The organism is Candidatus Accumulibacter sp. ACC003 (assembly GCF_907163085.1).
Taxonomy (GTDB): domain Bacteria; phylum Pseudomonadota; class Gammaproteobacteria; order Burkholderiales; family Rhodocyclaceae; genus Accumulibacter.
In genome coordinates this window covers 228407-286077 of record NZ_CAJQTX010000009.1, presented here as the reverse complement: position 1 = coordinate 286077, position 57671 = coordinate 228407, and the positions used below count along the sequence as shown (strand labels likewise).

At 65.4% G+C, this 57671-nt stretch carries 46 protein-coding genes (2 of these 46 running past the window's edge); 26 read left to right on the top strand and 20 right to left on the bottom strand.

The features are described from left to right. The 3 genes in view from QZ656_RS19745 to QZ656_RS19735 are tightly spaced (each overlapping or abutting the next) and all read left to right on the top strand, a layout consistent with a single transcriptional unit that may run on beyond the window. Positions 1–755: the 3' end of a hypothetical protein gene (locus QZ656_RS19745; protein WP_291994988.1), read on the top strand. 856 nt of this gene lie to the left of the window's left edge; the window shows 755 of its 1611 coding nt (coding positions 857–1611); its start codon lies beyond the left edge, outside the window; it ends in the stop codon at positions 753–755. Continuing rightward, positions 755–2722: an ATP-binding protein gene (locus QZ656_RS19740; protein ID WP_291994987.1), complete on the top strand. Its 1968-nt coding sequence runs from the start codon at positions 755–757 to the stop codon at positions 2720–2722. Before QZ656_RS19745 ends, QZ656_RS19740 begins: the two co-directional genes overlap by 1 nt. Continuing rightward, positions 2719–6348: a DUF4157 domain-containing protein gene (locus QZ656_RS19735; protein WP_291994986.1), complete on the top strand. Its 3630-nt coding sequence runs from the start codon at positions 2719–2721 to the stop codon at positions 6346–6348. The genes QZ656_RS19740 and QZ656_RS19735 overlap by 4 nt, the downstream gene beginning before the upstream one ends. Here QZ656_RS19735 and QZ656_RS19730 read toward each other — a convergent pair. Next, positions 6345–6683 carry a hypothetical protein gene (locus QZ656_RS19730; RefSeq protein WP_291994985.1) on the bottom strand — a complete coding sequence of 113 codons (339 nt, stop codon included), beginning with the start codon at positions 6681–6683 and terminating at the stop codon, positions 6345–6347. The two genes, QZ656_RS19735 and QZ656_RS19730, sit on opposite strands and share 4 nt — an antisense overlap. After that, entirely contained in the window at positions 6680–7621 is a 942-nt protein-coding gene (locus tag QZ656_RS19725; RefSeq protein ID WP_291994984.1) for a nucleoside hydrolase, read from the bottom strand. The genes QZ656_RS19730 and QZ656_RS19725 overlap by 4 nt, the downstream gene beginning before the upstream one ends. A 415-nt stretch (positions 7622–8036) precedes the next feature. Between QZ656_RS19725 and QZ656_RS19720 the strand changes: the two genes are divergently transcribed. The 6 genes from QZ656_RS19720 to QZ656_RS19695 are packed head-to-tail and all read left to right on the top strand — an operon-like array spanning position 8037 to position 13519. Further along, positions 8037–9737 (top strand): DUF4157 domain-containing protein, encoded by a 1701-nt coding sequence (locus QZ656_RS19720; RefSeq protein WP_291994983.1) that lies wholly within the window; start codon positions 8037–8039, stop codon positions 9735–9737. Further along, the gene (locus QZ656_RS19715) at positions 9734–10156 is read left to right on the top strand and encodes a hypothetical protein (protein ID WP_291994982.1); all 423 of its coding nucleotides are present in this window, start codon (positions 9734–9736) and stop codon (positions 10154–10156) included. Before QZ656_RS19720 ends, QZ656_RS19715 begins: the two co-directional genes overlap by 4 nt. 46 nt (positions 10157–10202) lie before the next feature. Next, positions 10203–10325 (top strand): cupin domain-containing protein, encoded by a 123-nt coding sequence (locus QZ656_RS19710; protein WP_291995261.1) that lies wholly within the window; start codon positions 10203–10205, stop codon positions 10323–10325. Next, positions 10322–12184: a DUF4157 domain-containing protein gene (locus tag QZ656_RS19705; protein ID WP_291994981.1), complete on the top strand. Its 1863-nt coding sequence runs from the start codon at positions 10322–10324 to the stop codon at positions 12182–12184. Before QZ656_RS19710 ends, QZ656_RS19705 begins: the two co-directional genes overlap by 4 nt. Beyond that, positions 12162–12785, top strand: coding sequence for a HEAT repeat domain-containing protein (locus tag QZ656_RS19700; RefSeq protein WP_291994980.1), 624 nt, complete (start codon positions 12162–12164; stop codon positions 12783–12785). The genes QZ656_RS19705 and QZ656_RS19700 overlap by 23 nt, the downstream gene beginning before the upstream one ends. Positions 12786–12844: 59 nt before the next feature. Beyond that, a complete protein-coding gene (locus tag QZ656_RS19695) occupies positions 12845–13519 on the top strand; it encodes a cupin domain-containing protein (protein WP_291994979.1) in 675 nt (224 codons plus the stop codon). Positions 13520–13604: 85 nt separating this feature from the next. Here the strand turns inward: QZ656_RS19695 and QZ656_RS19690 are convergent, their stop codons facing one another. The 5 genes from QZ656_RS19690 to QZ656_RS19670 form a co-directional block, all read right to left on the bottom strand. Next, the gene (locus QZ656_RS19690) at positions 13605–14243 is read right to left on the bottom strand and encodes a LysE family translocator (RefSeq protein ID WP_291994978.1); all 639 of its coding nucleotides are present in this window, start codon (positions 14241–14243) and stop codon (positions 13605–13607) included. 190 nt (positions 14244–14433) lie between these two features. Next, positions 14434–14724, bottom strand: a complete 291-nt coding sequence (locus QZ656_RS19685) for a hypothetical protein (RefSeq protein ID WP_291994977.1) — start codon at positions 14722–14724, stop codon at positions 14434–14436. A gap of 568 nt (positions 14725–15292) precedes the next feature. After that, a complete protein-coding gene (locus QZ656_RS19680; RefSeq protein WP_291994976.1) occupies positions 15293–17704 on the bottom strand; it encodes a heavy metal translocating P-type ATPase in 2412 nt (803 codons plus the stop codon). 123 nt (positions 17705–17827) lie between these two features. Beyond that, positions 17828–19264, bottom strand: a complete 1437-nt coding sequence (locus tag QZ656_RS19675) for a heavy metal sensor histidine kinase (RefSeq protein ID WP_291994975.1) — start codon at positions 19262–19264, stop codon at positions 17828–17830. Next, positions 19261–19941 (bottom strand): heavy metal response regulator transcription factor, encoded by a 681-nt coding sequence (locus tag QZ656_RS19670; protein WP_291994974.1) that lies wholly within the window; start codon positions 19939–19941, stop codon positions 19261–19263. The genes QZ656_RS19675 and QZ656_RS19670 overlap by 4 nt, the downstream gene beginning before the upstream one ends. 219 nt (positions 19942–20160) lie before the next feature. Between QZ656_RS19670 and QZ656_RS19665 the strand changes: the two genes are divergently transcribed. Both QZ656_RS19665 and QZ656_RS19660 read left to right on the top strand, forming a co-directional pair. Next, entirely contained in the window at positions 20161–21321 is a 1161-nt protein-coding gene (locus QZ656_RS19665) for a c-type cytochrome (RefSeq protein WP_291994973.1), read from the top strand. Positions 21322–21414: 93 nt separating this feature from the next. After that, entirely contained in the window at positions 21415–22455 is a 1041-nt protein-coding gene (locus tag QZ656_RS19660) for a DMT family transporter (protein ID WP_291994972.1), read from the top strand. Positions 22456–22519: 64 nt separating this feature from the next. Here the strand turns inward: QZ656_RS19660 and QZ656_RS19655 are convergent, their stop codons facing one another. Further along, positions 22520–22792 (bottom strand): ribosomal protein L7/L12, encoded by a 273-nt coding sequence (locus tag QZ656_RS19655; protein WP_291994971.1) that lies wholly within the window; start codon positions 22790–22792, stop codon positions 22520–22522. Between the two features lie 85 nt (positions 22793–22877). Here QZ656_RS19655 and QZ656_RS19650 point away from each other — a divergent pair, with 85 nt between their 5' ends. The 4 genes from QZ656_RS19650 (at position 22878) to QZ656_RS19635 (ending at position 26463) form a co-directional block, all read left to right on the top strand. Continuing rightward, on the top strand, positions 22878–23081 hold the full coding sequence (locus QZ656_RS19650) for a hypothetical protein (protein ID WP_291994970.1): 204 nt from the start codon (positions 22878–22880) through the stop codon (positions 23079–23081). A gap of 157 nt (positions 23082–23238) precedes the next feature. After that, complete coding sequence (locus QZ656_RS19645; RefSeq protein WP_291994969.1) at positions 23239–24213, top strand: zinc transporter ZntB; 975 nt, start codon at positions 23239–23241, stop codon at positions 24211–24213. A gap of 522 nt (positions 24214–24735) precedes the next feature. Further along, positions 24736–25488 (top strand): PEP-CTERM sorting domain-containing protein, encoded by a 753-nt coding sequence (locus QZ656_RS19640; protein ID WP_291994968.1) that lies wholly within the window; start codon positions 24736–24738, stop codon positions 25486–25488. A gap of 426 nt (positions 25489–25914) precedes the next feature. Then, positions 25915–26463, top strand: a complete 549-nt coding sequence (locus QZ656_RS19635; protein ID WP_291994967.1) for a peroxiredoxin-like family protein — start codon at positions 25915–25917, stop codon at positions 26461–26463. A 91-nt stretch (positions 26464–26554) separates the two neighbouring features. Here the strand turns inward: QZ656_RS19635 and gltX are convergent, their stop codons facing one another. Beyond that, the gene (gene gltX / locus QZ656_RS19630) at positions 26555–27952 is read right to left on the bottom strand and encodes a glutamate--tRNA ligase (protein ID WP_291994966.1); all 1398 of its coding nucleotides are present in this window, start codon (positions 27950–27952) and stop codon (positions 26555–26557) included. A 130-nt stretch (positions 27953–28082) separates the two neighbouring features. Beyond that, positions 28083–30158, bottom strand: coding sequence for a diguanylate cyclase (locus QZ656_RS19625; RefSeq protein ID WP_291994965.1), 2076 nt, complete (start codon positions 30156–30158; stop codon positions 28083–28085). A 72-nt stretch (positions 30159–30230) separates the two neighbouring features. Between QZ656_RS19625 and QZ656_RS19620 the strand changes: the two genes are divergently transcribed. After that, on the top strand, positions 30231–31298 hold the full coding sequence (locus QZ656_RS19620; RefSeq protein ID WP_291994964.1) for an IS630 family transposase: 1068 nt from the start codon (positions 30231–30233) through the stop codon (positions 31296–31298). Here the strand turns inward: QZ656_RS19620 and QZ656_RS19615 are convergent. Next, complete coding sequence (locus tag QZ656_RS19615) at positions 31282–32199, bottom strand: cache domain-containing protein (RefSeq protein WP_291994963.1); 918 nt, start codon at positions 32197–32199, stop codon at positions 31282–31284. The genes QZ656_RS19620 and QZ656_RS19615 overlap by 17 nt on opposite strands. Before the next feature lie 494 nt (positions 32200–32693). Here QZ656_RS19615 and QZ656_RS19610 point away from each other — a divergent pair, with 494 nt between their 5' ends. The 5 genes from QZ656_RS19610 to QZ656_RS19590 are packed head-to-tail and all read left to right on the top strand — an operon-like array spanning position 32694 to position 41513. Further along, on the top strand, positions 32694–35306 hold the full coding sequence (locus QZ656_RS19610) for a cytochrome c (protein WP_291994962.1): 2613 nt from the start codon (positions 32694–32696) through the stop codon (positions 35304–35306). Between the two features lie 20 nt (positions 35307–35326). Continuing rightward, positions 35327–36220, top strand: a complete 894-nt coding sequence (locus QZ656_RS19605; protein ID WP_291994961.1) for a hypothetical protein — start codon at positions 35327–35329, stop codon at positions 36218–36220. Positions 36221–36278: 58 nt separating this feature from the next. Next, on the top strand, positions 36279–38483 hold the full coding sequence (locus QZ656_RS19600) for a hypothetical protein (RefSeq protein WP_291994960.1): 2205 nt from the start codon (positions 36279–36281) through the stop codon (positions 38481–38483). A gap of 26 nt (positions 38484–38509) precedes the next feature. Next, on the top strand, positions 38510–40027 hold the full coding sequence (locus QZ656_RS19595) for a cytochrome c (RefSeq protein WP_291994959.1): 1518 nt from the start codon (positions 38510–38512) through the stop codon (positions 40025–40027). 10 nt (positions 40028–40037) lie between these two features. Further along, entirely contained in the window at positions 40038–41513 is a 1476-nt protein-coding gene (locus QZ656_RS19590; RefSeq protein ID WP_291994958.1) for a c-type cytochrome, read from the top strand. A gap of 195 nt (positions 41514–41708) precedes the next feature. Here QZ656_RS19590 and QZ656_RS19585 read toward each other — a convergent pair whose 3' ends face one another. The 4 genes from QZ656_RS19585 to QZ656_RS19565 all read right to left on the bottom strand — a co-directional run bounded on the left by QZ656_RS19585 (position 41709) and on the right by QZ656_RS19565 (position 44448). After that, a complete protein-coding gene (locus tag QZ656_RS19585; RefSeq protein ID WP_291994957.1) occupies positions 41709–42026 on the bottom strand; it encodes a CcdB family protein in 318 nt (105 codons plus the stop codon). Further along, positions 42026–42271 carry a type II toxin-antitoxin system CcdA family antitoxin gene (locus tag QZ656_RS19580; protein ID WP_291994956.1) on the bottom strand — a complete coding sequence of 82 codons (246 nt, stop codon included), beginning with the start codon at positions 42269–42271 and terminating at the stop codon, positions 42026–42028. The genes QZ656_RS19585 and QZ656_RS19580 overlap by 1 nt, the downstream gene beginning before the upstream one ends. Before the next feature lie 746 nt (positions 42272–43017). Continuing rightward, on the bottom strand, positions 43018–43215 hold the full coding sequence (locus tag QZ656_RS19570; RefSeq protein WP_291994955.1) for a type II toxin-antitoxin system VapB family antitoxin: 198 nt from the start codon (positions 43213–43215) through the stop codon (positions 43018–43020). 225 nt (positions 43216–43440) lie between these two features. After that, positions 43441–44448 carry an AraC family transcriptional regulator gene (locus QZ656_RS19565; RefSeq protein ID WP_291994954.1) on the bottom strand — a complete coding sequence of 336 codons (1008 nt, stop codon included), beginning with the start codon at positions 44446–44448 and terminating at the stop codon, positions 43441–43443. A 150-nt stretch (positions 44449–44598) separates the two neighbouring features. On the opposite strand from QZ656_RS19565, the gene QZ656_RS19560 reads away from it, so the two are divergent. Next, positions 44599–45912: an EAL domain-containing protein gene (locus tag QZ656_RS19560; protein WP_291994953.1), complete on the top strand. Its 1314-nt coding sequence runs from the start codon at positions 44599–44601 to the stop codon at positions 45910–45912. 163 nt (positions 45913–46075) lie between these two features. Here QZ656_RS19560 and QZ656_RS19555 read toward each other — a convergent pair whose 3' ends face one another. Then, positions 46076–48229, bottom strand: coding sequence for a helix-turn-helix domain-containing protein (locus QZ656_RS19555; RefSeq protein ID WP_291992066.1), 2154 nt, complete (start codon positions 48227–48229; stop codon positions 46076–46078). Between the two features lie 128 nt (positions 48230–48357). On the opposite strand from QZ656_RS19555, the gene QZ656_RS19550 reads away from it, so the two are divergent. Next, on the top strand, positions 48358–49158 hold the full coding sequence (locus QZ656_RS19550) for an HDOD domain-containing protein (RefSeq protein ID WP_291994952.1): 801 nt from the start codon (positions 48358–48360) through the stop codon (positions 49156–49158). 442 nt (positions 49159–49600) lie between these two features. On the opposite strand, the gene QZ656_RS19545 is transcribed toward QZ656_RS19550, so the two are convergent. The 4 genes from QZ656_RS19545 to QZ656_RS19530 all read right to left on the bottom strand — a co-directional run bounded on the left by QZ656_RS19545 (position 49601) and on the right by QZ656_RS19530 (position 53383). Beyond that, complete coding sequence (locus tag QZ656_RS19545) at positions 49601–50749, bottom strand: ATP-binding cassette domain-containing protein (protein ID WP_291994951.1); 1149 nt, start codon at positions 50747–50749, stop codon at positions 49601–49603. Between the two features lie 31 nt (positions 50750–50780). Beyond that, complete coding sequence (locus QZ656_RS19540) at positions 50781–51674, bottom strand: carbohydrate ABC transporter permease (RefSeq protein WP_291994950.1); 894 nt, start codon at positions 51672–51674, stop codon at positions 50781–50783. Continuing rightward, complete coding sequence (locus QZ656_RS19535; protein ID WP_291994949.1) at positions 51671–52612, bottom strand: sugar ABC transporter permease; 942 nt, start codon at positions 52610–52612, stop codon at positions 51671–51673. The genes QZ656_RS19540 and QZ656_RS19535 overlap by 4 nt, the downstream gene beginning before the upstream one ends. A 96-nt stretch (positions 52613–52708) precedes the next feature. Beyond that, the gene (locus QZ656_RS19530; protein WP_366522205.1) at positions 52709–53383 is read right to left on the bottom strand and encodes an extracellular solute-binding protein; all 675 of its coding nucleotides are present in this window, start codon (positions 53381–53383) and stop codon (positions 52709–52711) included. A 389-nt stretch (positions 53384–53772) separates the two neighbouring features. Between QZ656_RS19530 and QZ656_RS19525 the strand changes: the two genes are divergently transcribed. From QZ656_RS19525 to QZ656_RS19515, 3 genes are all read left to right on the top strand, one after another. Then, positions 53773–55473 carry an IS66 family transposase gene (locus QZ656_RS19525; protein WP_291991655.1) on the top strand — a complete coding sequence of 567 codons (1701 nt, stop codon included), beginning with the start codon at positions 53773–53775 and terminating at the stop codon, positions 55471–55473. Next, the gene (locus tag QZ656_RS19520) at positions 55470–56327 is read left to right on the top strand and encodes a DUF4338 domain-containing protein (protein ID WP_291991654.1); all 858 of its coding nucleotides are present in this window, start codon (positions 55470–55472) and stop codon (positions 56325–56327) included. The genes QZ656_RS19525 and QZ656_RS19520 overlap by 4 nt, the downstream gene beginning before the upstream one ends. 88 nt (positions 56328–56415) lie before the next feature. Beyond that, positions 56416–57671 carry the 5' portion of a hypothetical protein gene (locus QZ656_RS19515; protein WP_291994948.1) on the top strand. It continues 187 nt past the right edge of the window, so 1256 of the gene's 1443 nt are visible here — the first part of the coding sequence; the start codon lies at positions 56416–56418; the stop codon falls past the right edge of the window.

Genomic DNA, 57671 nt, shown 5'->3' with positions numbered 1-57671 from the left:
TTGATGCCGTGTTTTCGACGCAGGCGCCGGGACCTGCCGGTCCGCGGGCGGACGCGTCAGCGGCCCCCGCGACGCCCGCACCCGGATCAGCGGCAAAGGCTGCTGCAATGGCCAGCCAATCGGCGCCGCAGCGAGAAAATCTGGCGCCGGCTGCGCGCGCTGCGCCGCCGCTGACTGCCGATCTGCCGGCCACCGTCAAGGCGGTGGCGACCGCCAGGGCGTTGGTCGTGCAGGCGCCAGCGGCTGCGCGGACCGCGATCGATGCGCCGTCGCCAGTGGTCACCGACAGCGGTACGCGGCTGGACATCGACGCGGCGACTGCCGCCGGCGGCCTACTGTTCCTGGTGCCCGTGCTGACCCGGCTTGGCGTCGCCGGATTTCTCGACGAAGACACTGCGCGCAGCGATCTGCCGAAGCGCATTTTTTCGACCCTGCTGCGGCGACTGTCGATCGCTGACGACGATCCGGCGTGGTTGTTGTCTGGTCGACCGCCGGCAGTCGGCCGCGAGGTGGATCGCGACGCCGCGCACTGGCTGCGGCTTTGCCGCCGCCATCTGCGCCTGCAGGTTGGCATCGGTCTCTACTCGCTGGTCTGCCGTCCAGCCGGCATCGCCATCACCGCCACGCACGTCGACGTCCGCCAGGGTATCAACGCGGTCGATCTGCGAATCCGTCGTGCCGGTCTCGATATCGACCCCGGCTGGGTGCCGTGGCTGGGGCGGGTGCTGCGCTTTCATTATGGGGGCGATTGCTGATGAACCGGCCGGCAGATGCGTGCGCGGCAACGCTGCTCGCGCCAACGCTCGCCGATATCGCCTTCGCCGCGCTGGCCGAGGGTTACGGCACCGACAGCGGCCCGGAGGCCGCCTGGCTGGAGAGCCAGGCGCGCGGGCTGGCGAGCAGCGCCGGTTCGCTTGATCTGCAGGCTGCGCTGGCGACGTGGCAGGTGCAGCCACCGGCATCCGACCGCCTGCTGCAGGCGCTGGCGGCGCACGCGCAACTGAGTATCGCCGAGACGCTGGCGCTGGCGCTTGGTCGAGCCGCCGAACTGCTGCCGATGGCGGCGCGCGCGCTGATCTGGCTGCAGCACCCGGTCGGCGAAGCGCGTCCAACCGTCGGCCTGATCGCCTGTCTCTGTCAGCGTCTCGGCGACGACGAGGTGCTCTCGGCGCTGGCCGACGGGCCGGCGCGGCGGCACGGCATGATCCGTCTGCATCCCGAAGAGCGGCCGCTGTGCGAGCGCAGCGTACGCGTCGCGCAGCCGCTGCTGTTTGCCCTCGCCGGCCGCGGTGGCGGCTGCTTCGACGGCGTCGACAGCGATGCTGCTGCCCTGCCACCGCTAGCCGAGTCGACCATCGCCGAGGCGCGTCGGCACGGCGCCGGTCTGGTCGATGACGGCGTGCGTACCTTACTGATTCGCAGCGGCCAGGCGCTCGAGGCGCGCGCCGCCGCGGCGTGCGTGGCGGCTGCTGTGGGCGCGCGCGCGGTGTTCTTCGCGGGCGACGCGCCGGCCGGGCTCGGGCCGTGGTTGTGGCTCGCCGGCTGCCTGCCGGTATGGTGCGTGTCGCTGGCTCCCGGCGAGCGCCGGCAGGCGCCGCGGATCGCCGGCCACCAGGGACCCTTGCTGGTGGCTTGCGGACTCGAGGGCAGTATCGAGGCCGGCGCGGCGGTCGCGCAATGGCGGCTGCCGGTGCCGGCAGCCGCCGAGCGCTGCCAGCTATGGCGCAGCGCGCTCGGTGCTGCAGCGTCGGAGCAGACCATCTCGGCGCTCGCCGCGCACCATCGCCATGGCGCCGGACGGATCGCCGAGCTGGCGCAGGCGGCGCGTTCGGCGGCGGCGCGCAGCGGCGAGCGGCTGGACAGCACGCATGTCACACAGGTGGCAAGAAGCGGTGTCGGAGCGGACCTCGGCGCGTTGGCCGAGCTGCTCACCGACGATATTCCCGACGCGGCGATGATCCTGACGCCGGCGCTGCGTACCGCGCTCGACGCGCTGCTCGCCCGCTGCCGTCTGCGCGACACGCTCGCCGACGGCCTCGGTGCTGCTGCGCGCAGCCGCTACCGGCCGGGCGTGCGGGCGCTGCTGGTGGGACCGTCGGGTACCGGCAAGACGCTGGCGGCAAGCTGGGTGGCGACGCACCTCGGGCTGCCGCTGTACCGCGTCGATCTGGCGTCGGTGACCAGCAAGTACATTGGCGAGACCGAGAAGAACCTCTCCGAGCTGTTTGCCCGCGCCGAGCACGCCGAGGTGGTGCTGCTGTTCGACGAAGCCGACTCGCTGTTCGGCAAACGCACCGACGTCAAGGACGCCAACGACCGCTTCGCCAACCAGCAGACCAACTACCTGTTGCAGCGCATCGAGAGTTTCGAGGGCATTGTGCTACTGACCAGCAACAGCCGCGCGCGCTTCGACTCGGCGTTCACGCGGCGACTCGATGCGATCGTCGAATTCCCGACGCCCGGACCCGAGGAGCGTCGCGCGCTGTGGCTGGCGCATCTCGGCGAAGCGCAGCGCCTCGACGCCGTGACGCTGAATCGCCTCGCCGCCGCTTGCGACCTGGCTGGCGGCCATATCCGCAACGTCGTCCTCGCCGCCGCCGCGCTGGCGCGTCAGGGCGGCACGGCGCTTGGTGAGGCGGCCTTGCTGGCGGCCATCGCCGCCGAGTATCGCAAGCTTGGCAAGCAGCTTCCATCTGCGCTGGCTGGCGGGGAGACCTTATGACCTTTGCACCGACAGTGGCGCCAGCGGTGGAGCAGGGCGCAACGGCCGAGCATCAGGGCGGCGGGCAGTCCGAGCCGCTCACGGCGACGGTCGGGCTGCCCCGTTTCATGCGTGCCTCGAGCGCTGGCGACAAACTGGCGGGCGATGCACGTTCGCCAGCGGGCCTGCCGATGGGAGCGGCGAGCTCGCTGGGGCGTGCCGAACAGACCCGCTTCGGGAGCAGTTTCGCTTTCGATCCGTCCGGCGTGCTCATCCACGACAATGCGGACGCCGCGAGCAGCGCCCGCCAGCTCGGAGCACGGGCATTCACGGTGGGTCGCCACGTGGCGTTCGCCAGCGGCGCCTACCAGCCCGAAACGGCGACGGGCCGGCTTCTGCTGGCGCACGAACTCGCCCATGTGGTGCAGCAAAGCACCGCGCCCGTGCGGGCGACGCCGGCGCGTTCGCGTGATGCTCAGGCCGAGCAGGATGCCGACCGCGCCGCACAGACCGGTACGCGCCCGCTGAGCAGGCTGTCGCAGCAGGCGCTCCAGTGCTATCCCGACGAGAGCACGCCAGAGGGACTCATCGATAGCTTCACGTCCTGGGGAAACCTCGACGAAGAGGGTCTGGGTGGGCGTCTCTTCGACCTCGCCTGGATGAGCCCCCACCACTATGGTTTTGTCGGGCAGGTGATGGACGCGCTGGGCTGGGGTGACCGCGACGACGTTGCCAGCGCCTTCGTACGCCATGCGCGCGACGACAATCTGGATAGTTTCGCCAGCAGCGAAGCCGGTCGGGCAATGCTGAGGAGGCTCAAGAACGAGCTGCTGGGTGGCCTCACCATGGTCCACGAGGGCAGCGAGGCGATCCGGCTGTATCACGCGATCGATCGCGCCGAGGGCGCCATCGAAGGTGCTGAGCGGGCCGACGGAGTAATGAGTGCCGCCGCCGCACGCGGACGCGAGCAGCAGTTGGAGATTGCCGTGCCAGAGGGGCTGAGCCCGGCCGAAATCGGCGATCGCCTGCGCCTGCTGGATTTGCTGCTGGCGCGCATCCGTGCCGACCACGCGGACGACCGACCGGTGATCGAAGCGGTCGAGCAGGTGGAATTGCGTATCGACGTCGAGCGCCCCTCGTTGACCTCGGTGGTCGCCGAGCCGCGCTGGGCGGCGCGGCGCGTGACCATGGCCCTGGAGATCGCCGAGCGCGGGGCGCGCAATCTCACCAACCTCGGGCTGATGCTCGCGAGCTACGACGATGTGAGCACGCTGGGCGCTGCCAGCCCCGCTTACGTTGGCCTGGCCACCAGCGTGCGCGCCGCCTACGTCGCGGCGCTGGCCGCCGCGATGGATGACGACGCACTCGAGAAGCTCTCGGTCGCCGAGGCGCTCGGGGCAGCGCTGCCGCGCGCGCTGACCGAGCTTGACCTGGGAATTCTGGCACATCGTCATGCCGGCTATGCCCTTACCGAGGGCTACGCTGAGGAGATGGTCGCCTGGGTCGAGTGGATTCGCGGGCGGCTCGACGCGCTCGAAGGCGAAGGGCGGGAAATTGCCGCTGCGCGTGCGCGCGGCGACGCCGACCTGGCCGATCGCGAGGCGGCCTTCGCGGACAGCGGGCACCTGCTTCAGTACAGTATCGCCGCCGTCGCCGACTGGGAGCGCGCTCTGCGCGGGTGGGAGGCTCTGGTTGGCGGCGCTAACGTGATCGTCGGAGCCTATGAGGACGTCGTTACCATCCTCAACCGTTGCCAGAGGATGCGCGACGCCGCCTACGCGGAGGATGTCGCGGACCTGCAGGCGCAGCTTGAGCATCACCAGACCGATCCTGCCGTCGCGCGCTTCTATCGCGCGATTCCCCTGTTCGTTGGCGCTTCGGCCTTGCTCATCGGGCTGGGCATTACCCTTACCGCGGCGATGTTGTCGGCCGGTGCCGGCGCGCTGGTCGCCGGGCCGGGTGCAACGGGTGCCGCGGCCGCCGGATCGGTGGCCATCGAGGCGCTTACCTTCACCACCGTGAGCCGCGGATTGTCGGGCGTCTTCGCGCCGCCACCGCGCATGCCGTTCCTGCTCGACCTGGCGCTCAATATCGGCCTGTTCGGATTGTTGCGGGCCACCGGTTCGGGGATTCGCAGCGCCCTCGCCGCCCGCGATCTGGCGGCGCTGACGGGTGTCGCCACGCATACCGCCTCGTACGCCATCCTGAGCGGCTGGGGCGTGGTGCATTTTCGCATCGAGGAAGGGCGCTGGCCGAGTTCGGACGAGATCGCGCGCATGTCGCTCGAAAACCTCGTGATGCTGGCCGGCATCGCCATCGCCGCGGGCGCCGTAACGCGCGCTATTCACAGCCATCGCCAGTTGCGCGCGCTGGAAACCTTCAATGGCCGCTATGGGACGCGCCTGGCGTCGATCGAGATCTCGCGTAGTCAATTGCGTGAGCGCATGCGCTCCGAGCTGGCGGCCGGTCGTGGCGACGATGCGACGGTGTCTGCCGACCTGCGGGCCGAAGCCGAGGCACTGAACACGCGTTTACGCGAGATCATCGAGGAGGTTCGGGGAGACGCCGAGATCGGCCTCCAGGAACTGCGTAACGCCCTCGCAGACCGCACTCTCGACACCGCCGCGGTTGGCGGCGAACTACTCGCCCGCTCACTCGGGCTGGCGGAACGTGTCGGCCTGCAACGTGCTGGCGGGGAGAACCTGTATACCTATGAGGCGGAAGCCACCGAGCCGCTGATGCAGCGCCTTACCGAACTCGGGGCGTCGGTGTCCGATTCTACCGATGCCACTGGCCGTCGGACGGTGACCGCCGAGTTCGCCGGTGAGGCGCCGATGTTCTTTGTCGAGCGCGCGGTGTCACCCGAACGGACCGCCCGCCTGGCGGAGCTGGCGGCGCTTATCGACGCCTCGGGTAGCAGCCGCGAGCAACGCCAGGACGTGATTGGATCTCTGCGCACGCCGCACGGAGCCGAGCGCGGTGAGCTCGAAGGCTTTGTCCTGGATACCGTGTTGGCCGAAAATCAGCGCGCTTTCGTCGAACTGATCGCGCAGCTGAAGAGCGAAAACCCGGGCGCTATCGTCGGCATGGAGCGTGGCGGTGCCTTCCTGGTGGATGTCATCGCAGCTGGCGACGGCGAGCTGGCGACGCGAGTCCACCACATGCCGGTGCACCTCGACGCGCAGGGCCGGAAATTCGATGGGCCGGCAATGCAGGCGCAGTTCCAGGCGCTGATCGATGGCGGCGCGGGGCGCATCGCGATTGTCGATGCGTACATGGGCGGGACCACGGCGAGCGCCCTGCGCGACCAGGTCCTGTTGCCTCTCGCGCGCGCCAATCCGGGTGTCGACATCGATGTGCACTGGCTGCGCGAGACGCTGGGCTTCGAGGCTGGTGGCACCATGGGCCCCTTGCGTGGAAGCCCGCGGGCGCGCAGTCCCGGCGGCTCGCAGATCCACCCCGATCAGCGTCAGATGCGGCTGGTGCTCGGCGACGATATGGAGATCGTGTACACCCCGGACAGTCGCGAGCCAATCACCCTGTTCGACAGGGACGGGCGCATCGTGCGTGCGGAATACCCGCTACCGGGCGAGAACACGCGCGACGTGCTGATCAGGATGCTGGCGCCGCCGGCGCCGACGCCTTAATCGTCATCGGGCAGGGTCGCCACATGAAGCAGTTGAAACTCCTCGAGCAGCGCCTCGATCTCCGGATCTCCGGCCGGGGCCAGGTCCAGATCGAAGGAAAGATTCACGTTGAGCGCGGGCAGGCGACCGCTGGTGGCGCGGTTGGTAAGTTCCGTATCGACATCGAAATCTTCGATATCCTGCGCGTCGGCGAAGGCGATCGCCTGCCAGCCGAGGCCCGGTCGCCGGGCGGCGATCTCGCGCAGGCGCTGGCCGATGGCCCGCATCAAGGCGACCGCAGCAGCGCGGTCAGGGCAGCCCGCGGTAGTCGCGTAGACCCGGGTCTGAAGGTTCATGGCAAGGTTCTCGTGTTTGTCAATCGGGCTGGTGCGACCAGAGTCGCCAGAGCGCGTTGGCGGTCGACGGCAACGGTGATGAAGGTACCGCTCCCGGGTGCCGGCTCGGCGCCCCAGCGGCCCTGCGCGTACGTCACCTCGACCTCGCGCCATTCGAAAGCGTCGGGGTCGATGGCCGCGACCGCGGCGAGCGGGTCGTGGAGCAGCTTGCCGAGGGGCTTATCGTGCAGGTAGAGCGCCATCGCTTCCCGCATCAGGCGCAGCCCCGCGCTTGTTTCGTCGAGGCCGGCAAGCTGGCGATCAAGGTTCTGGTCCCAGGCCAAGCCATGCGTTACATTTTTGCTCACCAGTCGGCGCTGGAGGATGCGCGGACTGGTGAGTGCCGCCCGTGCAGCCGTCTTGTTGTGGCCGAAGTTATAGCTCTCGCAGCGGCGGAGGCCAGCGAATTTTTCGAGCCGATGGCTGGCCGGCACCAGATTGTCGCCCGCGAAACCGCCCTGCGCGACCCAGCGCGAGATCGACAGTTCAGGGTGATGAACAAGCAGTTCATGCAGAGTGTGGAGTGGCGCGCCGGTGAGCAGCGTGCACTCCGGACGCTGCTGCAGAATTTCTGCCAACAGCGCATGCGCGATAAGTGTGCCGGCTACCGGGGAGGGCGTGCCGAGCCACGCGTAGTGGAACGGCGACACCGCATCGGCGGTGCTGCCTGGCGCGCGGGCAGCCACCGGGAGGTCCACCGCAAGGCGCCGCAGGATTTCACGGATCACGCCGAGTTGTGCGGGAGTTCCCGGCGTGGCCGTTACCGCCAGCAACTCGACCGCCGGATGGGTGGCGAGCAGGCACAGCGTCAGCGCATCGTCGGGATCGCGTGTCTCCATGTCGAAGGCGACGGGAATGCGGCGCGTCGGGAGTGGGAGCGGGAGCGGCGGGTCGCTCATGGCAATGGGGTGATGGCTGGTGACCAATTGGCAGTGGCTGCGGCATGGGCTTACGGGATGTCGTCCGATTCTACGCCGACATTCCGGCAGGGTGTCTATCGCCAGCCATGCTTAAAGCAGGTGTTGGCAAGCGGTTGCGCGGGCGACGCGCGCGCAACCCGTGGTGGATCGTGCGTATGGCGATGGAGGACGAAAGATGGGATTCAGTCAGCTTGCCAGTAAAACCGGGCGGGAACAGGCCGCCCACGCGCCTGTCACGCCTACCAGGGCGGCGTCGGGGGTGCCGCGATTCCTTGCCGCGCGCGGACTGAGTGTCGCCCGCCCGGAAGATGCCAGCGAGCGGCAGGCAGAGCGCGTCACGGAGGCCGTGATGGCGCCCGCAGGATGTTCTGGCTGCGCACCAGTGGCGCCCTGCGTGAGTTGCGCGTCCGACATCCAGCGCTCGCCAGAAGGGGCCGGCCCGGTGGCGGCATCGCTACCGGGGATCGGTTCGGGCCGTCCGCTCGATGGCCACACCCGCGACTTCTTCGAGCCGCGTTTCGGGCGTGATCTGGGTGCCGTGCGGGTGCACAGCGGACCGCGCGAGGGCGAGATGGCACGATTGCTGCAAGCGCGCGCCTTTACCCTCGGCAACGATGTCGTGTTTGCACCCGGCCGCTACCAGCCCGGGTCCGACTCGGGACGTCGCTTGATCGCGCACGAACTCGCGCATGCGGTCAGCGGTGGCGGCGCCGATACCATCGCCCGCGCACCCGAAACCGGGGTCACAGCCGATGCCGGTGTCTCTCCCGATGCAGCGGTCGCGGCCGCTGCGGCGGTCGGCCCGAGCGATGCCGGCGTGCCCCTGCCGGCGGGTGTTCCGGCGGCTCCGACGCCGCTCTTCGACAGCCTGTTCGGCGCCTGCCTGACGCCGGAAGAGGGCGTCCGTCGCGATGCCTTTGCGCTGCGCCATATGCACCTCGAGCGCTACATTCCGTCGACCACCTTCGGCATGTTCGACGCCGACTATTTTCCGCTGCTCGGGCTGATGCCGGTGACGGTGAAGATGAAGTTCAATTTCGTTTCCGCCGACAACGCGCCGGGAATGCTCGAATGGATCAGCCGCCGCATGGCCGGCGAGGACCTCAGCCGCTTCTTCTGGAGCGACACTGAAAAAGCCGACTTCAAGCGCGACTATATCGGTCGCGTCGCGGCCCGCTGGAGCGCCCAGCATACGATGACCTCGACCAAGTCCTGCTGGAACTTCAGGGCCATCCCGCTGGTGATGCCGGTCGAGGTCGGTGACGACGCCTCGGCGCATTACGTGAGCACCGTGCACAAGAGCCCGGGACCGGGCATCGACTACAAGTCGGCGACCAACGACCCCGACGTGGCGCATCCGGAGCGGCCGGCAACAGCCGACCTCTACCAGTCCGACGTGCGCGAAGAAACCAATTTCAACAGCGGCAGCGTGGCGACCACCGAGCGCCAGCGCCTGGAGAGCGTGCTCGCCGCGGCGGCCGCGTCGCCGGTGCTCTTCGGCAACGATTCGGACGTCATCAGCCCGGCAGCACGACCGGCACTCACCGCCTTCGCCGATGCCGCAAAGCAGAAGAATCCGTCCGATCCGCTGGTCCCGCTCAAGGTCGACGGCTTCGCCAGTCGCGACGGCGACAGCACGCACAATGTCGACCTCGCCGAGCGGCGTGCGCTGGCGGTGCGCAGCTTCCTCGCCGGCCTCGGCGTGACGCAGCCGATCGGCGTGCTGGGGCACGGGCCGGTGGGTGCTGCCGGCGACGTCGCCAACCGCCGGGCGGACATCACCGTCGATCACGCCTTCGAGACGACGTACACCGCCAACCGCTACTCGGTCGGCGAGCACGAGTTCGGTCATATGCTGGGTCTGCCCGATGAGTATCAGAACAACACCACCGGCACTCTCGGCGCGCAGCAGACGCTCTATTCGGGGCTGGTCACCGCTGCTGGCGTTGCCGGGCCGGCGGTGTGGGGCGTCGATACCGCAAGCCAGATGTCGAACGGCATCGACGTCCTGCCGCGTCATTACGTCACGCTGTGGGAGGCGCTCGGCCGCATGACCGCGCCGGACATCGCGCCATCCGAGTGGAGCATCACATGATGGCCGGGCGTGCCACCAGTGTTGCGCAGCCGGAAATCGAGTTCCGCCGTATTCAGGCCATCAGCTGTCGCGGCAACCAGCGCATCCGGGTGACGCCCGCGGGTGCGCTGTTCGCCTATGTCGAAACGCATGATTGCCCGCGCGGCGAACACTGGAGCGCGCCGTGGCCCGAGCAGCCGCTGCGGCGCCTGCACCGTGCGCAGCAGCAACAGCTGGCCGACGCCCTCGTCGACGGCGATTTCTTCGCGTTGCCGGGCGAGATCGTGACGCCGGGGCGAGACGGTTTCCGCGATGAAATCGACGTCGCGCTCGGCGACCAGCGTCATTCGGTGATCATCGAACGCAGCGCCGCGCCGCCGGCCTTCGCACGCGTGCGCGCGCTACTGATGGCGCTGGCCGGTCCCCCTTTCAGCGCCTGAGAGACGAGCCCATGCTGACCATGAACTTTGTCCTGGCGGTGGAGAAATTCTCGTTCGCGAAGGTGTTTTCTCGGACGCAGGCGGGGACTATGGACGGGGCACTTATATCCGTGATCCGCCGGCAGCGGAAACGCGCCGTCGCCGAACAGCGGACAAGGAGGAATCATGACTTACAAAGCACGCGCCAGCGGCGTCGCGGGCGCCAAGACCTCCGTCAATGATGCTGGCGGTGGCGCTTCGCGTGGCGGTATGCCGCGCTTTCTCTCGCCCTTGCAGAGCGCCCGGCCCGAGCGCAGCGACGTTGCGGGTTTCGTCCCGGGGACGGCAGCGAAGCCGGGCAGATCGGGCGTTCCCGCCTTTCTGGACAAGGCGCTGCCGGCGACCGGGAGTGACCGATCGCCGCTTGGTTTACCGGGTGACCGCTACGAACTGGAGGCCGACCGGGCGGCGAAACACGTCGGCGCGGCGACCATCGACGACGCCAGCTTGGCCGCCGCGCCGCCGCGGCAAGGCTTGCCGCCGGCCACGGCGGCGTCGCCTGCGACGCCGAGCAATGGGCCGTCGGCGCGGCTCGGCAGTACCGGACGAGCGCTCGACGGCGCAACCCGCGACTTCATGGAGCAGCGCTTCGGCGCCGACTTTGGGCAGGTGCGCGTGCACACCGACCGGCAGGCGGCACAACTGAACGCCGATCTGCGGGCCAACGCCTTCACCCACGGGCGCGACATCTTCTACGGCCAGGGCCGCAGCCCGGGCCGCGACGAGCTGACCGCCCACGAACTCGCGCACGTCGTCCAGCAATCGGGCGGCGCCCGCGATGGCCATGCCGGCCCGCTGACGGCGAGACAGGGTCCGCCGCCGATCCAGTGCAGCTTTGCCGCCACCTACATGATTCCCGGTAGCTCGAGCCTGTTCGAGATCGACCTGCAGGATCGCGAGGGCGCGCTCGCGACGCCGCCGACCAAGAGTGGCATGGACGGCTACCTGCGCTTCGTGCCGGGAATCGGCGAGCCGAATTCCAGCGTGATCGGCATCTGGCAGGTCAACAGCACGGTCGATGCCAGCGGTGCCGACATCAATGCGGCGTCGATGCCGGCGGCCCAGGCGCCGCGCGGCGCGCTGGGCGATCCCGGACTGCGTACCGAGGCGGATCCCTTGCGCGGCATCGAAGGGGGTTTCAAGACCGATGTGCTGCATCGTCCGAACGCGGCCAGTCCGGGTGTGCCGCAGGGCTCCGCACTGTCACCGCGCTATGCCTGGGGGGCGGCGGCGCCGGGGACCGTCGGCTTCGGCGGCACGACCCAGCAGCCGGCATCGCGCGGCGGCGGGATCGGTGCGAATCCGCTCGGGCAGGTGCCGGGTTACAAACGTTCCGATGACCCCACGGACATCCGCACGGCGTCGATGTACGACTTTCCGGGAACCAGCAGTCCGACCGACGTGATCACCTGGACCTTCGAGAGCGCCGCCATCGGCGAAGACACGATGCTCACCTATGGCGCGGTTAACTGGGGCTTCACGGTCAATGCCGGGCACCTCACCAACGAGCACCTGAACGTCGAGGCAGGAACCTCGGCGACCTTTGGCGAAGCGCTCGAACGCCATCGCGACTTCTACGTGCATGAACCGGTGACCTTCTACTTCGCTTTCGACGATGACGCCCTGAATGCCACCGAGGAAGGCAAGATCGACACCTTCCTGGCGTATCTGACGCGCAATCCCGACGTCGAACTGTCGCTCGAAGGCTTCGCCGACCAGCTTGGCGGCGCCAGCGACTACAACCGCGACCTGTCGCTGCGCCGTGCGCAGTCGGTCGAGGCGGCGCTGCTGGCCAAGGGGATCGCCGCGGCCCGCATCACCGGCATCGTCATCGGCCATGGCGCCTCGACGGCGGCGACTGCCGACGCCGGTACCGGCGACGAGGGCGGCAGTGCGGCGGTCGGTGCCGACCAGAGCCGCGAGGCCAACCGCTGGGCCAATCGGCGGGTGATCCTGAGCTTCAGCCATGTGCCCGTCGCGACGCCCTGACCCGCGCAGCGTCCGCGAACTGGTGGACGGCCTGTCGGCGAGCCACTTCAACGAGCGCGCGCTGGCGCTCGCCGAACTCGTTGGTCGCGGCCGCGCCAGCACCGCGGTGCTCGTCGAGGCGCTGGCGACGGCAGGCGGCGAGCTGCGCGCCAGGGTCGCGCAGGGGCTGGCCGAGATCGCCGACCCGGACACCGCCGACGTCCTCGCGGCGCTGCTCGACGACGCCGACGAGCAATTGCGCGCGCGCGCTGCGCAGGGCCTGCAGCGGATCGGCGACGCGCGCGCCCTCGACGCCTTGCTGCGGACCATCGACGACTATCCGGATATCCTGCGTGAGCCCGACACGCTATCCACCGACGGTCTGACCGACCTCGGACCGGCGGTACTGCCGAGGGTCGTGCCGCTGCTCAAGGCGCCCGGCCTGATGACCCGGGCACGCGCTTTCCTGGTCGTTCGCCGGCTGGTGGCGCAGCTCGCTGCCGGGCGCGACTGGCAGGCGCTGTGGATCGAACTCGGCCGCTACCTCCCCGACGCGCCGCAGCCACTGCGCGACGCCGCGGCGGATCGCTGGCTGCAGTGGGCCGCTCGGCAATCGTCGTGAGCTGCGGGTGGCGGCGCTGCTCTATACTCCCTCAGCAAACTCGACAGGACACCACCCGCATGCTCAACATGAATTTCGCCGAAGCCGTCTGTGTCGACACCGCCAGCGCGCCCTGGCAGGCCAGCCCGATGGCCGGCGTCTGGCGCAAGCCGCTGGCCCGCGAGGACGCCGAGCGCGGGCACGCGACGAGTATCGTCCGCTACGACGCCGGTGCGCGCTTTGCCCACCACCAGCACCCGGGCGGTGAGGAAATCCTCGTTCTCGAAGGCGTTTTCTCGGACGAGGGCGGTGACTACGGACCCGGCAGTTATATTCGCAATCCCGCCGGCAGCGGCCACGCGCCGTTCAGCGAGGGCGGCTGCGTGCTGTTCGTGAAGTTGCACCAGTTCGCTCCCGGCGATAGCGCCAGCGTCCGTATCGACACCACCAGCGCCGCCTGGCTGCCAGGCCAGGGGGGTTTGCAGGTGATGCCGCTGCATGCGTACGAGGGCGAGCACGTGGCGCTCGTCAAATGGCCGGCAGGCGAACGCTTCGTGCCGCATCGGCATTGGGGCGGCGAGGAAATCCTCGTCCTCGGCGGCGAATTCATCGACGAACACGGCCGCTACCCGATCGGCAGCTGGCTACGCAGCCCGCACCTCAGCGCGCATTACCCGTACACCGAGCTTGAAACGGTGATCTGGGTGAAGACGGGGCATCTGCCGATGCTGCCAGTGGCGCCGACCTTGTCCTGAAGTGGGCTTGTTGGTGCAGCGGCTTCTCTGGTCAGCCGAGTAACGCGCGGTCCTTTGTTTTTCCGCTGGTCTGCGTGCTCAAGCTTCACCCGCTGCGCCGCTGTTCGAGCGCCAGACGCACAGCGAGCCCGGCCAGAACGAAGCCCATCAGCCAGCGCTGCACCACCAGCCACGCTGGATTGCGGGCAAACCACGACGCCATGCTCGCCGCGAACACGACGACGAGCAGATTGACCGAGAAGCTGACGGCGATCTGTGTGCCGCCGAGGGCGATGCTTTGCAGAAAGACCGAGTCGCGCTCGGGTGCGACGAACTGTGGGAACACCGAGAGGTAGAAGGCGGCGATCTTGGGGTTCAGCGCGTTCGTCAGGAAACCCATGACGAACAGCCTGGCCGTCGAGTCCGACGGCAGTTGCCGCGGCTCGAACAGCGAGTGTGCCCCGGGTCCGAGCGCCTGCCACGCCAGCCAAGCGAGATAGGCGGCGCCCGCCCACTTGAGGACTTCGTAGGCCAGCGGCACGGCGAGGAAGACGGCGCTCAGGCCGATTGCGGCGGCCAGCATATGCACCAGGAAACCGGCGATGACGCCGAACAGGGAAATGACGCCGGCCTGGCGGCCCTGGCCGATCGAGCGCGAGATCAGATAGATCATGTTCGGCCCGGGCGTCAGCACCATCAGCAGCGCGGCGCCGGCGAACAGCAGTAGCTCGTTGGTGGGAATCATCGAAGCTCCGGGAAGGTGGCGACGCTAGCTGTCAAGGCGATTGTAAGCGAGGTCCGTCGCGGCTGCAGTCTGGCGCATGTATGGGATAGCGCTGCACGCCGTCAGCGCGCCGTCATTGCGAGGAGGCGCAGCCGACGTGGCAAGCCAGGGGGTGGCCGTTCGCGTGGTCGATGCGGTGCGCGAAAAGCAGTCAGAGGGTGGTGGTGGATTGCCGCGTCGGCTTCGCCTCCTCGCAATGACGGCGGCGGGGGCGGGTGATGGTGCCGGGGGGCGACCGCTCAGTGTCGCTCGGCGGGATGGTTTTCAGTGAAATGTTGCGGCAGGCGGATTCGCCTCGCGGGTCGCCCGGCAGCGGCGCTGCTCGGCCGTCATCTTCTTGCCGGCTTGCGTCGCCAGGCTGAGCGATCGTGTGGTCGCTAATTCGCAGCAAAGCGGCCTGCGCGTCATTGGCAGCGGGCTTTGTGACGTTGTCGCGATGCAATTCATCAGCGCGAGCACGTGTCAGCGTGTCATTGCGAGGAGGCGCAGCCGACGTGGCAATCCAGGGGTTGGCCGTTCGCGTTGTCGATGCGGTGCGCGAAAAGCAGTCAGACGGTGGGGCTGGATTGCCGCGTCGGCTTTGCCTCCTCGCAATGACGGCGGCGGGGGCGGGTGATGGTGCTGGGGGGCGACCGGTCAGTGTCGCTCGGCGGGATGGTTTTCAGTGAAGTGTTGCGGCAGGCGGATTCACCTCGCGGGTCGCCCGGCAGCGGTGCCGCTCGGCCGTCATCTTCTTGCCGGCTTGCGTCGCCAGGCTGAGCGATCGTGTGGTCGCTAATTCAGCAGCAAAGCGGCCTGCGCGTCATTGGCAGCGGGCTTTGTGACGTTGTCGCGATGCAATTCATCAGCGCGAGCGCCTGTCAGCGTGTCATGGCGAGGAGGCGCAGCCGACGTGGCAATCCAGGGGGTGGCCGTTCGCGTGGTCGATGCGGTGCGCGAAAAGCAGTCAGAGGGTGGTGGTGGATTGCCGCGTCGGCTTCGCCTCCTCGCAATGATGGCGGTGGCTTGATCTAGATGCGCACGTGGCGTAGCCGCAAGGCGTTGCTGATCACCGAGATCGACGACAGGCTCATTGCCGCGGCAGCGAACATGGGCGACACCAGGATGCCCAGGAAGGGACAGAGGATGCCGGCGGCGACCGGCACGCCGGCGGCGTTGTAGACCAGGGCGAAGAACAAGTTCTGCTTGATATTGCGCATCGTCGCGCGCGCCAGACGCCGGGCCCGCACGATGCCGTTGAGATCCCCTTTCACCAGCGTGAAGCCGGCGCTCTCGATGGCCACGTCGGCGCCGGTGCCCATGGCGATGCCGACGTCGGCCTGTGCCAGTGCCGGCGCATCGTTGACGCCGTCGCCGGCCATCGCCACCTTGCAGCCCTTGGCCTGCAGTTCCTTGATGATGCGTGCCTTGTCAGCGGGCAGGACGTCGGCGCGGATTTCATCGATTCCCAGTCGCCCGGCGACCGCCCGGGCGGTGCGCTCGTTGTCGCCGGTGGCCATGATGATCTTCAGCCCCTCGGCGTGCAGCGCCTTGAGCGCTTCGAGCGTGGTCTCCTTGACTGGGTCGGCGACGCTCACCAGGCCGGCGATTTCGCTGCCGATGAGGACGAACATCACCGTTTCGCCTTCGTCGCGGCGAGCGTTTGCCGCCTCGACGAAGGCACTGGACGCGCCGCCATCCAGACCCAGTTCAGTAAGCAGCGCCGCATTGCCCAGGGCAACCGCCTGGCCGTCGACCACACCTTTGACGCCCTTGCCGGTGATCGCCTCGAACTCGTCGGCCTTGGCCAGTTCGACGCCGCGTTCTTCGGCGCCGCTGACGATCGCCTCGGCCAGTGGATGTTCCGAGCCGCGTTCGAGGCTGGCAGCCAGGCGCAATACTTCGGCTTCCGCGTGTCCGGCAGCGGGCAGCACGGCGACCAGCTTCGGCTTGCCGACGGTCAGCGTGCCGGTCTTGTCGTCGATCAGGGTGTCCACCTTGGCGAAGCGTTCGAGGGCTTCGGCGTTCTTGATCAGCACGCCAGCCTGCGCGCCACGGCCGGTGGCGGTCATGATCGACATCGGCGTCGCCAGGCCGAGCGCACAAGGACAGGCAATGATCAGCACGGCCACCGCGGCGATCAGGCCATAGGAAAGCGCCGGCGCCGGTCCCCAGATCGCCCAGGCGATGAATGCCAGGATGGCGATGCCGATCACCGCTGGAACGAAGATGCCGGCGACCGAGTCAGCAAGCTTCTGGATCGGCGCGCGCGAGCGTTGCGCGTTGGCGACCATGTCGACAATCTGGCTGAGCACGGTGTCGCCGCCGACTCGCTTCGCTTCGACGATCAGCGAGCCGGTGCCGTTGATCGTCGCGCCGGTGACGGCGTCGCCAGCGACTTTTTCAACGGGCACCGCTTCGCCGGAGATCATCGACTCGTCGATCGAAGAACGGCCTTCGATTACCGTGCCGTCCACCGGCACCTTGTCGCCCGGTCGCACCCGCACATGGTCGCCGACGACGACTTCCTCGAGCGGGATTTCCTCCTCGCGCCCGTCGGCACGGATCACGCGCGCCGTCTTCGCCGCGAGGTCGAGCAGCGCGCGAATCGCCGAGCCGGTGCGCTCACGCGCACCAAGTTCCATCACCTGGCCGAGCAGAACCAGGACGATGATCACCGCGCCGGCCTCGAAGTAAACGCCGACATGCCCCTGCGCATCACGGAAACCATCGGGAAACAGGTCAGGAGCCAGTAGCGCCACCAGGCTGAAGAGATACGCCGAGCCAACGCCCAGGCCAATCAGCGTGAACATGTTGAGGCTGCGATTGACCACCGACTTGACGCCGCGAACGAAGAACGGCCAGCCGGCCCAGAGCACGACCGGTGTTGCCAGCAGAAATTCGATCCACAGCGCCGTGCGCTCGCCGAGCGCGTCGCGCACGACGCCGAGGCCGACGAAGGGGCCCATGCTCAGTACCAGCAGCGGCACGGTCAGCACCGCGCCGATCCAGAACCGGCGCCGGAAATCGACCAGTTCTGGGTTGGGACCCTCATCGCCAGTGGGGACGCCCATCGGCTCCAGGGCCATGCCGCATTTCGGGCAATCACCCGGGGCGTCCCGAACAACTTCCGGGTGCATCGGGCAGGTGTATTGCGTACCTGCAGGCACGGGAGGCGATGGTTTCTTGTGCGCGCCTGTCAGGTAGTGCGCAGGATCGGCGGCAAACTTGTCGTGACACTTCTGCGAGCAGAAGTGAACCGTTTTCCCGTCGTGTTCGAAGCTCGGCTTGCCGGCGCCAAGCGTGACCGACATGCCGCAGACCGGATCCTTGACCGTGGTGGCGCCGGCTGCAAGGTGGTCCCCGTGGGCGCCGTGCGAAGCGTGTGAACTCTCCGGCTGGTGTCGATGGTCGGGCCCGCTGGCCGCTGTTTTGCTGTCCATGTCATTGCCTCCAGGTGATTCTGCCGTGAGCTGACGAGTGCCTTCGCTCGCTGCGCCGCGCGCTTGACCTCTGGCCATGGTGGCGCTCGGGTGCCGACGAGCAGATGACCGCAAGATTACGGTTCAGTCAGCTTTGGCGGTCGGTGCCGCGGCGGCCAGCGGCAAATGCAGCGTAAAGGTCGTCACGCCAGCTGCGGACGTCACGTCAATCCGGCCGCCGTGCGTGGCGACGATGCTGCGCGTGATCGCCAGACCCAGTCCGGCGCCCTCGCCGTGACGGTGTCGCTCTGGACTTGTGCGATGGAAGCGCTCGAAGATCTGTGACAGCTGCTCGGAGGGAATGGTGTCGCCGTGGTTGGTCACGGCCAGCGCGGCCATGCTGGCGTGCTTGCTGATCGCGATCTCGACGGCGCTTCCCCGAGGCGAGTGACGAAGTGCATTCGACAGCAGGTTGGACAGCGCACGACGCATCATCAAGCGGTCAGCGGTGACACTCGCCTCACCGCTGCGAACGATGAGCACGCCCTTTTCCTCGGCCAGCGCTTCGTAGAAATCGATCAGCGCGCCTGCCTCGTCGGCCAGATTGACGGCTTCGGTCGGCTGCGGCAGACGGCCGTTCTCGGCCTGGGCAAGAAACAGCATGTCGCTGACCATGCGCGCGATGCGCTCGTATTCTTCCAGGTTGGACGCCAGGACCTCGCGGTACTCGTCCGGGCTGCGGGTACGCGATAGCGCGACCTCGGTCTGCGTCATCAGGTTCGAGACCGGCGTGCGCAACTCGTGGGCAATGTCGGCCGAGAAATCGGACAAGCGGCGAAACGACGATTGCAGTCGCTCAAGCATGCCGTTGAAGGCGACCACCAGATCGCGTACCTCGGCCGGTGCGTCACGCTCGGGAAGGCGCTCGCCGAGACGCTCGGCCGACAGGCCACTGGCGGTTGCGGTCACTCGCCGCAGCGGCGCGAGGCCGCTGTGCGCGGCGAACAGCGCGAACAGCGCGGCGACGATGGCGGCGAAGAAGATGTCGATCCACAGGTGCTTGCGTACACCTTCGAGGAACAGCCGGTGATGCGAGGAATCGAGTCCGACCAGCGCCCGCAAGCGAGTCGGCCTGGACCAGGAATCGAGTGCCTCAACGGTGGTTTGCAGGCCAAGGTATTGCTTGCCGCCCTTCTCGCCGCCTTTCTCCCCGTTTTCGCCCCAGGTCGTGGTGACATCGAGCACCGCGTCATCGGCCAGCTGCTGTTTGCCGAAAAACTCCGGACGCAGCGCATAGACGATTGTGCCGTCGGCGTTGCGTAGCACCACTGCCAGGCTATCGTGGCCGATGAAGGCGTCGTCGAGCCGACGTGACAGCGTTTCGGACGATTCGGCGTGATGCAGGAGGTTCTTGATGAGCGTCACCTTGCCGTTCAATTCATGATCGTCAAGTTCGCGCAGATGGTCTTCGACGGCGTTTCCCTGGACCAGCACGACGACCACCAACAGCGTCGCCGTGAGCAGCGCGAAGAGCAGCGCCAGCCGGCTGGTCAGTGAGCTCGGCCACGGTCGCAGGTTCACAGCGACTCCGGAATTTCGAGTACGTAGCCCATGCCGCGGACGGTGCGGATCAGCTTCGGTTCGAAGGGCTCATCGACCTTGACGCGCAGGCGACGCACGGCGACGTCGATCACATTGGTGTCGCTGTCGAAGTTCATGTCCCACACCTGCGAGGCGATCAGCGAGCGCGGCAAGACCTGCCCCTGGCGGCGTAGCAGGAGTTCGAGCAGAGCGAATTCCTTGGCCGTGAGGTCGATGCGTACGCCAGCGCGGCTGACGCGGCGGCGCAACAGATCGAGCTCGAGATCGGCGGCGCGCAGCGTTTCGACCTCCTGCGATCGGCCACGCCGCAACAGCGTGCGGACGCGCGCCAGCAATTCGGAAAAGGCGAAGGGTTTGACGAGGTAGTCGTCGGCGCCGAGATCCAGCCCGCGCACGCGGTCTTCGACGCCGTCGCGGGCGGTGAGAAAGAGTACCGGCATCTCGTGGCCACTACGGCGAACGGTTTTCAGCACCCCCCAGCCGTCGAGCGACGGCAGCATCACGTCGAGAACGATCAGGTCGTAGTCGCCGCTCAGCGCCAGGTGCAGGCCGTCCAGACCGTCACGCGCGAGGTCGACGACGAAGCCCGATTCAAGGAGTCCCTTGCGCAGGTAATCGCCCGTCTTGGGTTCGTCTTCGACAATCAGGATCTTCATTGGCGTTGCCCCACTGAGTTCTTGCGCGAGATTGTGCCTGCTGGCGGCACCAGTCGGCGCGCCATTACAGCAATGTAATCGCGATGTCAGCTTTCTGACGGGCTGAGGTGCGCATCATCGTCGCTCGTAGCCGCTTGCCGGGCTGGGGCAAATGAATTTGCGCGCGCCGGGCCTCGGCTGGCTGTTGTCCCTGCCAACGATAGAAGGATTGGACGCTCGATGAAAGCACTCGCCTTGGCCGCCGCCCGCTTTCTTGCGGGCTTGCTGTTGGTCGTCCCGCTCGCCGGCTTCGCGGCGCCCGAGTTGGGCCGGGTCTACGCGCTCGCGCCGGCCAGCGGCAGCGACGGCGTTCTGGTCGCCAACCAGGAGGGCTTGTACCTCGCGCAGCCCGACGGTCGCTTGAGTTTGCTCGTCAAACGCGATGGCGGTTTCGTCGCCCTGGTCGCCGACCCGTCCGACGCCAGCGTACTGTACGGCAGCGGCCGCTCGGGTGGCTTGCTGCGATCGGACGACGGCGGTCGCCAGTGGCAACGGCAGAGTCAGGGTGGGCCCGAAAGCTTCGCCTTGCTGGCCGTCAGTCCGGACGACAGCAAGCGCTTGTACGGTGTCGCCGACGGGGTCTACCGCAGCATCGACAGCGGTCGCATATGGACGCGCAGCGGCGACGCGCCCGACAAGCTGATGAATATCTCGGCATCGCCAGGCGGCCTCTATGCGGGCACCGAGGAGGGCTTGCTTTTTTCGACTGACGGCGGCGCGTCGTGGCGGCCGGCGTCGATGCGGCGCATTCCGGTCACCATGGTCAGCGCCGAGCCTGACGGAACGCTCTACAGCTTCCAGTTCGGCCAGGGATTTCTTAAAACACACGCGCCCGAATTGGCATGGACGCCGCTGGCCAACAGCTTCGGCGGGCAGGCGATCCTGGTGATGGCGCGCAATGGCCAGCGGCTGTTTGCCGCCACGCATATCGGCAGGCTTTTCGTCAGCGACGACGATGGCCGCAACTGGCAGGCGATCGGCGGCGCCCGTGGACCCGCAAGCGCGGCGGAAAAACGCGGTGAACAGCTGTTCGCCGCCAATTGCCAGGCTTGCCACGGCGTTCTCGGAATCGGCGAAGCACCGCAATTCGGCAAGAGCCTGCAGGGCCTGGCGCCGGCGCTCGACGATACGGCACACGCCTGGCATCACAGCGATCAGCAGTTGCAGGACACCATCCTCAAGGGCAGTCCCGCACCGCACAGCCGGATGGTCGCTTTCGAGGGGCTGTTGAACGCCCGCGACGCCGCGGACCTGGTCGCCTACATGAAGAGCCTGTGGGGCGAGCGCGCCCTGCGTTGCCAGGGAGCAAGGCACATGGACCCGGGCTGCATGACGCATTGAGCGGCGATTGTGGGGAGTGCGTGGAGTGCCCGGATGCGTGGAGCGCCTGGCGGGGCAGTACCCCACGGCTGGTCGAACTGATAGAGTGCTCCGATGAATCTCAATGTGTGCTATGCCCTGCTGGCGGCGGCCCTTTTTGGCGCCAGTACGCCGGTCGCGAAATTGCTGGTCGGCGACGTGCCGCCGATCCTCCTCGCCGGTCTGCTCTATCTCGGCAGCGGCGTTGGCTTGAGCGTCGCCCGCTTGCTCCGCGATCGTCGTTGGCAGCCCTCGGGTCTGGCGCCGGCGGAGTGGCCGTACTTGCTCGGCGCGATGCTTTTCGGTGGCGTCCTGGGGCCGGTCGCGTTGCTCTACGGCTTGCTCCATGCCAGCGCGGCGACGGCGTCGCTGCTGCTCAACCTCGAAGCGGTGCTCACCGCCGTGCTGGCCTGGGTGGTCTTCAAGGAGAACGCCGATCGGCGGATCGTACTCGGCATGCTGGCCATCGTCGCTGGCGGGGTGCTGCTGTCGTCGTCGGCTGGCGACGCCGGACACGCGAGTTGGCTCGGTCCGCTGGCGATCAGCGCGGCGTGCCTGTGCTGGGCGATCGACAACAACCTGACGCGTCATGTTTCGGCGTCCGACGCGCTGTTCATAGCCGGTAGCAAGGGTCTGGTCGCCGGTGGCGTCAATACGCTTCTGGCGCTCGTCCTGGGCATGACCCTGCCCGAGGCGTGGACGGTAATTTCGGCGATGAGCCTGGGCCTGTTTGGCTACGGCGTCAGCCTGGTGCTGTTCGTGCTGGCGCTGCGCGGACTGGGTGCGGCGCGCACCGGTGCCTATTTTTCGACGGCGCCGTTCATCGGCGCCGCCGTCGCCTTGTTGCTGCTCGGCGAGTCAAGCTCGCCGACGTTCTGGGCCGCCGCGGCATTGATGGGTCTCGGCGTTTATTTGCACCTGACCGAGCAGCACGGTCACCCGCACACGCATCACGAGTTGGCGCATACCCACCGCCACCGCCACGACGAACACCACCAGCACGAACATCAGCCGGGCTGGGAGGCGAAGGAGCCGCACAGTCATGCGCATCGGCATTTGCCGATGTCGCACAGCCATCGGCACTTTCCGGACATTCACCACCGGCACGAGCATTGAGAGCTGGCGAGAGCGGCATTAGCCGTCGCCACGCCGCTGCGCAGACAGCGCACGCCGCGCGCGCTCAAGCCTGGCCGCCGAGAAAGTAATACGCCAGCGCCGCCAGTGCGGCAACCAAGGCGAACCAGCCGAGACTGCTCCTGGCACGTTCGGCGTTGGCCGCCGCCATCCGGCCGCTTACCCGCGGGCTGCGATCGAGGTAGTCCTCAATGACCTCCTTGGCGTCCTTGAGACCGACGCCCCTGGCGACGCGGACGCACTTGATCGCTTCGATCTTGCTACCACGTTCGAGTGCCGCTATGGCCTCGCGTGGAAGGTCTTTGTCATTGCCGGTCATATCGCTATCATCCGCTTGCGCTCCATGCGAAGGGTGCGGGCGCGAGCGCCGCACGCGCGCTTCGACGAGATTGGAAGGATAAGTGATGAAAGCGAGCTTGGCCATTGCCCTGGCGGGGGCGCTGTTCGGTGTTACGGCTCTTGCCGCGCCGGCGCCGTGGTTCATGTGGCGCAGCAAGCTCGATGGCCAGGCCTTGTGCGCGCAAACGCTGCCGGCTGACGGCTGGGCGAAAGTCAGTGGGCCCTACCTGGACGCGCGTTGCGCGAAGCGCGGCGTCCCGGGTCGCTAAATGCGGGCGACGACTGCTGGGCACCGTTAGCGGCGATGGACGGTGTCAATGAGCGCGCCACGCGCGCTCTACCTGCGGTGGTCGACGAGGGGCACACGAACGGCGGCCAGCCGTCGCGCCCGTCACGGCTATCGACCAACACGACGATTGGATTGAAATGACGAGCAAAACGGACGGTCTGGTTGCGGCTTACATTCTGCAAGATGGTTCGGGGCAAGCGCTGAACTGGAAGCAGATCAATAACTGGCAACCGGCGCAAGGGATCCTGTGGGTCCATCTCGACTACGCCGACGAAGGCGCCAAGAAGTGGCTCCTCGAGAAGAGCGGCATCGACGATGTCTCGTGCGCCGCGTTGATGGACGCGGAAACGAGGCCGCGAGTCGTTTCGTCCGCCGATACCCTGCTCCTGATCCTGCGCGGCGTTAACTTCAACCCTGGTGCCGACCCCGAGGACATGGTCGCCCTGCGCATGTGGTGCGACGAACATCGCATCATCAGCATGCGCCATCGGCGGGTGATGGCGACCGAAGAAATCAGCAAGAGCATCATCGCCGGCAAGGGCCCGCTGTCCAGCGGTGATTTTCTGGTGATGGCCGCCAGCAAGCTTGCCGACCGCATGGGCGACCTGATTTGTGACATCGACGATGGCGTCGACGAACTCGAGGATCTGGTGCTGACCGCAGAGGGCCATGAAATGCGTTCAAGGCTCGCCGACCTGCGTCGCCAGACGATCAGTATGCGGCGCTACATTGCACCGCAACGCGATGCGCTGGCACGCCTGCAGACCGAACGCCTGTCGTGGCTCGATGACAACGACCGCGTGCACATCCGCGAGATTGCCGAGCGTACGGCGCGCTTTGTCGATGACCTCGACTCGGCGCGCGATCGCGCGACGATTACCCAGGAAGAGGTCAACAGCCAGATGTCGGAGCAAATGAACAAGACCATGTACGTGCTATCGATTATCGCCGCGATATTCCTTCCTCTCGGCCTGATTACCGGCCTGCTGGGAATCAACGTCGGCGGTATTCCCGGCACCGAGAATCCCTTCGCCTTTGCCCTGGTGTGCGTCATCCTGGTTGTTTTTGCGTTGCTTCAGTACGTGCTATTCAAAAAGAAGCAGTGGATTTGAGCGCCGGCCTCGATTCGCCTTTGGCGTCGTCGTCGGCGCGCCAGTGACGTCCGCTCTGCTCGCAGACCGATGGCCTTGCAACAGCACGCCGGCGTTGCCATCGTCGAGGGCTTCGCCGGGCGGTTCGGCCGCGGCACGATCAGTCGTTCCTTGCGTGATCCAGAAAGGTTGCCATCCGAGCGGGTCGGAGCTGGCGGCCGCGCCAGATCGCAGGTGCGATGAGGAAAACCGGCGATTGGCACACGCTATGCCGTCGCCACTGGCCAGGGCGATCATTCGGCAAGCTTGCTTGTTCGCAGCGAGTCGAGAGCCATAAGTGACGCTGATGGCGTCGATAAATTTTACACTCTTCTTAGCCCCTGATCGCCTTAATGGCTTGTATGTTTTTATTAACTGACTACTTTAATTGCTGTTTGATAGATTTCTGCGCTGCTTGGCACGCTTCGTGCTTATTTGTTGCTACGGCGACGAGCGAGTCTACAAGGCGAACCGTCCCCAGGATCACGTTACCCAGTCCTCGCGGTGGGGCGGACGGTTTCAATGGATGCTCAATCAAGGAGAGAAATCATGCGTATGAATAAAATTGCTGCTGCGGTGGCGGCGGCTGTTGCCCTGGGATTCGCTGGATCGGCGAGCGCTGGCATTGTTTCGCTGAATTTTGAAAACGTGAATTCGACGTATCCGTCGGGTTTTGCCTTCATTCAGGAGTTCTACAACGGAGGCCACAGCAGCGACGGAACGTCGGGCGCCAACTACGGCGTCAGTTTTGGTGGGAATGCCCAAGCGATCTGCCTCAACACGCCTGGCGTTGGCTGCTCGAATACCTCCAGGGGCGGCCTGGCGCCCGGTAGCGAGAAGGGCGGTCTGTTTTTCCTCAGCGGCGCCGAGACCTACATGAACGTCGCGGCCGGCTTCGACACCGGTTTTTCGTTCAACTACGTGTCACTTTCTTTTGCCGGATCGGTCAAGGTCTATGACGGGCTGAACGGCACCGGCGCTCTGCTGGGGCAGGTTGATCTGGTTCCCAATGCGGCCGGTTGCGATGCGGCTTATGGCGCTCAGTTCTGCCCCTTCGCTCCCGCCGGTGTGGCCTTTACCGGAACGGCGAAGTCCGTTGCCTGGGGTGGAGTAGCCAACCAGATCGTTTTTGACGATGTCACTCTTGGCAGCAAGGATCCTGGCCCTGGCGTCCCGGAGCCGGCTTCGCTGGCGCTGCTCGGCCTGGGCCTGGTCGGCCTGGCGGCGAGCCGGAGACGGAAAGTTTCTAAATCCTGAGCAGTACGCTCGGGCGTACCGATTGACGGGAGCTACGGCTCCCGTTTTTCTTTGGTGCAGCCGGTACGGCCGATTCGCCAGGCGGATCGACGGTGCCGTGCTGCAGCCCGGGCGCGTGTCATTGCGCCGGCTGTCGCAAGGCCTTTGGCGCGGCGTCTTCGGCTTTCGCGAAGCTTGCCGAAGACCGTGCGATGCGCTGGCGGTGCGGCGCCGAAGCGCTTGGTATATACCTCGCAAGCCGCGGCTGTGGGCAGGTGATCAATAATCGGGCTTCGCGCTGAATTTTTCCAGGAACCGGAATTGTCAATGACTGTCGATATCGTCGTCTTCATCGGCGGCGACGAGGAAAAGTAAACCCGTCGTGGCGGGCGAGGGCGCATCTTGCTCCCGGTCTCGCCCCCGAAGATTTTCTACAAGGAGAACCAGATGCCCCTAAATGCCCTGCTGCCTCGCTATCCGGTACCGGCGCTGAACGTGCCGCTGACCACTGGCGGGCGCTTCGTACTCGGTGCGTCACCTGCCGAGCACTTCGACCTGCTGGTCTTCTACCGCGGGCTGCACTGCCCGATCTGTGCCAAGTACCTGCTGGAACTCGAGCGCCTGGCGCCCGAGTTCGCGTCGCGGGGCGTTCAGCTCGTCGCGATCAGCAGCGACAGCGCCGAGCGCGGCCAGCAAATGGCCGACAAGGTCGCTGCCAGGGGAGTCCAGTTTGCGTATGGCTTGAGCCTGCGCAGCGCGCGCCAATGGGGGCTTTACATCAGCACCTCGCGTGGCCTGACGTCGATCGGCATCGAAGAACCCGAGCTGTTCAGCGAGCCCGGCGTGTTCATCGTTCGTCCCGACGGAACGCTGTATTACGGCGCCGTGCAGACGATGCCCTTCGCTCGCCCACAGTTCTCGGATTTGCTCGGGGCGATCGATTTTGCCATTGCCAAGGACTACCCGGCGCGCGGCGAATTCACCGGCGAAGTGTAGCGGTTGTAGCGGTTGTAGCGGTTGAAGCGCTTTTGAAGTGCTGCCAGCGGCTGCAGCCGGCTTGCAGCGGCTTGAAGTGGCGCCGGCGCCTCTAGCGATTGGCGCCGCCAACGGCGAGTCGCTTGAGCACCTCTTGGCGCGGGAAGAGCGCGACCAGTGCGTCGACCGATGGCGTTTGTTCCCGGCCGGTCAGCAGTACCCGCAGGGGCATCGCCAGTTTCGGCATTTTCAGGCCGTGGCGGCCGACACTTTCCTTGATCAAGGCGCCAATGGCGGCGGCGTTCCACGCCACGTCGCTTATCCCGGCAATGAAATCGGCGAGTGCTGGCAGGCTATCCGGCGTCAGATGCTTGACCAGTAATTCGGCTGGCGGGCGCGGCTCGACGTAGAACGCCTCGGCGATGTCGGCCAGTTCATTGAGGTTGGTGACGCGTTCCTGATGCAGTGTGACGACTGCCGCAAGCGCTGGCGTCGCGCTGACCGTTACGCCGCGCGCCGCCAGGCGCGCTTGCACCAGCGCCGCCAGCCGCGCCGGTTCGGCGCGCTTGAGATAGTGGGCGTTGAGCCAGTTGAGCTTTTCGGTATTGAACTGCGCCGCTGACGGCGTGATGTGGTCGAGGTCGAACCACTCGCAGAATTGCGGCATCGAGAAAATCTCTTCGTCGCCGTGCGACCAGCCGAGGCGCGCCAGGTAGTTGAGCACCGCTTCCGGCAGATAGCCCTCGTCGTCGTACTGCATGACGCTGACCGCGCCGTGCCGCTTCGACAGTTTTTGCCCATCGTCGCCGAGAATCATCGACAGATGCGCGTACTGCGGCACCTGCACGCCGAGCGCCTGCAGGATGTTGATCTGGCGCGGGGTGTTGTTGACGTGGTCGTCGCCACGGATGACGTGCGTGATGCCCATGTCGAAATCGTCGACGACGACGCAGAAGTTGTACGTCGGCGTGCCATCGGCGCGGGCAATCACCAGGTCGTCGAGTTCGCCGTTGGCGATTTCGATTCGCCCCTTGACCAGGTCGTCCCAGGCGACGACGCCGTCGCGCGGGTTGCGGAAACGAACCGCCGGCAACACGCCGGCCGGTGGCGTCGGCAGCGTTTTCCCCGGCTCTGGCCGCCAGGCGCCGTTGTAGCGCGCCTTGAGGCCTTGCGCCCGTTGCTCGTCGCGCAGGCGATCGAGTTCCTCGGGCGCCATGTAGCAGTGGTAAGCGCTGCCGGTGGCGAGCATTTCCTCGATGACTTCGCGGTAGCGCGCTAGCCGCTGCGTCTGGTAGAACGGGCCTTCGTCGTGCGTCAGGCCGAGCCAGTTCATGCCGTCGAGAATCGCTTGCACGGCTTCGGGGGTCGATCGCGCGAGGTCGGTGTCCTCGACGCGCAGGATGAAGCGGCCGCCGTGACGGCGGGCGTAAGCCCAGGAGAAGAGCGCGGTGCGCGCGCCGCCGATATGCAGGAAGCCGGTTGGGGAAGGGGCAAAGCGGGTGCGGATCATGGTCGCTGGTCGCAGTCTGGCAAAGCGCCCATTCTAGACCACAGCAGCTGCCGCCGCCGAGCCGTCGCGGAGCGCCCTTTGCGCACTCGACGCACTCGTTGCGGTCCGCGCTACGACACGCTGGGTCGCGCTAGCCGCGATCGTGAAAGCGGATGACGTTGCGCCCGGCCTGCTTGGCAGCAAACATGGCGGCGTCGGCCCACTTGAGGATCTCGTCCTGGCTGGCTTGATGATCGAGGAACAAGGCGACGCCGATGCTCGCCGAGCAACAATGCTCGTACGTCGTCGCCGACTGGCCGTCACGCTCGATGGTCAGCACGTAGGCTTGCGACAGGCTGCTGCGGATTTTTTCAGCGATGACCGTTGCGGTTGACCGGGATTTCGACTCATCGACCGCCAGTTCGTTGATCACCACGACGAATTCGTCGCCGCCAAAGCGCGCCACGGTGTCGATTTCACGGACGCAGCGCTTCAAGCGGTCGGCGGTCTCGACCAGCAGCAAATCGCCGGCGACGTGTCCGCGTTGGTCATTGAGCGGCTTGAAGTTGTCGAGGTCGACGAACATCACCGCGCCATGGCAGCCGGTGCGCGTGCTGCTGGCTATCGTCTGGCGCAAGCGGTCCTTGAGCAGGCGACGGTTGGGCAGCGCGGTGAGCGGGTCGTAGAACGCCAGTTGTCGTACTTGTTCTTCCTCGTGCTTGCGTTTGGTGATGTCCCTGCTGATGCCGTGATAACCGGTGATCGTGCCGTTCGCGTCGTGCTCGGGGGTGGACAGGACTTCGACCCAGATCAGCCGGCCGTCTTTGCACCGTTGCGGTAACTCGAAGCGTGTAATGCCGGTTCGTACGCCCTTTTCCTCGGCCTCCTGCTGCCTTTGCTTCTCCCTGAAGAGCGCCACGCCTTCCTTGGTCAGTATTTCGGTGACGTGCCGGCCGATCACTTCGTCGGCAGGGTAGCCGCGCAGGCGCTCGTCCGCCGGGCTGATATAGGTGAAATGATGGTCGCGATCCTGCCGCCAGACGACGTCGGATACGGTCTCGGTGAGCAGGCGATAGTGTGCCTCGCTCTCCTGAAGCTTTTCAGCCGCAAGGTTCTTCTCGATGGCGATGCTCGCCAGGTTCGCCGACTGCTCGATGATCGCGATATCGGAGGGCGAAGGCGTGTGCGGTTGCCGATGATAGATGGCAAAGGTGCCGAGCACCTCGCCAGTCGATGCCCGGATCGGCTCCGACCAACACGATCGCAAGCCGGCGCGGGCAGCGGGCTGTCTGGCACGGGCCCAGAAGGGATGCGTGGCGATATCCTCGACAACGACGCGCTTGCCGGTAAAAGCGGCGCTGCCGCAGGAGCCGACTGTGGCGCCGATTTTCATGCCGTCTACGGATGTGTTGAAGAAATCAGGCAAAGTTGGCGCTGCCCCGGTGTGCAGCCGTTGCTTCTCGCCGTCGAGCAGCAGCACGCTGCACAGCATTCCCGGATTGAGTTGCTCGACGCCGCACACCAGCGCCTCGAGAATGGCGAGCAGCGGTTCGCCGGCCGCCAGTTGTTCGAGAATGCGGCTGCGATACTGCTCGTACTGCTCGGCGCGCTTGACGGCGGTGATGTCGGTATGGGTGATGACGGCGCCGTGGCCGGTTTCCCGCCCCAGCGGCGTGACGACCATCGTCAGCCAGCGCCCCTGCTGTTCCAGGTGGCAGGCGTAGTCGAGGCTGAAGCTCGGCAAGCGGCCGTCGAGAACCGCCTGGATGCCGCGGCGCGGGTCCAGGGACCGATCGTACGATGCGCACTCGCTGCCGCTCCCCCAAAAAGCCAGGTAGTCGGCGCCGACCTTGCCGTACAGCGCTGCTTTGCCGGGCTCGTGGCCATCGTCGACCGCAGAACGTCGCCAGCGTTTGTTGACGTCGTGAATGACGCCCTGGTGGTCGACGACGGCGATCCTGGCGGTGATTGAATTGAGGATGTCATTCTTGAAGGCTTCGCTTTCCTGCAGTGCTTTTTCGCGTTGTCCGAGCGTTTCCAGAAGGCGATTGAAAGCAGCAACCAGTTCGCCGATTTCGTCCTGGCGAAGAATTGGCAAGGCTGGTGGGCGTTGCGCGCTCGCCGAACGTGTCGACAGCGTCGCCAGCGTCTTGGCCATCTCGAGCAGCGGCGACAGTTGGCGTCGCAATAGCCACCAGGTTGCTGCCGCCACCAGCACGGTCAGCACTAGTGTCTAATTGCATTATTAACCGGTAGTAACTATCATGCTTCTCCATTGCTTCGTGGTGGAGGAGATGTGGTGGGACGTGTGGCGGTGGCGCTGTCTTGCGCAGCGGAGGTGAAGGAGGAATTGGAGCGTATGTCACGGAGTCGCAGTGGCGAGGTTCGCTTGGCCGAGCGAGCGAGAATCGTGCTGGGTTGTTTGGAGGGTCTGCGAAACGACGAGGTTGCCCGCGCAGTTGGCGTACGTGCGAACACGGTGGGGCTGTGGCGTCGGCGCTTTGCCGAGCATGGTTTGTCGGGCTTGCGTGATGCTGCGCGGCCGGGCAAGCCGGCGAAGTACGGGCAGGATCTGCGTGACCGCATTCTGGCGCAACTCGAACGGACACCGCCGGAAGGTATGGCAAGTTGGGATGGTGGTTCGCTGGCGAAGGCGCTGGAAGTATCGGACGATGCCGTGTGGCGCGTGTTGCGTCGGGAGGGCATCCAGCTGCAGCGGCATCGCTCCTGGTGCGTGAGCACGGACCCAGAGTTCGCCGCCAAAGCAGCGGATGTCATCGGGTTGTACCTTAACCCACCTGAAAACGCGCTGGTCCTGAGCGTCGACGAGAAACCCTCGATCCAGGCTCTGGAGCGTCGGCGCGGCTATGTCCAAACCAGTAGCGGAAAGGTGGTTCAGGGACTGAAAAGCACCTACAAACGCCATGGCACGGTCAACCTGTTCGCCGCCCTCGAAGTGGCCACCGGCGTCATTCGAGGCAAGACTACCCTAACCAAGAAGCGCGCTGATTTCCAGGCCTTCATGGAGGAGACCATCGCTGATGAACCCGTCGACCGTGAGATCCACGTCATCTTGGACAACCTCAACACGCACAAGAAAAACGACGAGTGGCTCGCCGCTCACCCCAACGTCACCTTTCACTTCACGCCCACCAGCGCCAGTTGGCTAAACCAAGTGGAGATTTGGTTCGGCATCTTCCAGCGCAAGACCCTGAGAAACGCCAGCTTCTCGAGCCTGGATCAACTCGTTGCCGCCATTCACAGCTTCACCGCGGCTTACAACCAGAACGCCGCCCCATTCGCCTGGCGAAAGCGAGAGGTCAAGGGCGCGCAGCTGCGGAATACTATCGTTAATCTATGCAATTAAACACTAGCGTCGCCAGCAGCATCCGCTGCTGCATGTCTCGAATCGGCGCGAAGGCTTCACTGGTCGGCAGGATCGCCACGATGTCCCAGCCGGCTACCGGAATGCGCTTCGACGAGGTCAGGATTTCGGCTCCGATCGCGCTGACGTAAACGATTGGTCCCTCGAAGCCGGCGATGAAGCGGTCGATCGTCGGATTGACGCCTGGCGCAGGAAGCGTCGCCATGACCCGGCTCTTGTCGGTGGCGGTGATGATCTGACGGTACTGTGGCGCGACCAGAACATAGCCGCCGGTCCTGCCATAGCGGTTGCGCGTGATGTGGTCGAGAAAATTGGCCATTCCCAGGTTGACCACGCCGCTCAGGCCCCCGATCACCTGCCCGTGCGCGTTGCGAATCGGCACCGTCATGCCGAAAAGTGGAGCCTGCAGTTGCTTGCCGACGAGCGGCCGGCTGATCGTCGACTTCCCGTGCTGCAGCGCGGCGGCGACGGAGTCTATGTCCAGGTAATTGACGCCCCGCCGCCGCGAAGACAGCGGCACCTCGGCAATTGCCGTGCCGTCAAGGCGGTGGGCGATGACGCCGCCGTTGAACGCGTCTTCCTGCAGCGCCATGCTGCGCTCGATGAAAGCCTGCAAGTCGGCCGTATGGTCGAGCATCGCCGGGCTGACGCCGGCGGCGATTTTCTCGAGGACGATCATCCGGTCCTTCAGCTCATGATCGACTTCGTCGGCGAGCAAGGACAGCGTCGATAACTGCTGGTCGCCCAGGACACGCTCCATATCCTCGCGCAGCATTCGGCTGGCGTAATAAGCGAGCGACCAGATGCTGACCAGGAAAATGGCCAGCGTGAACAGGGTGATTCTGGTTTTCAGCGAGCGCCACTGGAAGAGTTTCGAATTCATGCAGCGTTAGATATCGATGGCCTTGCTTGATGAGTAACCCGGGGCGGTTGATTGATTTTCTGCGAGCTGCCGAGTGATTTCAGCACCTGGCCAATGGCAATCGCACAGAATATACGAAACTACTTACGGCACTCTTGCCGTTTGCTTGAAATTCATGGCCAGCTCGCGAAATGCGGCGCTTGCCGGCGCGCCAGGAAGTCACGGCACGTGCCGGATTCCCAAAGACGACGACGCGCGTGCCTGCCGCTCATGCTAGTTCGATCATTTAACAGGCGCTCGTCACGTCGCATCGACCGTCGGTCAGCGTCTCGGTGGCGCTTGACAGGGCTGGCAGGCGCACAGATACTCGTGGCCGTCTCGTTGAACGATGCTGGCGCGCACGCCGAAGGTGCTCTGCCGATACGGGAAGCGGTGATGACTTCGATGCATCGGGAGGCTCGACAGGTCATGGCCGTTTGGCCTTCAAGCTGTTTTTTTCCGTCAGGAGAGAACGCATGAAACGCACATTGTTTGCCGCTATCGCGGTAGCCATCATTCTCGCCACCGGTCTTGGCATCGTTGCGGACCGAAGCTTCGCCGATGCCAATGCGCAGAATGCGGTGGCTACTGCCGTCCCGCCGGCCGCGCCGCCGCTTCCCGAAGCAGCGCTGGTCGATCAGGATGCACCTTACTACGAGGCTTGCGCCCGCGAGGGGCTCAGCGCCTCCGAATGCGTCGGGCGTCTGATCTGGTTCAAGGCCACTGCCGGCAACGACCGCTTTCATACCTACACTTTCCAGCAGCGCATCGGCGTCCTGGTCGACTGGTTCCGCGTCTTGCGTGCCGACCAGCGTGACGATCGTTTCTGGGCCTGGGGAATCATCAACGATCCGTCGTGCTGCAAGCCGGGCGAAGCCGGCTGTCCGGCGAAGTCGGCCGAGGAAACCTACGGCTTCGACTGGTGCCCGGGCGACGACGTCCTGCTCAAGTACGTCGGCAAGCCCGGCTACATCGACCCGGCCTGCGGCCTCAAGGACGCGCCGCTCGATGCCAACGATCCACACAGCCAGGGCGGTCAAGTCGATCAGCGGCACTCGGCGTGCGATCTCAAGTTCGGTACCTCGACCGGCGCGCTGGGGCTACGCAAATTTCCCAATCCGCGCTTCGACGCCGGCAAGTGGAAAGAGCTGAATGGCGAACTCGGCAGCTGGGCGGGCTTTGACGGCAAGCTCGGCGAAAAGACCGGTATCGAATCGGACCAGCGGGTCAGCAAACTCGCTGATGGTTCGGTCGAGCCACCGTTCCTGATCGGCACCTCCTGCGGCTCGTGCCATATCGCTTTCGACCCGCTCAACCCGCCCGCTGACCCGGCGCACCCGAAATGGGAGAACATCAAGGGGCTGATCGGCAACCAGTACACGCGGATGTCCGAGCTGCTCGGTTCGGGTCTGCCGATCAGCAGCCTGGAGTACCAGATGTTCGCGCACGCTCGTCCGGGAGTGACCGACACCTCGGCAATCTCGCACGACCAGGTCAATAACCCCGGCACCATCAACGCCTTGATCAACGTCGCGCAGCGGCCGGTGTTCGCCGGCGAAATCGTCACCAAGTGGCGCAAGGCAGCGAGCTGCGGCGACGAGAAAGATGAGGACAAGTGCTGGTGCGAACCCGGGCGCAGCGGCAAGTGCTGGCTGAAAAGCACGCGGACCGACGACACCACGCCGGTCAATCTCGGTGGCCAGCGGGTCGTTCTGCCCGGCGTCCACCACATCCTGAAGGGCGGCGAGGACTCGACTGGCGCGCTGGAAGCGATCCAGCGGGTGTACTTCAACATCGGTTCGTGTTCCGAACAGTGCTGGGTCAATCACCTCGCCGACATGCGCCAGATCGATCCCGAGCAACGCGGCTTCGGCCAGACGCCCTTCGACATTGGCCAGTGCCGGCGCGATTGTCCGAATTTCCGTGCCGTCGAGGACCGCCTGCAGAACGTGCTCGACTTCTTCGCCTCGGCCGAGTCCGATCAGACCGACCTTTACTCGGCGCTGGCCAACGGCCGCCAGGCGGGCGCGAGCGGCGTTGTTTACAGCCGCGCCGACCTGGTTCGTGACCTGGATGCCGAATTCGGCGCTGGCGCCGTTGGCCGTGGCCAGACGGTTTTCGCCGAGAACTGCGCGCGCTGCCATTCGAGCATTCCGGAAAGCAGCGGCGGCGCGTTCAAGAACCGCGACTTCGCCGCCGCCAGCGAAACTCACCCGCGCCACGTCAGGGCCGACTTCCTCGGGAACGATGAGGCGACGCCGGTCACCGAGGTCGGGACCTTCCGCTGCCGCTCGCTGCACTCGAATCACAAGGCCGGCAACCTGTACATGGAATCGGCGTCGGACACGCTGCGCCAGCGGCCGATCGTCGCCGACATCCCGGAACGCGACGATCTCAAGGATGGCGGTCGCGGCTACATGCGCAATGTTTCGCTGGTCAACGTCTGGGCGACGGCGCCGTTCATGCACAACAACGCCATCGGCCCGGAAATCTGCGGTAAGCCGGCCAACAAGGTCAATGACTTCCACCGCGCCCGCTATGTCGATGGCAGCGGCAAGCTGCTTGCGCAACAGCCCGAGTGTCGGCGCTACGACCCCAGCGTCGCGGGCCGTTTCGACCTCTACAAGCAGTCGATGTTCGAACTGCTGCACCCGCAGGAAAGAGGCGTCAAGCGCACGCTGACCAACGCCGACCTGCTGATCGACGTCGGCGTACGACCGCTTGATGGCAAGACCGAAAAGCCGCTGATGGGCTTCGGACAGGTGAAGATCCCGGCCGGCAGCAGCGTCGGTTACATCAACGGCCTGCTGCACAAGCAACTCGTCGGCGACCTGTTTCTCGCCAAGCGCCATCCCGACCAGCTGCAGGCGGCGGGCAAGGCGGCCTTGCTGCCGACGCTGCAGAGCATGGCCGACGAGATCCTCAAGAACCCGTCGCGCTTCGTCGACGTCCTGCGCGAGCAACGCGCTTTCATTAGCGCCAATTACGAGAGCTGCGACCAGGAAATCGAGAACGAAGGCCATCGCTTCGGCGAGGACCTTTCCGAGGCCGACAAGAAGGCGCTCACGGCCTTCCTCGCCACGCTGTAAGGAACGGGAGAGCCCACATCATGAGACTGCCGCAGACCTTAGTCACGCGCACCCTTGCCATCGCACTGCTCGCCCTGGCCCTCGTCTCGTGCAGCAAGCCGGAGCCGCCGAACATTTCTTTCGCGCCTTACGCCAAGGGCTACCAGACGCGGATGGCTCTCGCCCAGGTCGACTACAAGTACCCGATTGCGCCGGCCGAACTGGCGAAAATCACGCCGGATTATCTGGCGACGCTCGACGAGGAGCAGATCGAGCAGATTTACGCCCGCCTCACCGCCGGCCCGATCCCCGATGGCGCCTTCGAGGGCCGCATCCTGTTGCCGCGCGGCAGCAGCGGCAAATTCCGGCTTTCCGAGCTGGTCGGCGGTTTTGCCGGCACCGCGCTGCATCTCAAGGGGCTGGTCATCGAGGAGGTCGGCGAAGTGCTGTGGCGCGGCAAGGTGTTCTTCCGCGACGAGCGCGTGCTGCGTAACCGCATCGAGGATCTGTCCTTGCTCAAGAAAGCCGGTCTGGTCGACGGCGAGCCGAAGAAAATGAGCTACGGCGGCAAAGAAACCTGGCTGCTGTTCCCGGCCAAGCTGTACTGCGGCCAGAGCCTGCTCGACTCGCGACGCGAGTCGATCATCATCGATTACCTGTTCACCGACGAGATCGCCGGCTATCAGGAAAATCCCGACTACCTCGCCGGCCGGCGCGGTTTGAAAGTACGCGACGAAATTCGCATGATCCGCCCGGGTTTCTACCTCGGTCGAGCCTATCTGGACCGTGGTTTTGCGCTCAACTTCACGCTCTACGACAAGGCCACCGACGAACGCGCCCGCGACAATTTTGTCGCCACCGGGCAGGTCCAGGAAGACTGCTGGCCGGGCACCCAGAAGCGCGGCGTCGCGGCCGTCGTGGCCGCCAAGTCCTGATCCTGATCGCGATTCTGGTCCCGACTCTGAGCGCGGTCAGGCGCCGGCATGCGAGCGGATGATGAGCCTGCAACGGGCCTTCCAGGCGATCGTGCTGGGCCTCGTCGGCGCGGCGGCTGCCGCCAGCGCCGCGCTGGCGCTTGACGTGGCGACGCCGCTGGTCGACCCGGCCGACGCCGGCGAGCATCGACCCAGCGTCGGGCACTCGCTGTTCGAGCAGCTGTTCGCCGTCGGCAGCGATGGCTACGCGCAGGTCGAGCTGCCGTTCCCTTTCGCGGCGCTCCTGGCGCGCATTGACGCGCAGCTGCAGCGCGACCCGGACAGCCCGCTGCCGCCGGCCAAGCGCGTGCTCATTCCTCTGGGCCGCTCGCTACAACGCAACGCGGCGGCGCCCGACTACTTTGCCTATCCGCGGGTGGTGGTCGCTGTCGACCGCCCGCCAGCGGCGGCCGCTGCGCTGCTGCTCAAGGATCGCCTGTTCATCGGCTACCAGGAGCAGTCGGCGCTGCTCGAGATCATCAGTTACAACGAGGCCGCCGGTCGTTTCGAGTTCCAGCTGGTCAAGGACTATCGCTCTGGCGGCAAGCCGCGGCTGGTCTACGCCAACCGCAGCGTCTGCTACGCGTGCCACCAGAACGGCGCGCCGATTTTCTCGCGTGCGCTGTGGGACGAAACCAACGCCAATCCCAAGGTGGCGGCGCTGCTGCTGGCCAGCGGCCAGCACTTCTACGGTATTTCGCCCGGGCGCGGGATCGACGTCCCCTACGCCATCGACAACGCCAGCGAACGCGCCAACGCCTTCTCGCTGATGCAGCGGCTGTGGCGCGATGGCTGCGGCGCTGCCGACGCGAGCGCGCAGCGCTGCCGCGCCGGCCTGTTCTCTGCCGCGCTGCGCTATGCGCTCTCGGGCAGCCAGAGCTGGACGCCGGACGCGACTTTCGCGCAGGCCGTCGCACTTCCCCTGCGCGCCCAGGCTCGCCGCCTCTGGCCTGGCGGGCTGGCCGTCGCCAGCGCCGACATTGCCAACCGCAATCCGCTGCAGGGTGTCGACCACTGGCCGACGGAAGCGGCTGCCCGGCTCGCGCTGGCGAACGTCCCGGCGCGTTTCGATCCCTTGCTGCCGCGGCCGCTGGAGCGCGTCTGGCAGGCCGATTCGCCGCCTGCGCTGCGGCAGCTCGTGCAGGGTCTGGCGGAGTTTGTCGCCGCTCCCGACCGGCTGTTGCTGGCGAGCCTCTTGAGCCGTTCGTCGGCGGTGGCGACGCGACGACTGGCGATCAGCTGCCGCGTAGACGCCGCGCCAGCGGCGTCGCGTTGGTCGCTACGCTGCGCGGCGCCGGCCAGCGCGCTGACCGGAACGCTGTCGCTGCACGGCGGGCGACCGACAGGTGGCCGGCTGACGCGCTTGCTGTTGCCCGGCGGCACGGCGCTGAACGGCGTCGAGCTGCGTGTCTCGGGACAGGCGACGGCCAGTGCCGTGGCGCTGCTGCCGTCGGTCGACGGGCAGCCGCCGCGCACCGCCGACGGTGACGCGCTGGCGCTCGTCGAGATTCAGCGCCGCCAGCCGGCGGCCAATGCTGATCGCCAGTCGGCCGACGATGAGGGCGAAGCGACGCTGCTCATCCGCCAGGAATTTGCCATCGTCGAGCAGGCCATCGACCGCCTGCTCGCCAGCAGCGAGGCGGCGAGCCTGTTCGGACCAACGCCCTTCCCGCGCCAGAAGCTTTTCGCGGCGCTGTTCGCCGAGTTGGGCAGCGCCGCGCCGGCGCCGTGTTGCCAGGTCGTCAAAGAACCGCTGGCGCCGCCGCTGCCGGCCAGGGCCATCGCCGCGGCGGCAGCTAGTGGTTCGTTGACCACCGCCAGTTCGGCTGGTACGGCCAGCGCTTTCGCCGATCCGACGCTGCGTGCCTTCCAGCCCTACTGCGCCGCTTGTCACCAGAGTGACGAGACTTTCCCGCCGAATTTCCTGCACGGCAGCGCGGCCGAGGTGAATGCCAGGCTGCGCCACTGCGCGCCGCGGCTCTACGTTCGCCTGGCGATGGCCGACGTTGCGCCGGCACAGCGTGCCAAGACGCCGATGCCGCCGGCCAGTATGTTGCCGGCTTTTGCCAGCGATCCGCAGGCCTGGCGGAGCAGTCCGCTGCGCGCCGGCCTGCTGGCGCAGGTCGAGCAATGGCTGCGCGCCGAAACCGGTCAGGCGCCGCAACTGGACACGCTGCTGGCCAACGGCTACGAGGCGCTGCGGCCGTGCCTGCCGGCGCACTGAAAAATCCGAAAAAAGGGGAATAGTCGATGAGCGAGCCGCCTGAAATTGTCAAGAGTCCGTGGCAGCGGCGCTTCGTGCTCCTGTTCATCGTCACCATCGTGTTGCCGGCGGTCGTGCTGGTCTTGCTGTGGCAACGCTTCGCAGGCGACGTGCCGGTGGACTACGACAGCCCGACCGAGCACTTCAAGTACGGGTCGACCGGTGGCGAACACGAGATGGGTTTCCCGTACTGGATCTGGCGCGCGCTGCCGCAGGTCTGCCCGCAGTACTTGCCGGGCAAGGGCTATCAGTCGCTGGGAATGGTCTACGAGAAGAACGCCGACGGCAGCGATCGGGACGTTCCGGTCGGCACTTCAAAGCGCCGCTACCAGGGTATCGACCGCGTCTTCGTCAACTGCGCGGTTTGCCACACCAGCACGGTCCGCAGCGCCGCCGACCAGCCGCCGACGATCGTCCTCGGCATGCCGGCGGCGACCTTCAACATGAAGGGTTTCGAGGAGTTCTTCTTCCGCTGCGCCGCCGATCCGAAGTTCTCCAAGGAATTCATCCTGCCCGAGATCGAACGCCAGGGCGGCCAACTCGACCTGCTCGACCGCTACCTCGTCTATCCGATCGCCATCGCCATCATGCGCGACCGCGTTCTGGCGCTCGCCGGGCGCTTCGACTGGGTGTTTGAGCAGCACGAGTGGGGTCCGGGCCGCGTCGACACCTTCAACTCGGCAAAGGTCATCTTCAACTTCCCGATGAAACACCTCGACGCCGCCGAGTTCGACGCCCCCGCCGATTTCCCGTCGCTCTGGCGGCAGCGCCAGCGCAAGCAGCCGCACGAAATGCAGTTGCACTGGGACGGCAACAACAGCACCGTCGAGGAGCGCAACAAGAGCGCCGCTTTCGGCACCGGCACGACGCCGCCGACCATCGACCTGGCGCGCATTGGCCGCGTCGAGGACTGGATCATGGACGTCTCGCCGCCGGCCTTCAGCCAGTTCTTTGCCGTCGATCCGGCGCTGGCGGCCAGTGGCGAACCGATCTACAAGGCGTATTGCGCCAACTGCCACGGCTCCTCGGGCAGCGATTTCAGCGGTGAGCTGGTCGGCAAGGTGACGCCACTGGCCGAGATCGGCACCGACCGGCGGCGGCTCGATTCCTACACCTACACGTTGGCGGTGAACCAGGCGACGCTCTACGCCGGCTATCCGTGGCGGTTCACGCATTTCCGCAAGACCTTCGGCTACGCCAACATGCCACTCGACGGCCTCTGGTTGCGCGCGCCCTACCTGCACAACGGCTCGGTGCCCAGCGTGCGCGACCTACTCGAGCCGGCGCCAGCGCGGCCGACAACTTTCTATCGTGGCAACGACGTCTACGATCCGCTCAAGCTTGGTTTCGTCTCGAATCAGGCGCAGAGCGACGGCCGGGGATTTTTCCTCTTCGATACCGCCGCTCCCGGCAACGGCAACGGCGGCCACGAAGGCAAGGCTTACGGCACCGAACTGAGTGCCGACGAGAAGACCGCGCTGGTCGAATTTCTGAAGACTTTCTGAGGACTCCACGATGAGCATGCGCTCCTGCAGGAACTGGTTCAGAGTCATCGGCATTCTGATCATCGTCACGCTCGTCGTCGGCGGCGTCATCGCCTACGATCGCGGCTTTCGCGAACAGCCGCAGCCCGACTGGGTGACCGCCGACTTCGAGACGCGCTTCAAGTACGGCTCGATCGGTGCCGAGCACGACGCCGGAATTCCCTACTGGATTTTCTACGTGCTGCCGCGCGTCTTTCCCGAAAAACTGACGCAGGATGGCAAGGTTCTTCCCGGCGGCTACGCGTCGCTCGGCGTGCCGTGGGAGCAGGGCCAGGAGCTGCCGGCCGGCTTCACCAAGAAAACCATCGGCTTCGCGCGCGTCGGCAACAACTGCGCTGTCTGCCATACCACCAGCTACCGCGAATCACCCGAGTCGAACCCGGTCTTCGTCGTCGGCGGCCCAGCGCACACCACCAACGTCGAGGCCTTCTTCCGCTATCTGATCGACTGCGCCAGGGACCCGCGCTTCAACGCCGACATCCTGATGGCCGAAATCAACCGCGTCACCAATCTCGATATCATCGACCAGCTGCTCTACCGCTTCTTCGTCATCCCGATCACCAAAAAGCGCCTGCTCGAACGCGAACAGCAGTTCGCCTGGATCTACCGACCCGACTTCCCCGATTGGGGGCGCGGTCGCGACGACGCCATGAACCTCACCAAGTACTTCATGATCCGCGCGCCGATGGACGATACCTTCGGCCCGACCGACATGCCGTCGGTGTGGAACCTCAAGAGGTACGTCTGGGACAAAGGCCACCGCATGAACTACGCTGGCGACAGCAATGACGCCTACTCGGTGATCATGGACTCGGCGCTCGGCCTGCTCGGTGCCGCGCCGGCCGACAAGAAGGATTTCGTCGAACAGGTGCAATGGCTGCACAGCTACCTCTCCGAACTGCCGCCGCCGAAGTACCCGTTCGCCATCGACACCGCCAAGGCGGACGCCGGCAAAGCCCTCTTCGACGCCAACTGCGGCAGCTGCCACGCCAGCGAACTCACCGGCCGGCCGCTAGCGCTCGCCGAAGTCGGCACCGACCGCGGCCGCCTCGACTCCTGGAACAAGGGCGCGGCGATCAAGGCCAATCAGGTCGTCAAGGAAATGGGCCTCGAACGCCGCGGCCTCGTCGAGGAAGACCTGATCGGCTACGTCACGCCCTTCCTCGACGGCATCTGGCTGAAAGCGCCGTACCTGCACAACGGCTCGGTGCCGACTCTGCGCGACCTGCTCGAACCGGTCGCGCAGCGGCCGACGGTTTTCTGGCGAGGCTACGACGTTTATGACCAGAACAAGGCCGGTTTCGTCACCGACACGCCGGCGGCGCAGCGCGTCGGGACAAGGCTCGATACCAGCAGCCGCGGTGGCAGCAATCAGGGGCACGAGTTCGGGACCAGTCTGTCGGCGGCCGACAAGGACGCGCTGGTCGAGTATCTGAAGACGCTTTGAGGTGGCGTTGTGGAGTTGGCACGAGGAAAGATCTGAGCCCGTGGCGTGGGCACGATGAGCGAAGCCTGCGCGCCTGACCCCGCACGTTTTGCGGAACGGCCAGGCAAGCCCACGGACCCGCCGGGCAGAGCCTGCTCGGGTAGCCGGAGGTTTCTCAGGGCGTAGGTATTCCTGATTTGCGTTCAAACGAGGCGGCTAGATTCCGGTAATCAGAAAATCAAGAGCAGCGATGATCTCGTCTCGACGCTGTGTGAGATTCGCGACCTCGGTGCCGAGGTGCTTCTTTTGAATACCCGCCAGCTGTGGCGTGAGCATGATGTACTGCTTGCCGTCGATTTGGAGTAGCGGAGTGAGGGTCTTGAGCGGCTGGCCCTTCATCGTGGAAGCTGGACAGAGGGGTACCGCCACCCGCGTCCCGAGTTCGGCGATCAGATTGCTCTGGACGTCGAGAAGCAGTGGGTAGTCGGTGCTGCTGTCCGGGTTCGGGTTGCGGTGCACGCTGAACTGGGCCATCAGAAGGTCCGTATCCCTTCGCTGAACGCCCCATGCCTGTGGACGTGATCGTTGTAAGCCTCGATTGCCGCACGGTTTTCGACAAGCCATTGCTCACGCTGGCGGCTTACGAGGATTTCAAGCAAGGCCTGCTCCAGGGTGGCGGAGAGGTTGATGTTCATCGTCCGCGCTTTGCTCAGCAGGTCGGCGTTGATGCTGAGGTTTGTCGCCTTCTTGGGGGCTTGGCTGTCATAGGCTGCTTGCATCGGTGGCCTCTCGTTCTTGATGGCGCGCATAGTCTATGCGTACCGCGGTGCGCAAGGCAAGCCAAGGGGTGTGAGCGACCCGCCAAGCAAACCGCGCCGAACAGGCCATCGCTTCGAGCAAGCACTTGGCCGACTTCGTCACAGCGCTGGGAAGGCGGTTTACATGATCAAATGGCGATCCCGAGAGGCGAGTGTGCTCAGGTCTCGACTCCAGCCTTCGTGGTCAGCGCAGGAAAACGCAAGAAACGGGGTCACGTTTATTCCAGTATTTGCGCGCTGTCGCTGGCGGCGCACCGTCTGCCAATAGCAAGCGTTGCCAGACGTCCGCACACCGAATGCTAGTGGCAGGCTTACCCACCCCATTCGCCGGCACTGCTCTGGTCATTGACCCCAATTTTCTACCAAGCCCAGGCTCTTGCCGGCGGCGAGGAGCCTTCTATCCCCTGTCCACAAGGTGGTTCCGGGCGAAAGACGTACCGCTGCCAACAAATGTGCGTCAATGTGGCCGATGCCAAAGCCGTATAGGGCATGGTGCTCAACGAAGCGCAGCACTTCGTCATCGGCAGCGACGGCTGCCTGCGGCAAGTCGTGTAGCGCGCCAAGGATTAGCTCGCGATTGCGGAGGCGGCCAAGGGCCAGTTCGCCAATGACGTAGGGGGATCAGCACGAGGCCCTGCTCCAGGCTCCGGGTCAGTCGCTCGTCACACGGCGAAGGTGGTCAATCCAGATCGCCGTATCGACCAGGATCATGCTTGCTCGGTCTGGCGTCTGGGCACGTTTTCCAGTTGTGGCTCGGAGCCGCCAAGCAGTGCCAGTCGCTTCGCGCTTTCGCGCTGGATAAGGGCGCGCAGGGCTTCTCGCACCAGGGCCGTTTTTTCAGAGAGGCCGGTCAGCGCTTGAGCCTTGGCAAGCAGGTCGTCATCGAGTGCGAGAGTGGTGCGCATTGGCGTCTCCTTCTCGCAACAGCGCCAATCGTAGCATCATTGAATGACGGAAAAAGTGCTGCAATGGCTGCTTGCCGATTCCGCTGGTGCTCAGGAAGACGAGGGTAGTTCCAACATTCTGCGGGTCGGAGAGCGAGTCTTGACTATTCCCCGAGGCACGCGGGCAGGCGTGATCGCGCGCGCTTGCACTGCTGCTGTCGCCAACTGGACAGCGCGGCGACAGGACTAGCTCGCCAGCGCCGTCCGGTAATCGCGCGGCGCCCTTCCGCTCCAGCGCTTGAAGGCGCGGGTGAATGCGCCCGGTTCGGAAAAGCCGAGCAGGAAGGTGACTTCGGTGACGCTCTTCGCCGGATCATTGAGGTAGCGCTTGGCCAGCGCGTAGCGCGTGTCTTCGAGAACCTGCTGGTAGCTGCTACCCAGTTCCTGCAGCTTGCGCTGTAGGGTGCGCCGACTCATGCCGAGGGCTTTCACCAGATCGTCGACGCTGGGCTCGCCCGAGGTCAGTTGCCGGAGCAGGAAGGTCTGGCAGCGGGAAACGAGATCCTCCGTGCTGCGCATCGCCAATTGTTCGGCAAGAATCGCGTCGAAGGTCGCCGCCAACTCCTGATTGGCTGTCGGCAAGAGCGTTTCAGCGTCTTGTGTGGTGAGCACCAGGGCGTCCTCGGCGGCGCCAAAGTGCAGGTCGCAAGCAAAGAAATCATGATAGGGGCCGGGTTCGGCCGGCAAGGGGCGGCGCAGGAAGACCCTGGCCGGATTGAGGGTGCGCTCGAAGTTGCGGCGACACATGTCGAGGGTGACTGACAAAAGGTAGTCGGCCATGACGTACCCGAGCACCGGGTCGCTACGTCGGTGATCACAGACGAAACGCAGCCCGTCCGCCTCGTTGAGACAACGGCAGTGCCAACGGTCACCGAGGACGCGAGCATGACGCTCGATGCGCTGCAGACCCTGGTGCAGTGTGTTGCTCGACAACCAGGCATAGCCCAGTACCCCCAGGCTGGAGGGATGCCAGCATCTGGCCGCAGCAAGCCCGAACGCCGGGTCGGCGATCAGGCCAATCGCGCGGCCGAAGACGACATCGACCAGCCGGCTGGGTACGCGCGCGCCGGGCTGTCGAAAGACCGCTGGATCAACGCCGCTTTCATGCAGCAAGCGGTACGGGTCGACAGCGTGTGCCTCGAGCAGGCGGACGACGATCAGCCAGATGCTGGCCAGCGAACTTTGGGTGGTCATGGATGCAATCGGCAGCAAGGTAGATGATCGATTGGCGCAGATGGTGAAACGAATGGCGCGTTCAGTCAAGGCAATCGGCGGCGCCATGCCTAAGCTGAAGGTCCCAAGATCAGCCAATCAAAAACGCCAAGCCGCGGCCAGCCCGTTCCGATGCCAGCCACTCCACCCGACATCGACCTCACCACCGGTTTCCTCAACCGCTCCGGCGGCGTGCACGCGGCTGCCCGGGCGGTTGCCGATGCCGAGGCGAAGGGTGCCGCGCTGGCCGTGCTATGGCTGGATATCGACCGTTTTCGGCAAATCAACGAGTCCTTCGGGCATGTCGGCGGCGACCACATCATTGCGCAGCTGGCCACGCGCCTGCGCTTGGCGTTGCGCAGCGATAGCGTCCTGGTGCGCATGGGTAGTGACGAGTTCGTGGCGCTCATCCCGTCGCTGCAGCTGCCGATGGCGACCAGGATCGGCGTGATGCTGCTGGCCGAGATCGAACGCCCGCTGGCAATCGACAACCTGCTGATGCGCCCATCGGCGAGCATGGGCCTGGCGGTGCTCGAAGCAGGTGAAGACGCGCTGAGCCTGCTTGAACGGGCTGACCGGGCGATGATCGAAGCCAAGCGCCGGGGTGGCAACCAACTGATCATTTCTGGCGACGAACGGCTCACCGGTCGTCTTGGCGTGCAACTGGCGCGCGAGGAACTGGCCATCGAGGCGGACTTGCACAGCGCCCTGGAGAGCGGCTGCCTGACGCTTGAATACCAGCCGCTGGTCGGCATCGATGGCCGCATCGAGGCCGTCGAGGCCTTGATGCGTTGCGACCTGCCAGGGCGACGCCTGCTGCCCGGCAAGTTCATCCCGGTTGCCGAGAAGACCGGGATGATCGTTCGCCTCGGCGAATGGAGCCTGCTGCAGGGTGCGCAATTCGCCGCGCGGCTGCGCGACGAAGGCGTACCGACCAAGGTCGCCATCAACGTCTCGCGCGCCCAACTCACCTCGCGGAATTTTGCCCCGGCGCTGCAGGCGGCGTTGATTTGCGCCAACGTTGCGCCGGCACTCATCGAACTGGAATTCACGGAATCCCTTTTCCTCGATCTCTCGGACATCGTGCAGGCCAATCTGCGCAGCACGTGGCTGGCCGAAGTCGGCATAGCGATCGACGATTTTGGCTATGGCTACTCGTCGCTTTCCAACCTCAAGGATCTGCCGGCCAGCAAGCTCAAGCTCGACAGTTCGTTCATCAAGGTCTTGCCCGAGGACCGTCGTGCTTATGCGGTAGTGAAGGCGATGGCCATGCTCGGGCGCGAATTGGGCATGACGGTTATCGCCGAGGGTGTCGAAACTGCCGCGCAGCAGGCCGCCGTCGAAGGCGCCGCCGTTGACGCCGTGCAGGGCTTTTTTCATGCCCGCCCCATGCCGGAAGAAGCGATGTTGGCGTGGCTGAAGGAGAGAACGACGCATGCGCCTTGAAACGCACGCCGGGCGAGGCCGGCTCGACGAGGTCCTTGAGAAAACGATCCGCGACATCGACATTCCGCCGCGGCCGGCGATCATTGACCGAATCTGCCACGAAATGCGTCAGGATCTTCCCAACTTCAGATTTCCTGATCTCGGAGGAAACCGGGTTGGCACTTCAGACAAGAGTGAAGGTCATTCTTGCCCCGGTTTCCGGATGCGGAAAATCTTGCAGGGTGAGTTCCTCGAGGAGCGCGGCGATAGCGCGATCATGAGCTGGGCTGGCCATCCGGTGAATTTTGATGGTCAGGGTGTTGGCTAGCGCGTTCGGTTCGATGTCAGCGGAAGAAACGAACAATTCGCGAATGAGCGCACGTGCGTCGTCCTCCTTCTTCAAGTGGCGGCGCAATAGCGCCACCATGGCGGTCTCGGCCCGGTAGGCGACCATTTTCACGGTATCGCAGAGCATCTTGTTCAGCGGCGGCAGTTGGGTCGGTCGCTCGGTCTCGGGCAGACTGTCGATCGTCACCTTTCGGGGGCTTGCCTTGCGCGCCGCGCAAAGTCGCTTGAGCTCCTCCTGAACGGCCTGCAGTGCTTCGACAGACTCGGCGTTTTTCTGGATTTCGCCGCCGTCGTTCAAGGCCGTCCTGGCGATTGCGGCCTGCAGTTTTCTTTCGCTCTGGCGGGTTTGCCTGACGGCCTTGTCGAGTTCCCGCCAGCGGGGGTTAACGACCTGGTGAGTGCCGGGAAGAGATTCGTCTCCGTACTCGATAAGCCCATCAATATCATAATGTTCCATCATGTACGCGAAGTAGTTTTCCTGGCACCAACGGGCGAACATCCGCCCAGCGATGGTGGTGTTTCCGAGTTGCCGGGCGGTCGTGATCACGGCTGTTTGATGTCCCGTCTGGGTCAGCCGACGAACTTCGCTCACGGCCAGGCTGCCATCGCCTGTGCCGAGTCGGGTTTCGCGCATGGCGAGTTTCATCCCGGTGCTGCCGCCTGCCGGCAGATGGACTTCCTGTTCCTGAAACACCTCTTCGGACCAGAGGTCCTTGACGTTCTTGCGGTAGGTCAGTGCGCCGATGCGCTGTTTCCAGAGTCTGCCGAGGAGACTCTGGGTGGCCCCTTCCCGATCGAAGACCATGACAAACCGGTGCAGGGTCGGGTCGGCGTCCAGTTCGGCCGGCGTCGGCTGTCCCGGGACAATCTCCAGCAGTTGGGGGACGATGTCCTTGAGCAGGGTCTCGGCGAGTCCGTCATTGAGCGGCTGCGAAACCACAAAGAACGGGCGACCCAGGGCATCGTTAACCCAGTAGTCGGTGGTGCCCCGCAGGCACAGGCGTTCGCGCGAGACGTAGCGCTTCGACAGCCTGGCCTGCTCGCCGTGATACACCCGAACATGACCATCGACATACAGGTAACCCGCTTCTTCTGGCTCGCTTTCCATCCAGAGCTTCGCGAGATCCCGCATCCAGGCTGCCGGGTCACCCGTCTTGGCCAGCAGATGGACCTTTTCCCGCAGGGTGCGGACTTCCGGTACCCGGTCCAGGCCGATGACTTTGCCGAGTTCTCCGGGCGAGGTTTGTCGCAGATGTTCCGGCCGCTTGATTCGCCCCAGGGCCATGAAGCCGAGGACGAGAAGGATGTGCAAGGCGCTGTAGAATCCCCGGGGCAGCTTGAGATGGCGATCCAGGCCGGTCAGTAGCCCGTTCGCGCACAAGGCCGGCAAGCCGGCCAACAGCCCCCCCATCGCCACATCGTGGCTCGCTTCGAAGCGCGTCGTCGCACCGGTCGCCAATCCCAGCGCCGTTTGGATCCGCTCGTCGGCGCGCGTGCAGGCGGTGCCCATCCCCGCGGCGGCTTCCGCATCCGCCCGGCTGCGCTCACTCTTGGTGCTCGCCGCTTCCAACTCCCCTGCCTCTTGCGGCAAGGCGGCCAACTGCGGCACGCCCTGGCGCCGGATCGCCTTGCGCAGCGTCGACTCCTGGACGCCCACCTGCCGTGCCACTTCGGCAGGACGCTTTCCCTCGCTCAACAGCCGCGCGCATTCGGCACTCTTGTCCGGCGTCATGATCCGCGGCCGGCTCGCCGCCGCCGGTCGAAAGAAAGACGATGGCCCGGCTTTGCGGCTTTGTCCCACCCAGTTCATCAGCGTGCGGTGCGGGATGCACAGCGGTGGCCTTTCCAGTTCGACCGCCTTGACGTGCCCGTTCTCCATCAGGCTGGTCAGAGCGAACCTGCGGCCAGCGTCGTCTCCTACGGGGTGCGAGAAGTAATTGTCTCCCCCAACAAAGTAGATCGCTTGGCCATCCTTCTCCAGAATCGCCAACCCTTCTCCCACTTTCTGCGCACCATCCGGAAACCCTGGAAGCCACGATTGCCTCAACGTCTGCTCCTCCTTGCACTCCTAGCGAAGCTTGGTTTATGCCATAAGAAAATCATGGCCGTCAAAATAAAGTGCCACGTGCAATTCCGGAATTCTACCTACATTCCCGGCCGGGATCAGGAAATCTGAACTTCAAGCTCATCGGCGAGCAGATCAGCGCCGACGTCAGCCTTGCCGCCGGTCTGATCAAGACCGTCAACTCGCCGTACTTTGGCTGCCGTAGCCGCTGCCGTTCGGTCCATGAAGCGCTGCTCATGCTCGGTCTCGACGCGACCAGCCGGGCCATCGCGGCGATCAGTCTGCGCCAGGCTTTTCCGGGTTCGGCACACTACGAGCGTTTCTGGCAGGCTTCGGCGCAGATCGCCGCGCTCTCGGGTTGGCTCGCCCAGACGGTGAGGAAAGCGGGGCTGCGCGCCGACGATGCCTACACTTACGGTCTCTTCAGGGATTGTGGCATCGTCATTCTCCTGCGCCGCTTTCCCGATTACGTGAAGACGCTGGACCGCGCCAACCATGAGGCCGAACGCGCGTTCACCGACATCGAAATCGAGGCCCTGCCGACCAATCACAGCGTCGTTGGCGCCCTGCTGGCGCAGAACTGGTGGCTGCCGGAGGAGATCTGTCTGGCCATTCGCAACCATCACGACCGCAGTGCCATCGAGCATTTCGAGTCCGGCCTGCCCGCCGCCAGCCGCTATCTGGTGGCCGTCAGCCAGACCGCCGAGCACATCCTGCAGCATGCCACTGCCGGCAGCTACACCGAAGAATGGCAGAAGCTCGGCCCCTCCTGCATGCGTCTCCTCGGTATCGAGGACGCCGCCCTGGCCGAGCTCTACGATGAGGGTGCTGCGCTGATCAGGAGCAGCCAGTAAGAGGCGACATCGCTTCCCGCATATTTCGACCAGGATGCGCATCACGGTCGCCGCGCCAACGTCAGACGAATTCCAAGACCGACGCGAACGACGCCGCTTGATTGCTACAGCGATACCAGGATCGCTGGTCGAGAGCGTAGCCAGCCTGACAGCAAGCCGCTTTAGTGATCGGAGGGGGTTACTGGACTGCCGCGTCGCTACGCTCCTCGCAGTGACGGTGCTCAACGGGGTGTCGGGGAGGGTTGGCGAGGCGGTGCTGGCACTCGACACTCCGCATCCGGTGCGCAGGTAGCAGCCGGGCAGCTGGGGCTGCCCGAGGGCGAGGCGCCGATCGCCGGCGATGGCGCTGGGCATAATCCTGCAGCGGCGTGCTGAGCTGAAGCCGCCTAGCGATTCAGCGCCGGCGGCTCAGCAGCTGCCTGCGCCTGCCGGCGACAAGCCCTCAGGTTGACGCGGCGGCAGCCGGGTCGGCTGCTCCCGCCGCTGCAGCGTTGCTGCGTGCCTGTGCGACGCCGTCGGCGCGAAACAGATGCATCACCTGTGCTGGTAGCTCGAAGGGCAGCAAGTCGTCGATGGCGATGTCGTCGCGCGGGCTTTTGGCGAGCAGCGGCGCGCGGCTGCCCGGCAGGTCGAGATAGACGTGGCTGAGTTCGCCAAGACGCTCGACGTGGCAGACGCGCGCTTGCTGCGTCCCCTGCCCGAGCAGTACGTGTTCGGGGCGGATACCAAGCGTCACCGGCTCGTCCGGCGTCAGCCCCTGCGCCGACAGCTGCGCTTCGCAGACCATGCCGTGCACGTCGGCGACGACCATCCCGTCGCCCAGAGATTTTACCGTCGCCGCGATGAAGTTCATCGCTGGCGAGCCGATGAAGCCGGCGACGAAGCGATTCGCCGGCTGATGGTAGAGCTCCAGCGGCGGGCCGGCCTGGGCGACACTGAGCGCGTCAGCGCGGCCGGCGAGCGGCTGCAGCAGGACGATACGGTCGGCCAGCGTCATCGCCTCGACCTGGTCGTGCGTCACGTAGACCATGCTCGCCGAGCCGAGCGCGCGATGCAGGCGGGCGATTTCCAGGCGCGTCTGCACGCGTAGCGCGGCGTCAAGGTTGGAGAGTGGCTCGTCGAACAGGAAGACCTTCGGCTGGCGGACGATGGCACGGGCAATCGCCACCCGCTGGCGCTGCCCGCCCGAGAGCTCTTTTGGCCGGCGCTGCAGCAGACCGTCGAGCTGCAGGATGCGCACCGCCTCGGCGATGCGCGCTTCGATCTCGGCGGCCGGCAGCTTGCGGTGCTGCAGACCGAAGGACATGTTCTGATAGACGCTCATGTGCGGGTACAAGGCATAGCTCTGGAAAACCATCGCCACGTTGCGCCGCGCCGGCGGCAGGTCGTTGACCAGCACGCCGTCGATCTCGATCTCGCCGGCGCTGACATCCTCGAGGCCGGCAAGCAGGCGCAGCAGGGTCGACTTGCCACAACCCGAAGGCCCGACGAAGACGCAGAACTCGCCCGCTTCGATGTGCAGGTCGATGCCATTCAACACCGGCGTGCTGGCGAAGGATTTACTGACGCCGCGCAACTCGATGCGACTCATCGCGCCGCTCCCGTACCAGCTCTCATGGTCCTCACCCTTTCACTGCTCCGGCCGACAGACCGGCGACGATACGCCGCTGGAAAAGCACCACCAGCGCCACCAGCGGCAGGGTGACGATCACCGACGCGGCCATGATCTTGCCCCACGGCAGTTCGAAGCCGCTGGCGGTGCTGATCAGCGCAATCGCCACCGGCACCGTGCGCGCCGCGGTCGACAAGGTGAAGGTCAGCGCGAAAAGGAACTCGTTCCAGGCGGCGATGAAGGCGAGCAGGCCGGTGGCGACCATCGCCGGCCAGAGCAGCGGCATGTAGACCCGAAAAACCAGCGTCAGCACGCCGACGCCATCCATCGCCGCAGCCTCTTCAAGCTCCCTGGGCAACTGGCGCACGAAGGTCACCAATACCCAGACGGTGAACGGCAAGGTCAGCAGCAGGTCGGCGATGACCAGCGCGGCAAGCGTATCGTACAGGCCGAATGCCCGCACCAGCTCGAACATTCCCGACAGTACCGCCACCTGCGGCAGCATCGACGCCGACAGGATGAGCATCAGCAGCAGCCCGCGGCCGCGAAACTCGACGCGCCCGAAGGCCCACGCCGCCATCAGGCTCAGTCCCAGCGACAGTGTCACGACGCTGCCGGCGACGAACAGCGAGTTGAGCAGGTAGTGGGCGAAAGACTGCTCGGCAAAAACGCCGCTGTAGTTGGCAAAGGTCGGCGCCTCGGGCCACAGCGTCGGCGAGAAAAGGGCGCTGCCCTGCTTGAACGAACTCGACAGCGCATAGAGCAAGGGAAAGACCGAGACGAAGATGAACAGCAGCGAGGCCGCCCAGTAGCCGACGTCCCCCCAGGGGAAGCGACGACGGCTGGGCGCCTGCCGCCGAAGCGCAGCAGTCGTCGCCGTGGCAGCTTCGTGCCCGCCGCTCATGCCGCTGCGCGCTCGAAAGCCTTGCGCATCAGGCCCATGGCGACGATGCTCAGCAAGGCGATCATGAAGAACAGGCAGGTCGCTGCCGCCGAGCCGTAACCGACCAGGCCGAAGTCGATCAACTGCTCGCGTACGAACACCGACATGCTTTGCGTGTCGCGGCTGTTCGAGGTCATCACGTAGATCAGATCGAAGACGCGCAGCGCGTCGAGCGTGCGAAAGACCACCGCCACCAGGATTCCCGGCAGGATCAAGGGCAGTGTGATGCGACGGAACACCTGCCAGCGCGGCACGCCATCGACCTGCGCCGCCTCGTAGCAATCCACCGGCACCATCTGCAGCGCGGCCAGGATCAGCAGCGCCATGTAGGGCGTCGCTTTCCAGACATCGACCAGCACGATGCTGAACAGAGCGAGTTGCGGGTCAGCGGTCCACGCCAGCGGCGTGGCGATCAGGCCGAGCGCCAGCAGCTGCTGGTTGACGATGCCGAACTGGTCGTGCAGCATCCAGCTCCACATCTTGGCCGAAACCACCGTCGGGATCGCCCAGGGCACCAGCAGCGCCGCGCGCAACAGCGTGCGCAGCCGCGAAGGCTGGTTGAGCAGCAGCGCCACGCCCAGTCCGAGCAGGGTCTCGAGCGACACCGACAGGCCGGTAAACAGCAAGGTGTTGCCGACCGCGTGCCACCAGTCGGTGCTGGCCAGCAAGCCGTATTCGCCAACGTAGTTCTCCAGGCCGATGAAGGTGTAGTCGTCGAGGCGCGACAATTCGCTGTCGGTCAGGCTGAACCAGATCGTGCGCAGCAGCGGCCAGCCGCCGACTGCGGCGAGGACGAGCAGCATCGGCGCCGCCATCCACCAGGCGCGGCGCACGCGCTGCGCCGCCAGGCCGCCGCGTGGCACACTAGGAAAAGCCGCTTGAAGTACTGTCTCTGGCATGGCATCTCCGGGGCGACTCGCACGTCCGCTTATGGGCACTCGTCGCGCCCCGTGCGCAACAGGACCTTCTGGCCTGCGGCAGCGTATCCGCGAGCCTCAGCGCCAGGTGCCGCGCCGGCTCAGACGTTGCAGCGACGTTTCGAGCCTGGCCAGCGCCTGCGCTGGCGTTTCCCTGCCCGACAGCGTGTCGTGCGCGGCGTTCCAGAACTGGTGGCTGACCTGGTTGTAGCGCACACCGGTGACGCTCGTCGGCCGTGCGACGGCACTGGTGAAGGCGCTGAACAGCTCGCCCATGAAGGGGTTGGCCTGCAGGATCTCGGCGTCCTGGTAGAGCGCGCTGATCGTCGGGTTGAACGAGCCGCGCAAGGCGCGGTCTTTCTGCACCGCTGCACTGGTCATGTACAGGACCAGATTGGCCGCGGCGGCCGGGTGCTGCGAATATTTCGACACCGCCAGCGATTCGCCACCGAGCGTGGCCGCATGTTGCCCGGCGTCGTCGCCTCTGGGCAGCCGCGCGACGCCAACCTTGCCGCGGACGACACTGCCTTCGGCCTGCGCCAGCGCCCAGGCGTAAGGCCAGTTGCGCATGAATACCGCGTTGCCGGCCTGAAAGACGCCGCGCGACTCTTCTTCGGCGTAGTTGAGCACCGCCGTCGGCGAGATGCTGCCGACCCACGCGGCGGCTGTCTTCAGTGCCAGTGCAGCGCGCGGGTTGTTGACACTTATCTTGCCGTCGGCCTCGACAATGGCGCCACCGCCGTGGCTCGCCACCCACTCCAGCGCGTTGCAGCTCAGGCCTTCATAGGCACGACCCTGCCAGACTTAGCGCAGCCGTTGGCCGCAACCAAAAAGGTGTCGCCCCCGATACCGCCGGATTTAATTTGCGAGGACAATATCCTCAACCCCACGTAGGAGGTAGACCACCGCACGGCAAGGGAGGCGACATGGACATTTTCCTCAAGAAGCACCAAGAGTCAATCCTGGGTGTGGTCGAAGGCTTCGACCGGATCATCTTCAAGGGCTATTTGAGTTCGATGTTTCCGGATGGGTAAGTATTCGGTGAACCCGTAGCCCCCGCTTTTTTGGTCGGCGTGGTTCAGTCAGCGATTGGCGGGTAGACCGGAAATCTGGACTGGACACAGCAGCGGAAATCCGGCACCATGCGGCGCATGGACACGGGTGCGGACATCATTGGCGGAGGATCGGCGGCAAGTCACCGCCAAGTGGCGCCGTTCGCCGAGGTGTTGGTGACGTTGACCAAGGAGCAGGAAATCAAGCTCCGCTGGGAGGCCAGCTTCTGGCGGAGCCAACATCGACAAGCGCTGGTTCGGTTGGCGCAATCGGAGGCCGCTCATCGGGTGGAAATGGCGCAAGCGGCGGCGCGCGAGGCGGCCTTGCGCAGCGAACTGGAGCAGGCCAAGGGCAAGATCCGCGATCTGCAAAAACGCCTGTTTGGTCGCAAGTCAGAACGCTCTTCGGGAGCCGAGAAGAACCCGGCGGCGGACCAAAAATCGTCGCGAGCTCGAGGTCAGCAACCGGGAGCAGCGGGTCACGGGCGGAACCCGGAAAGTCACTTGCCGACGCAGATCGAGGTCATCGACATCGACTGCCCGCATTGCCCGGACTGTGGTCTGGGCTACGTCGACTTTCCCGGCACGGAAGACAGTGAAGTCCTCGAGATCGAGGTCAAGGCCTACCGCCGGAAGATCTGCCGGCGGCGCTACCGGCGGACCTGTCAGTGTTCGGGCGCGCGGGGTATTCTGACCGCGCCACCGCCGGCACGATTGATCCCGCGTGGAAAGTACGGCGTGTCGATCTGGGTGCACCTGCTGCTGTCGAAGTTCTTGTACGGCCAGCCGACGCATCGGCTTCTGCGAGACTTGTCCGACCACGGACTGACGCTCTCGGCAGGAACGGTGGCCGGCGGACTGCGTGCCTTGGCACCGCTGTTCGAGCCGCTTGAAGAAGCACTGCTTGGCCAACTACGCAGCGAGAAACAGTGGCACGCAGACGAGACCCGCTGGCGGGTCTTTGCCGAGACCGAAGGGAAGGTCGGACATCGCTGGTATTTCTGGGTGTTCCACGGCCCATCGGTCATCCACTTCGTGCTCGACCCGAGCCGCTCGGCGGCGGTGCCGATCCGGGAGCTCTCCGGTAGCGCCGGAGGAGTCATCATCTGTGATCGCTATTCGGCCTACAAGAAGCTCGCGCGAGTTCTTGACCACTTCATTCTGGCTTTCTGCTGGGCACATCAGCGGCGTGATTTCCTGGAACTGGCCAACGCCCATCCGGAGCTCGCGGACTGGGCACTGGCCTGGGTCGAGCAGATCGCTCAGCTCTACCACTTGAATGGACGGCGCCTGGAAGTCCGTAGCGACCCAGTACAGTGGGCCGAACGCGACCGCGCCTTGCGGCAGGCGATCACGCAAATGGCCAGTCAACGGGAAAGCGAACTGGCGAACCCGGCGCTCAAAATGCCGGCGAGCAAGGTGCTGCGAAGCATGCGCAAACATTGGTCCGGCCTGACCGTCTTTGTCGACCGCCCCGAGGTGGCGATGGACAATAATGCCGCCGAGCGCGCACAGCGCACGCCGGTGGTCGCACGCAAGAACTTCTATGGGTCGGGCAGTCTCTGGTCCGGCGCACTCGCCGCGACGATGTTCAGCTTGCTGCTGACGCTGCGCTTGTGGGGAATCAACCCGCGCACCTGGCTGACGGCGTATCTGGAGGCCTGCGCCGCCAACGGCAACCTGCCGCCGACGGACTTGAGTGCCTTTCTGCCCTGGGCGATGGCGACCGATCGACTGGCTCAGATGCGTGGCATCCCGGTCGATCAGAGCCGTCCCATCGATAGCTCGTGAAGCCTTATTGCGGGCGTCACTTTACCGACGACGAACTGCAGGCCCTCTGCCGCCTGATCGAAGCCCATCCTGGCAGCAGCCGCGCGCAACTGTCGCGCCAGGTGTGTGAGCTCTTCGACTGGCGTAAGCCCAATGGCGAGCTGAAGGATATGACCTGCCGGGTGGCCATGCTGCGTATGCAGGCCGACGGCCTGCTCACCCTGCCGGCGGCACGACGGGCCGCTCCTCGCCAACCCGAGTATCTGCCTACTCACGCCACCGATCCACAACCGTTGCTCACCCAGCCGGTGCATGAACTGCCGCCGCTGCGTCTGCATCAGGTCGTCGGTTCGGCGAACTCGCGTCTGTGGAACGAGTACATCGCCCGCTACCACTATCTCGGCCACACGCCCATGGCGGGCAGTCAGAGCCGCTACTTCGTCTTCGCCGGCGAGACCCTGGTCGCCTTGCTCAGCTTCGGCGCCAGCGCCTGGAAACTCGCCGCGCGCGAGCAATTCATCGGTTGGCACGATGAGCAGCGACAAAGGAACCTGCAACTGGTGGTGAACAATGCCCGCTTTCTGATCCTGCCCTGGATCCAGTGCAAGGGCCTGGCCTCCAAGATCCTCTCGCTTATGCAGCGGCAATTGCCCAAGGACTGGCTGGCGCGCTACGGCTACCGCCCCGTACTACTCGAAACCTTCGTCGAGACGCCCCGCCATCGCGGCACCTGCTACCAGGCCGCCAACTGGATCAAGGTCGGCCAAACCGCCGGCCGAGGCAAGAAGTGCCCCACCCGCAAGTCGATCCTCCCGATCAAGGATATCTGGCTCTATCCCCTTCACCGATCCTTCCGATCAGTCCTCTGCCGCTAACCCGCCTCGGCAATGGCGCTGGCGCGCTACGGGTTGGCCGAATACTTACCCGGATGGAGCGTTTGCTTGCTACCTGTCGAAGCGGGGCGTGCTGCTCAAGAATGCCGCGAAGTTCTTCGAGCGCGAAACCGAAACGGTCGTCCAACACGCCAAGACGATCGCCGCAGAAGCGGGGCGTCCCTACCGCTATCTGGCGTCTGCGCACACGCACGCCAGCGGTCGATCGAAGGAAGCGATGGCCCGTGCCATCGCCGAGCAAGACGAGATTACTGAAGGCCTGGTCTGCATCTTCTCGGTGATCGAACCCTGTGTCTCGTTTGCCATCGCCGGCAATCGCCAGACACAACGTCTGGAGGTCGTCCGGCGCAATCGCCGTTGCCTGCACCTGTACTGGTATCTGATCGACCCGGTTTTTGGCTGGATGCACGTGCGCATCCAGACCTGGGCGCCGTACGCCACTCAGATTTACGTCAATGGCCGGGAGTGGCTGTGTCGGCAACTGCCGCAAGTGGGTGTCGCCTTCGAGCGCAGCGACAACAAGATTGTCTGGGTGTCAGATTTCGAGGCCACCGCAAAACTGGCCGAGCAGTTCAATCACACCGACTGGCCAGCGTTCCTGATTCGTCAGGTGGCCCGCGTCAATCCGCTCTTGCCGGTCATCGCCGCGGCAAACTTCGACGGCTACTGGTTCGGCATCGACCAGGCCGAGGTCGCCACCGATATCCTGTTCAAGTCCAGAGCCGATCTCGAACGTATCCACCGGGACCTCGTCCATGCCGCCATCACCGGCTTCGGCGCCACGGACGTGATGCGCTTTCTCGGCCAAAAACCTCATCACGCCTTCACCGGCGAGGTCGTGATCGACAGCAAGAAGCGGCCCGAAGGTTGCCGGATCAAGTTCCGTATCCGACGTAACTCCGTCAAATTCTACGATCATCTCAATGTCTTGAGAATCGAGACCACCCTCAACAATCCGGCAGAGTTCAAGACCCTCACCTCCTCAGAAAATGCCGAGGGCAAGGTCGTCTGTCGGTGGTCGCCCATGCGTAAAGGGGTCTCGAATTTCTGGCGCTATGCCGAAGTCGCTCACGGTGCCAACTCGCGCCTGATCGACGCCTTGGCCAATGCTCCCCTTCAAGGCCAGGCGATCGAGGCCCTCGATCGCTTGTGCCGGTCACAGAGCAAAGCCGGTCGGCACGTCGCCGCTTTCAACCCGGTTACCCCGGAAAACGTCGCTCTGTTCTCGGCGCTGCTGGCCGGCGAGTTCGCCATCAATGGCTTTCGCAACCGCGATCTCCAGGGCAAGCTTTACTCGCTTCCTGCCAAAGACCCCGCTGAGATCAA

What these genes read in the sequence shown, in the direction of transcription:
- QZ656_RS19730 (WP_291994985.1), bottom strand. Translation starts at nt 6,683, where the DNA reads ATGAACCTTCAGACCCGGGTCTACGCGACTACCGCGGGCTGCCCTGAC.
- QZ656_RS19665 (WP_291994973.1), top strand. Translation starts at nt 20,161, where the DNA reads ATGAAAGCACTCGCCTTGGCCGCCGCCCGCTTTCTTGCGGGCTTGCTG.
- QZ656_RS19700 (WP_291994980.1), top strand. Translation starts at nt 12,162, where the DNA reads ATGTGCCCGTCGCGACGCCCTGACCCGCGCAGCGTCCGCGAACTGGTG.
- QZ656_RS19635 (WP_291994967.1), top strand. Translation starts at nt 25,915, where the DNA reads ATGCCCCTAAATGCCCTGCTGCCTCGCTATCCGGTACCGGCGCTGAAC.
- gltX (WP_291994966.1), bottom strand. Translation starts at nt 27,952, where the DNA reads ATGATCCGCACCCGCTTTGCCCCTTCCCCAACCGGCTTCCTGCATATC.
- QZ656_RS19695 (WP_291994979.1), top strand. Translation starts at nt 12,845, where the DNA reads ATGCTCAACATGAATTTCGCCGAAGCCGTCTGTGTCGACACCGCCAGC.
- QZ656_RS19680 (WP_291994976.1), bottom strand. Translation starts at nt 17,704, where the DNA reads ATGGACAGCAAAACAGCGGCCAGCGGGCCCGACCATCGACACCAGCCG.
- QZ656_RS19585 (WP_291994957.1), bottom strand. Translation starts at nt 42,026, where the DNA reads ATGGCCCAGTTCAGCGTGCACCGCAACCCGAACCCGGACAGCAGCACC.
- QZ656_RS19655 (WP_291994971.1), bottom strand. Translation starts at nt 22,792, where the DNA reads ATGACCGGCAATGACAAAGACCTTCCACGCGAGGCCATAGCGGCACTC.
- QZ656_RS19650 (WP_291994970.1), top strand. Translation starts at nt 22,878, where the DNA reads ATGAAAGCGAGCTTGGCCATTGCCCTGGCGGGGGCGCTGTTCGGTGTT.
- QZ656_RS19545 (WP_291994951.1), bottom strand. Translation starts at nt 50,749, where the DNA reads ATGAGTCGCATCGAGTTGCGCGGCGTCAGTAAATCCTTCGCCAGCACG.
- QZ656_RS19740 (WP_291994987.1), top strand. Translation starts at nt 755, where the DNA reads ATGAACCGGCCGGCAGATGCGTGCGCGGCAACGCTGCTCGCGCCAACG.
- QZ656_RS19705 (WP_291994981.1), top strand. Translation starts at nt 10,322, where the DNA reads ATGACTTACAAAGCACGCGCCAGCGGCGTCGCGGGCGCCAAGACCTCC.
- QZ656_RS19690 (WP_291994978.1), bottom strand. Translation starts at nt 14,243, where the DNA reads ATGATTCCCACCAACGAGCTACTGCTGTTCGCCGGCGCCGCGCTGCTG.
- QZ656_RS19725 (WP_291994984.1), bottom strand. Translation starts at nt 7,621, where the DNA reads ATGAGCGACCCGCCGCTCCCGCTCCCACTCCCGACGCGCCGCATTCCC.
- QZ656_RS19600 (WP_291994960.1), top strand. Translation starts at nt 36,279, where the DNA reads ATGATGAGCCTGCAACGGGCCTTCCAGGCGATCGTGCTGGGCCTCGTC.
- QZ656_RS19645 (WP_291994969.1), top strand. Translation starts at nt 23,239, where the DNA reads ATGACGAGCAAAACGGACGGTCTGGTTGCGGCTTACATTCTGCAAGAT.
- QZ656_RS19670 (WP_291994974.1), bottom strand. Translation starts at nt 19,941, where the DNA reads ATGAAGATCCTGATTGTCGAAGACGAACCCAAGACGGGCGATTACCTG.
- QZ656_RS19735 (WP_291994986.1), top strand. Translation starts at nt 2,719, where the DNA reads ATGACCTTTGCACCGACAGTGGCGCCAGCGGTGGAGCAGGGCGCAACG.
- QZ656_RS19540 (WP_291994950.1), bottom strand. Translation starts at nt 51,674, where the DNA reads ATGAGCGGCGGGCACGAAGCTGCCACGGCGACGACTGCTGCGCTTCGG.
- QZ656_RS19570 (WP_291994955.1), bottom strand. Translation starts at nt 43,215, where the DNA reads ATGCGCACCACTCTCGCACTCGATGACGACCTGCTTGCCAAGGCTCAA.
- QZ656_RS19605 (WP_291994961.1), top strand. Translation starts at nt 35,327, where the DNA reads ATGAGACTGCCGCAGACCTTAGTCACGCGCACCCTTGCCATCGCACTG.
- QZ656_RS19525 (WP_291991655.1), top strand. Translation starts at nt 53,773, where the DNA reads ATGCGGCGCATGGACACGGGTGCGGACATCATTGGCGGAGGATCGGCG.
- QZ656_RS19660 (WP_291994972.1), top strand. Translation starts at nt 21,415, where the DNA reads ATGAATCTCAATGTGTGCTATGCCCTGCTGGCGGCGGCCCTTTTTGGC.
- QZ656_RS19715 (WP_291994982.1), top strand. Translation starts at nt 9,734, where the DNA reads ATGATGGCCGGGCGTGCCACCAGTGTTGCGCAGCCGGAAATCGAGTTC.
- QZ656_RS19560 (WP_291994953.1), top strand. Translation starts at nt 44,599, where the DNA reads ATGCCAGCCACTCCACCCGACATCGACCTCACCACCGGTTTCCTCAAC.
- QZ656_RS19615 (WP_291994963.1), bottom strand. Translation starts at nt 32,199, where the DNA reads ATGAATTCGAAACTCTTCCAGTGGCGCTCGCTGAAAACCAGAATCACC.
- QZ656_RS19610 (WP_291994962.1), top strand. Translation starts at nt 32,694, where the DNA reads ATGAAACGCACATTGTTTGCCGCTATCGCGGTAGCCATCATTCTCGCC.
- QZ656_RS19590 (WP_291994958.1), top strand. Translation starts at nt 40,038, where the DNA reads ATGAGCATGCGCTCCTGCAGGAACTGGTTCAGAGTCATCGGCATTCTG.
- QZ656_RS19580 (WP_291994956.1), bottom strand. Translation starts at nt 42,271, where the DNA reads ATGCAAGCAGCCTATGACAGCCAAGCCCCCAAGAAGGCGACAAACCTC.
- QZ656_RS19535 (WP_291994949.1), bottom strand. Translation starts at nt 52,612, where the DNA reads ATGCCAGAGACAGTACTTCAAGCGGCTTTTCCTAGTGTGCCACGCGGC.
- QZ656_RS19565 (WP_291994954.1), bottom strand. Translation starts at nt 44,448, where the DNA reads ATGACCACCCAAAGTTCGCTGGCCAGCATCTGGCTGATCGTCGTCCGC.
- QZ656_RS19595 (WP_291994959.1), top strand. Translation starts at nt 38,510, where the DNA reads ATGAGCGAGCCGCCTGAAATTGTCAAGAGTCCGTGGCAGCGGCGCTTC.